56 protein-coding genes, 1 tRNA gene and 1 pseudogene (1 of these 58 only partly in view) are annotated in these 56,535 nt (G+C 56.4%); 34 read left to right on the forward strand and 24 right to left on the reverse strand.

Annotation, left to right across the window (positions count from 1 at the left end):
* Positions 1–187: 187 nt before the first annotated feature.
* Both B3B59_RS03185 and B3B59_RS03190 read right to left on the reverse strand, forming a co-directional pair.
* A tRNA-Phe gene (locus tag B3B59_RS03185) sits at positions 188–263 on the reverse strand.
* Positions 264–358: 95 nt separating this feature from the next.
* On the reverse strand, positions 359–1,069 hold the full coding sequence (locus tag B3B59_RS03190) for a DUF554 domain-containing protein (protein WP_040074057.1): 711 nt from the start codon (positions 1,067–1,069) through the stop codon (positions 359–361).
* 399 nt (positions 1,070–1,468) lie between these two features.
* Between B3B59_RS03190 and B3B59_RS03195 the strand changes: the two genes are divergently transcribed.
* Complete coding sequence (locus B3B59_RS03195; RefSeq protein WP_286808076.1) at positions 1,469–3,604, forward strand: ornithine decarboxylase; 2,136 nt, start codon at positions 1,469–1,471, stop codon at positions 3,602–3,604.
* 36 nt (positions 3,605–3,640) lie between these two features.
* Here B3B59_RS03195 and B3B59_RS03200 read toward each other — a convergent pair whose 3' ends face one another.
* The 4 genes from B3B59_RS03200 to mutY all read right to left on the reverse strand — a co-directional run bounded on the left by B3B59_RS03200 (position 3,641) and on the right by mutY (position 7,624).
* On the reverse strand, positions 3,641–4,900 hold the full coding sequence (locus B3B59_RS03200) for a nucleoside permease (RefSeq protein WP_046887158.1): 1,260 nt from the start codon (positions 4,898–4,900) through the stop codon (positions 3,641–3,643).
* A gap of 241 nt (positions 4,901–5,141) precedes the next feature.
* The gene (mltC, locus tag B3B59_RS03205; RefSeq protein ID WP_286808220.1) at positions 5,142–6,221 is read right to left on the reverse strand and encodes a membrane-bound lytic murein transglycosylase MltC; all 1,080 of its coding nucleotides are present in this window, start codon (positions 6,219–6,221) and stop codon (positions 5,142–5,144) included.
* 51 nt (positions 6,222–6,272) lie between these two features.
* Positions 6,273–6,545 (reverse strand): oxidative damage protection protein, encoded by a 273-nt coding sequence (locus tag B3B59_RS03210; protein ID WP_040074062.1) that lies wholly within the window; start codon positions 6,543–6,545, stop codon positions 6,273–6,275.
* 26 nt (positions 6,546–6,571) lie between these two features.
* Entirely contained in the window at positions 6,572–7,624 is a 1,053-nt protein-coding gene (gene mutY, locus B3B59_RS03215; protein ID WP_286808077.1) for an A/G-specific adenine glycosylase, read from the reverse strand.
* Positions 7,625–7,768: 144 nt separating this feature from the next.
* Here mutY and trmB point away from each other — a divergent pair, with 144 nt between their 5' ends.
* From trmB to B3B59_RS03230, 3 genes are read left to right on the forward strand one after another with little or no spacing between them, the layout of a single operon-like run.
* Entirely contained in the window at positions 7,769–8,488 is a 720-nt protein-coding gene (gene trmB, locus B3B59_RS03220) for a tRNA (guanosine(46)-N7)-methyltransferase TrmB (protein ID WP_040074065.1), read from the forward strand.
* Positions 8,488–8,814 (forward strand): YggL family protein, encoded by a 327-nt coding sequence (locus B3B59_RS03225; RefSeq protein WP_040074066.1) that lies wholly within the window; start codon positions 8,488–8,490, stop codon positions 8,812–8,814. Before trmB ends, B3B59_RS03225 begins: the two co-directional genes overlap by 1 nt.
* A 52-nt stretch (positions 8,815–8,866) precedes the next feature.
* Complete coding sequence (locus B3B59_RS03230; protein ID WP_040074067.1) at positions 8,867–9,586, forward strand: DUF2884 domain-containing protein; 720 nt, start codon at positions 8,867–8,869, stop codon at positions 9,584–9,586.
* Between the two features lie 207 nt (positions 9,587–9,793).
* Here B3B59_RS03230 and B3B59_RS03235 read toward each other — a convergent pair whose 3' ends face one another.
* From B3B59_RS03235 to B3B59_RS03260, 6 genes are all read right to left on the reverse strand, one after another.
* Positions 9,794–10,132, reverse strand: coding sequence for an endonuclease domain-containing protein (locus tag B3B59_RS03235; protein ID WP_286808078.1), 339 nt, complete (start codon positions 10,130–10,132; stop codon positions 9,794–9,796).
* Positions 10,133–10,195: 63 nt separating this feature from the next.
* Positions 10,196–11,338, reverse strand: coding sequence for a radical SAM family heme chaperone HemW (hemW, locus tag B3B59_RS03240; protein ID WP_212476524.1), 1,143 nt, complete (start codon positions 11,336–11,338; stop codon positions 10,196–10,198).
* Positions 11,331–11,924, reverse strand: a complete 594-nt coding sequence (locus B3B59_RS03245; protein ID WP_046887152.1) for an XTP/dITP diphosphatase — start codon at positions 11,922–11,924, stop codon at positions 11,331–11,333. Before B3B59_RS03245 ends, hemW begins: the two co-directional genes overlap by 8 nt.
* 3 nt (positions 11,925–11,927) lie before the next feature.
* Positions 11,928–12,224 (reverse strand): DUF167 family protein YggU, encoded by a 297-nt coding sequence (gene yggU / locus B3B59_RS03250; RefSeq protein ID WP_263616987.1) that lies wholly within the window; start codon positions 12,222–12,224, stop codon positions 11,928–11,930.
* Complete coding sequence (locus tag B3B59_RS03255) at positions 12,221–12,787, reverse strand: YggT family protein (protein ID WP_040074073.1); 567 nt, start codon at positions 12,785–12,787, stop codon at positions 12,221–12,223. The genes yggU and B3B59_RS03255 overlap by 4 nt, the downstream gene beginning before the upstream one ends.
* Before the next feature lie 21 nt (positions 12,788–12,808).
* Positions 12,809–13,510, reverse strand: coding sequence for a YggS family pyridoxal phosphate-dependent enzyme (locus tag B3B59_RS03260; protein ID WP_286808079.1), 702 nt, complete (start codon positions 13,508–13,510; stop codon positions 12,809–12,811).
* Positions 13,511–13,527: 17 nt separating this feature from the next.
* On the opposite strand from B3B59_RS03260, the gene B3B59_RS03265 reads away from it, so the two are divergent.
* The gene (locus tag B3B59_RS03265) at positions 13,528–14,508 is read left to right on the forward strand and encodes a type IV pilus twitching motility protein PilT (RefSeq protein WP_286808080.1); all 981 of its coding nucleotides are present in this window, start codon (positions 13,528–13,530) and stop codon (positions 14,506–14,508) included.
* On the opposite strand, the gene B3B59_RS03270 is transcribed toward B3B59_RS03265, so the two are convergent.
* Positions 14,505–16,763 carry an FAD-dependent oxidoreductase gene (locus B3B59_RS03270; protein WP_286808081.1) on the reverse strand — a complete coding sequence of 753 codons (2,259 nt, stop codon included), beginning with the start codon at positions 16,761–16,763 and terminating at the stop codon, positions 14,505–14,507. The two genes, B3B59_RS03265 and B3B59_RS03270, sit on opposite strands and share 4 nt — an antisense overlap.
* 65 nt (positions 16,764–16,828) lie before the next feature.
* Between B3B59_RS03270 and B3B59_RS03275 the strand changes: the two genes are divergently transcribed.
* Complete coding sequence (locus B3B59_RS03275; RefSeq protein WP_046887146.1) at positions 16,829–17,524, forward strand: IclR family transcriptional regulator domain-containing protein; 696 nt, start codon at positions 16,829–16,831, stop codon at positions 17,522–17,524.
* A gap of 113 nt (positions 17,525–17,637) precedes the next feature.
* Here B3B59_RS03275 and ruvX read toward each other — a convergent pair whose 3' ends face one another.
* The 8 genes from ruvX to metK form a co-directional block, all read right to left on the reverse strand.
* Positions 17,638–18,054, reverse strand: coding sequence for a Holliday junction resolvase RuvX (gene ruvX, locus B3B59_RS03280; RefSeq protein ID WP_040074081.1), 417 nt, complete (start codon positions 18,052–18,054; stop codon positions 17,638–17,640).
* A complete protein-coding gene (locus B3B59_RS03285; protein ID WP_040074082.1) occupies positions 18,054–18,614 on the reverse strand; it encodes a YqgE/AlgH family protein in 561 nt (186 codons plus the stop codon). The genes ruvX and B3B59_RS03285 overlap by 1 nt, the downstream gene beginning before the upstream one ends.
* A gap of 91 nt (positions 18,615–18,705) precedes the next feature.
* The gene (gene gshB / locus B3B59_RS03290; RefSeq protein ID WP_040074083.1) at positions 18,706–19,653 is read right to left on the reverse strand and encodes a glutathione synthase; all 948 of its coding nucleotides are present in this window, start codon (positions 19,651–19,653) and stop codon (positions 18,706–18,708) included.
* A 20-nt stretch (positions 19,654–19,673) separates the two neighbouring features.
* Positions 19,674–20,405, reverse strand: coding sequence for a 16S rRNA (uracil(1498)-N(3))-methyltransferase (gene rsmE, locus B3B59_RS03295; protein ID WP_040078396.1), 732 nt, complete (start codon positions 20,403–20,405; stop codon positions 19,674–19,676).
* Between the two features lie 95 nt (positions 20,406–20,500).
* Positions 20,501–21,208, reverse strand: a complete 708-nt coding sequence (endA, locus tag B3B59_RS03300; protein ID WP_040074085.1) for a deoxyribonuclease I — start codon at positions 21,206–21,208, stop codon at positions 20,501–20,503.
* A gap of 93 nt (positions 21,209–21,301) precedes the next feature.
* Positions 21,302–21,799 carry a SprT family zinc-dependent metalloprotease gene (locus tag B3B59_RS03305; RefSeq protein ID WP_040074086.1) on the reverse strand — a complete coding sequence of 166 codons (498 nt, stop codon included), beginning with the start codon at positions 21,797–21,799 and terminating at the stop codon, positions 21,302–21,304.
* Positions 21,800–21,859: 60 nt separating this feature from the next.
* Positions 21,860–23,257: a galactose/proton symporter gene (galP, locus tag B3B59_RS03310; RefSeq protein WP_040074087.1), complete on the reverse strand. Its 1,398-nt coding sequence runs from the start codon at positions 23,255–23,257 to the stop codon at positions 21,860–21,862.
* A gap of 365 nt (positions 23,258–23,622) precedes the next feature.
* Entirely contained in the window at positions 23,623–24,777 is a 1,155-nt protein-coding gene (metK, locus tag B3B59_RS03315) for a methionine adenosyltransferase (protein ID WP_040074088.1), read from the reverse strand.
* A gap of 422 nt (positions 24,778–25,199) precedes the next feature.
* Here metK and B3B59_RS20535 point away from each other — a divergent pair, with 422 nt between their 5' ends.
* The 4 genes from B3B59_RS20535 (at position 25,200) to speB (ending at position 28,736) form a co-directional block, all read left to right on the forward strand.
* Positions 25,200–25,343, forward strand: coding sequence for a hypothetical protein (locus tag B3B59_RS20535; protein ID WP_422393496.1), 144 nt, complete (start codon positions 25,200–25,202; stop codon positions 25,341–25,343).
* Positions 25,344–25,437: 94 nt separating this feature from the next.
* A complete protein-coding gene (yqgB, locus tag B3B59_RS03320; protein ID WP_154298976.1) occupies positions 25,438–25,569 on the forward strand; it encodes an acid stress response protein YqgB in 132 nt (43 codons plus the stop codon).
* 8 nt (positions 25,570–25,577) lie between these two features.
* Positions 25,578–27,554 (forward strand): biosynthetic arginine decarboxylase, encoded by a 1,977-nt coding sequence (gene speA / locus B3B59_RS03325; RefSeq protein WP_072039477.1) that lies wholly within the window; start codon positions 25,578–25,580, stop codon positions 27,552–27,554.
* A gap of 261 nt (positions 27,555–27,815) precedes the next feature.
* A complete protein-coding gene (gene speB, locus B3B59_RS03330) occupies positions 27,816–28,736 on the forward strand; it encodes an agmatinase (protein WP_040074090.1) in 921 nt (306 codons plus the stop codon).
* 3 nt (positions 28,737–28,739) lie between these two features.
* On the opposite strand, the gene B3B59_RS03335 is transcribed toward speB, so the two are convergent.
* Positions 28,740–29,951: an MFS transporter gene (locus tag B3B59_RS03335; RefSeq protein ID WP_286808222.1), complete on the reverse strand. Its 1,212-nt coding sequence runs from the start codon at positions 29,949–29,951 to the stop codon at positions 28,740–28,742.
* A gap of 406 nt (positions 29,952–30,357) precedes the next feature.
* Here B3B59_RS03335 and B3B59_RS03340 point away from each other — a divergent pair, with 406 nt between their 5' ends.
* From B3B59_RS03340 to B3B59_RS03405, 14 genes are all read left to right on the forward strand, one after another.
* Positions 30,358–30,681, forward strand: a complete 324-nt coding sequence (locus B3B59_RS03340) for a Rieske (2Fe-2S) protein (RefSeq protein ID WP_013098654.1) — start codon at positions 30,358–30,360, stop codon at positions 30,679–30,681.
* Positions 30,678–30,986, forward strand: coding sequence for a recombinase-like helix-turn-helix domain-containing protein (locus tag B3B59_RS03345; protein ID WP_212476512.1), 309 nt, complete (start codon positions 30,678–30,680; stop codon positions 30,984–30,986). The genes B3B59_RS03340 and B3B59_RS03345 overlap by 4 nt, the downstream gene beginning before the upstream one ends.
* A gap of 10 nt (positions 30,987–30,996) precedes the next feature.
* Positions 30,997–32,019, forward strand: coding sequence for an aromatic ring-hydroxylating oxygenase subunit alpha (locus tag B3B59_RS03350; protein ID WP_040074096.1), 1,023 nt, complete (start codon positions 30,997–30,999; stop codon positions 32,017–32,019).
* A complete protein-coding gene (locus B3B59_RS03355; protein WP_046887140.1) occupies positions 32,019–32,768 on the forward strand; it encodes an SDR family oxidoreductase in 750 nt (249 codons plus the stop codon). Before B3B59_RS03350 ends, B3B59_RS03355 begins: the two co-directional genes overlap by 1 nt.
* Before the next feature lie 12 nt (positions 32,769–32,780).
* The gene (locus B3B59_RS03360; protein WP_040074098.1) at positions 32,781–33,569 is read left to right on the forward strand and encodes an IclR family transcriptional regulator; all 789 of its coding nucleotides are present in this window, start codon (positions 32,781–32,783) and stop codon (positions 33,567–33,569) included.
* A gap of 78 nt (positions 33,570–33,647) precedes the next feature.
* Positions 33,648–34,574, forward strand: coding sequence for a VOC family protein (locus B3B59_RS03365; protein WP_046887139.1), 927 nt, complete (start codon positions 33,648–33,650; stop codon positions 34,572–34,574).
* Entirely contained in the window at positions 34,571–35,758 is a 1,188-nt protein-coding gene (locus B3B59_RS03370; RefSeq protein ID WP_286808083.1) for an NAD(P)/FAD-dependent oxidoreductase, read from the forward strand. Before B3B59_RS03365 ends, B3B59_RS03370 begins: the two co-directional genes overlap by 4 nt.
* Positions 35,759–35,783: 25 nt before the next feature.
* Positions 35,784–37,040: an MFS transporter gene (locus B3B59_RS03375; RefSeq protein WP_286808084.1), complete on the forward strand. Its 1,257-nt coding sequence runs from the start codon at positions 35,784–35,786 to the stop codon at positions 37,038–37,040.
* Between the two features lie 10 nt (positions 37,041–37,050).
* Positions 37,051–37,581 (forward strand): cupin domain-containing protein, encoded by a 531-nt coding sequence (locus B3B59_RS03380; RefSeq protein ID WP_207292376.1) that lies wholly within the window; start codon positions 37,051–37,053, stop codon positions 37,579–37,581.
* 9 nt (positions 37,582–37,590) lie between these two features.
* Positions 37,591–38,361, forward strand: a complete 771-nt coding sequence (locus B3B59_RS03385) for an alpha/beta fold hydrolase (RefSeq protein ID WP_286808085.1) — start codon at positions 37,591–37,593, stop codon at positions 38,359–38,361.
* Positions 38,345–39,139 carry an SDR family oxidoreductase gene (locus B3B59_RS03390; RefSeq protein WP_286808086.1) on the forward strand — a complete coding sequence of 265 codons (795 nt, stop codon included), beginning with the start codon at positions 38,345–38,347 and terminating at the stop codon, positions 39,137–39,139. The genes B3B59_RS03385 and B3B59_RS03390 overlap by 17 nt, the downstream gene beginning before the upstream one ends.
* Positions 39,140–39,148: 9 nt before the next feature.
* Complete coding sequence (locus tag B3B59_RS03395) at positions 39,149–39,919, forward strand: aspartate dehydrogenase (RefSeq protein WP_286808087.1); 771 nt, start codon at positions 39,149–39,151, stop codon at positions 39,917–39,919.
* Positions 39,920–39,928: 9 nt separating this feature from the next.
* Positions 39,929–41,398 (forward strand): aldehyde dehydrogenase, encoded by a 1,470-nt coding sequence (locus B3B59_RS03400; RefSeq protein ID WP_286808088.1) that lies wholly within the window; start codon positions 39,929–39,931, stop codon positions 41,396–41,398.
* A gap of 13 nt (positions 41,399–41,411) precedes the next feature.
* Positions 41,412–43,052 (forward strand): thiamine pyrophosphate-binding protein, encoded by a 1,641-nt coding sequence (locus tag B3B59_RS03405; RefSeq protein ID WP_046887133.1) that lies wholly within the window; start codon positions 41,412–41,414, stop codon positions 43,050–43,052.
* Positions 43,053–43,147: 95 nt separating this feature from the next.
* Here B3B59_RS03405 and B3B59_RS03410 read toward each other — a convergent pair.
* Positions 43,148–44,416 (reverse strand): annotated as a pseudogene (locus tag B3B59_RS03410) (OprD family outer membrane porin).
* A gap of 343 nt (positions 44,417–44,759) precedes the next feature.
* Positions 44,760–45,518, reverse strand: coding sequence for a M48 family metallopeptidase (locus B3B59_RS03415; protein ID WP_040074110.1), 759 nt, complete (start codon positions 45,516–45,518; stop codon positions 44,760–44,762).
* Positions 45,519–45,791: 273 nt separating this feature from the next.
* On the opposite strand from B3B59_RS03415, the gene tkt reads away from it, so the two are divergent.
* The 10 genes from tkt to fbaA all read left to right on the forward strand — a co-directional run.
* Positions 45,792–47,783, forward strand: coding sequence for a transketolase (tkt, locus tag B3B59_RS03420; RefSeq protein WP_040074111.1), 1,992 nt, complete (start codon positions 45,792–45,794; stop codon positions 47,781–47,783).
* A gap of 344 nt (positions 47,784–48,127) precedes the next feature.
* Positions 48,128–48,571, forward strand: a complete 444-nt coding sequence (gene cmtB / locus B3B59_RS03425; protein WP_286808089.1) for a PTS mannitol transporter subunit IIA — start codon at positions 48,128–48,130, stop codon at positions 48,569–48,571.
* Positions 48,572–48,598: 27 nt separating this feature from the next.
* A complete protein-coding gene (locus B3B59_RS03430; RefSeq protein WP_286808090.1) occupies positions 48,599–49,981 on the forward strand; it encodes a PTS mannitol transporter subunit IICB in 1,383 nt (460 codons plus the stop codon).
* A gap of 21 nt (positions 49,982–50,002) precedes the next feature.
* Positions 50,003–51,280 carry a zinc-binding dehydrogenase gene (locus B3B59_RS03435; protein WP_046887130.1) on the forward strand — a complete coding sequence of 426 codons (1,278 nt, stop codon included), beginning with the start codon at positions 50,003–50,005 and terminating at the stop codon, positions 51,278–51,280.
* Positions 51,277–52,248, forward strand: coding sequence for a class II fructose-bisphosphatase (gene glpX, locus B3B59_RS03440; protein ID WP_286808091.1), 972 nt, complete (start codon positions 51,277–51,279; stop codon positions 52,246–52,248). The genes B3B59_RS03435 and glpX overlap by 4 nt, the downstream gene beginning before the upstream one ends.
* Positions 52,249–52,263: 15 nt before the next feature.
* Positions 52,264–52,773 (forward strand): MltR family transcriptional regulator, encoded by a 510-nt coding sequence (locus B3B59_RS03445; RefSeq protein WP_040074116.1) that lies wholly within the window; start codon positions 52,264–52,266, stop codon positions 52,771–52,773.
* Positions 52,770–53,480, forward strand: a complete 711-nt coding sequence (locus B3B59_RS03450; RefSeq protein ID WP_286808092.1) for a nucleoside/nucleotide kinase family protein — start codon at positions 52,770–52,772, stop codon at positions 53,478–53,480. Before B3B59_RS03445 ends, B3B59_RS03450 begins: the two co-directional genes overlap by 4 nt.
* A gap of 245 nt (positions 53,481–53,725) precedes the next feature.
* Positions 53,726–54,745 (forward strand): erythrose-4-phosphate dehydrogenase, encoded by a 1,020-nt coding sequence (gene epd, locus B3B59_RS03455; protein WP_286808093.1) that lies wholly within the window; start codon positions 53,726–53,728, stop codon positions 54,743–54,745.
* Between the two features lie 49 nt (positions 54,746–54,794).
* Positions 54,795–55,958: a phosphoglycerate kinase gene (pgk, locus tag B3B59_RS03460; protein ID WP_040074119.1), complete on the forward strand. Its 1,164-nt coding sequence runs from the start codon at positions 54,795–54,797 to the stop codon at positions 55,956–55,958.
* Positions 55,959–56,047: 89 nt separating this feature from the next.
* Positions 56,048–56,535 carry the start of a class II fructose-bisphosphate aldolase gene (gene fbaA, locus B3B59_RS03465; RefSeq protein WP_040074120.1) on the forward strand. 592 nt of this gene lie beyond the right edge of the window, so 488 of the gene's 1,080 nt are visible here — the first part of the coding sequence; it begins with the start codon at positions 56,048–56,050; its stop codon lies beyond the right edge, outside the window.

Consider the following 56,535-nt stretch of genomic DNA (forward strand, 5'->3'; position numbering starts at 1 on the left):
CGCCATAGGCGGGTTCTTCTGAATAGTGGTGCCCGGACCCGGACTAACGCTGAAAGCGTTGAACAGCGCGCTTGTCGCGCTGGCCCCGAAGGGGTGAGCCGCCTGCGGCGAATAATCGAACGAAGTTCGATGGAGAGTCCGGCTCCAGAAAGCAAAAAACCCGCCATAGGCGGGTTCTTCTAAATAGTGGTGCCCGGACTCGGAATCGAACCAAGGACACGGGGATTTTCAATCCCCTGCTCTACCGACTGAGCTATCCGGGCAACGGGCCGCATTAAACCCGATCCGCCCATTCTCGTCAACGAAATTTGTTGTTTTCGCTACAGACTGCACACTCTCTCGCCAGATTGCTGCGGACTCAGGCAAAAAAGGCCGTCCACAGGGCCGAGAGCGGCATAGCGATGATCAACGCGGGAAGCATATTCACTACGGCGAACATCTTAATGCCGCAAATCCGCAACCCGGTTGCCAGCAGCAGCAGGCCGCCCACGGCAGTAAAATCGGCCATCATCGCCGGGGTGGTGAGCGGCAATATGAGTGTGGCACAGGTCGCCAAAGCAAGCTGAATCAGCAACATAGGCACGCTAATCGCCGCCACGGCGATACCCAGCGTGGTGGCAAAGATGGTGGCGGTGAAGAAATCGAGAAACGCCTTAGCGATAAGAATGCTCGGGTCGCCGGTCATCCCCTCCTGCATCGAGCCAAAAATACCGGTGCCGCTGGCGCAGAAGAGAATAATGATTGCCACATAGCTCTGAATAAATGAATCGTGCGCGCCGGCGGCGTTCTTGCCGCGCGAGATCAGATTTTTGGCTTTGCCGACAGCGCCATTAATACCTTTTTCCAGATAGCAAAATTCGCCGATCAACGCACCGAGCAGGGTCGCCAGTACCATCACCGGCAGGTTGGCGCACTTGATGACCAGCAGAATGCCGATACCCAGCGAGGCCAGACCAAAAATCGACGGCATGGAGGAGCGAATACGCTCAGGTAAACGCTGGCTTAAAACCGCGCCAAGCACGCCGCCCAGCAGCACGGCACTTGCATTGATAAAGGGGCCGATAACCAAAATGGACTCCTGTTAATTACTCATTGATATTGCATTATTATTACTCTTTTCAGAGAGTAATCGCCAATTCTTAGCCGCTTTTCTGCATAAGGATTCTTCCTTGCGCCCCCTGGCGAAAGGTGACATTATTGCGCGAATTTTCTCCTTCAGGATACGGGGCCGCCTATGAATATGTTGTATGTCGCTTTGCGAATGGCTGGCCGTATCTCCGCTTTCTCCTCTATCCTCACCATGCGGTGAGGGTATCGCACGCTCGCTGCAGGACAGCAGTAAAATCAGACATGTTCTGCTTTTACTGATGTCTGGCGGTCGGAGCTGAACTCCGGTCAGACACATTCGTTGGGCAGGGTTGTCACCCTGTCCGGGGCTTTTTCTCGCCTTTAACGGGTATTTGCGCTTATGAAAACAATGAAAATTGCCGTCAGCCGCGAGCTGGTTTCCGCCTTGTCCACGCACCGGGAAGTGGTGACGCTGGATAACACCGATTTTACGGATGTGGCGGCAGTCGTCATTACCCTCGCTGATAGTCACAGCGGTATCCTGGCCTTACTGAAACGCACGGGGTTCCAGCTACCTGTCTTTATGTTCTCGCAAGAGCCGCTGGATGTGCCTGCCGGGGTTGCCGCCGTCATCGCGGGTAAAGCGCAGGAGTGGCTGGAGCTCGAAAACGCCGCCTGCCACTACGAAGAGACGCTGCTGCCGCCGTTTTTCGATACCCTGACCCAGTACGTTGCCATGGAGAACAGCACCTTTGCCTGCCCTGGCCATCAGCACGGAGCCTTCTTTAAAAAGCACCCGGCCGGGCGTCAGTTCTTCGACTTTTTTGGCGAGAATCTCTTTCGCGCCGATATGTGCAACGCCGACGTCAAACTGGGCGATCTGCTGATCCACGAAGGCTCGGCCAAGCATGCGCAGAAATTTGCGGCAAAGGTCTTTAACGCCGACAAAACCTACTTCGTGCTGAACGGCACCTCTGCCGCTAACAAAGTGGTGACCAATGCGCTGCTCACCCGTGGCGATCTGGTGTTGTTTGACCGCAACAACCATAAATCAAACCATCATGGAGCGCTGATTCAGGCCGGTGCGACGCCGGTCTATCTGGAGGCGGCGCGAAACCCGTTTGGCTTTATCGGCGGGATTGATGAACACTGCTTTAACGATGACTATCTGCGTAAATTGATTCGCGAGGTGGCACCCGCGAAGGCGAACGATGCACGTCCGTTCCGCCTGGCGGTGATCCAGCTCGGCACCTACGATGGCACCATCTACAATGCTCGTCAGGTCATCGACAAAATTGGTCACCTCTGTGACTACATCCTGTTTGACTCGGCATGGGTCGGTTATGAGCAGTTTATCCCGATGATGGCTGACAGCTCACCGCTGTTACTGGAACTGAACGAGAACGATCCAGGTATTTTTGTCACCCAGTCGGTGCACAAACAGCAGGCCGGGTTCTCGCAAACCTCGCAAATTCACAAAAAAGATAACCACATTCGCGGCCAGGCACGCTTCTGCCCGCATAAGCGCCTGAATAATGCCTTTATGCTGCATGCCTCTACCAGCCCGTTCTACCCGCTGTTTGCCGCGCTGGATGTGAACGCCAAAATGCACGAAGGGGAGAGCGGACGCCGTCTCTGGGCTGAGTGCGTCGCGCTGGGTATTGAAGCGCGTAAAGCGATCATCGCTAACTGCAAAATGATACGTCCGTTTATTCCGCCGGAGGTAGGCGGACGACCCTGGCAGGACCATCCCACCCACGCGATTGCCAGTGAACTGCGCTTCTTTAGCTTTGAGCCGGGAGCGAAATGGCACGGCTTTGAGGGCTACGCCAGTGAGCAATACTTTGTCGATCCCTGCAAGCTACTGCTGACCACCCCCGGCATCGACGCGCAAACCGGGGCGTACACCGACTTCGGTATTCCGGCGACTATTCTGGCGCACTATCTGCGTGAAAACGGGATTGTGCCGGAGAAGTGCGATCTCAACTCAATCCTCTTCCTGCTCACCCCGGCGGAGAGCGCAGACAAGATGGCGCAGCTGGTGGCGATGCTCGGCCAGTTTGAACAGCACATTGAAGACGATACGCCGCTGGCGGACGTGCTGCCCACCATCTGGCAGAAGTATCCGGTGCGCTACCGCGACTACACCCTGCGTCAGCTATGCCAGGAGATGCACGATCTGTATGTCAGCTTTGATGTGAAAGATTTGCAAAAAGCGATGTTCAGACAGGAGAGCCTGCCGCCGGTGGCGATGAACCCGCAGGATGCTAACCAGGCGTTTATCCGCGGCGACGTGGAGCTGGTGCGTATTAGCGAAGCGGAAGGGCGTATCGCTGCTGAAGGGGCGTTGCCTTATCCACCGGGCGTGCTGTGCGTTGTCCCTGGCGAAGTGTGGGGCGGGGCGGTACAGCGTTACTTCCTGGCGCTGGAAGAGGGGGTTAATCTTCTGCCCGGCTTCTCGCCGGAGCTACAGGGGGTCTACAGCGAAAAGGATGCGGACGGGATTAAGCGGTTGTACGGCTATGTGCTGAAGTGATGCACAGCCCCTCTCCCGCAGGAGAGGGGCAACATCTTATGAGTGTGCGATAGGCTGAACGCCATCCGCAGTACGAACATGTTTGTATTTGAACAGGGCCATGAAGGCAAAGAACAGCACCACAGAGTAACCGGCGAAGATTAGCCATACCGGCTGCCAGTCGGTAATGCCGTTAGTGGTATACATCTCCACAACCTTACCGCTCACAATCCCGCCGAGAATACAGCCGAAGCCGTTGGTCATCATCAGGAACATCCCCTGCGCACTGGCGCGAATTTCCGGGCGAACCTCTTTCTCGACAAACACGGAACCCGAGATGTTGAAGAAGTCGAAGGCGCAGCCGTAGACAATCATCGACAGCACCAGCAGCACGGTGCCGAAGGCAGACGGGTCACCGTAAGCGAACAGACCAAAGCGCAGCATCCACGCGGCGATACTGATCAGCATCACGTTCTTGATGCCATAGCGGCTCAGGAAGAACGGGATAGTCAGGATAAACAGCGTCTCGGAGATCTGCGAAATCGACATCATTACCGACGCGTGTTCAACGATAAAGCTACCCGAGAAGAGCGGATCGTTATCAAAGCTGTGCAGGAACGTATTGCCGAACATGTTGGTGATTTGCAGTTCAGCGCCCAGCAGCATCGAGAAGATAAAGAAGATCGCCATGCGTTTGTTTTTGAACAGCGCAAACGCATCCAGACCGAGCATGCTGCTCCAGCTCTGGTTTTTCTGCTGGTTGGAAACCGGGATATGCGGCAGCGTCAGGGTGAACAGCACCAGCAGTACGGAGAGCGCCGCGCCGATATAGAGCTGCATATGGCTCAGTTCGAACCCAGAGAAGCTCACCGCCCACATCGCCATGATAAAGCCGATGGTGCCCCAGATACGGATTGGCGGGAAGTCGGTCACGATATCCATACCTGCCGTTTTCAGGCGATAGTAGGAGATCGAGTTGATCAGCCCAAGCGTTGGCATATAGGCCAGCGAGTTAAGCAGAATGACCGCAAACATCGCCCCAGGCGTGGTCACCCCGGCCGCCATAAATAGCGTTGCTGCGCCTACAAGGTGACAGAGTGCGTACAACCACTTCGCACTGATCCACTTATCCGCCACAATCCCCAGCAACGTCGGCATAAACACCGCCGCGATACCGAGCGAGCTGTATACCGCCCCGATGGATGCGCCATCAAATTTCAGCGTGACAAACATGTAGGAGCCGAGCGTGGTTAGCCAGCTCCCCCACAGGCAGAACTGCAGAAATGACAAAATTTTAAGCTGCAGCTTAAGGTTCATGTTGCTTTCCTCACAAGTGAGCGGGCTAATTGTTAGTGTGTAAACATTCAGGGGGGCTATTTGGTGCAATTCTATCAGTGGACGGCCTGATGTTTTGTTACCTCCCGCAAAAAAATGCAATCCTCATTAATTTGCAGTTTGGATTGTGATGCAAATAACATTTTCGTATGGCAGGAGGGCGTTGTGGCGTCCGCCTCACTCTGCCCCAGGGAGACGGGGCAGGGTGAGGGGAAAGTGTGGACTAACGACGACGATAGTTTTTCTGCGCCGTATTCACTTTGTAGAGATAGCGACGGGATTCACCGGACGGATGGCGGGTGGTCAGCGTCTGATAGACATCGCCTGGCGCCATGCTGTTGATGATATTCGCCGCCTGTATCTTATCGCTGGAGAAGACGCGCAGCACGCTGCCCGCACCGCCGTTGTAGGCGGTGATCACCGCATAACGACGCGACGTAGGGTTATCAATGCCGCTCAGGTAGACATTGTTCAGCATCGCCAGGTAGGCGGTGCCGGTATCAATGTTACTGGCAGGATCGAACAGATAGCTACGGCTCGGCGTACCCGATTTCCCCTGTGAACGGAACACGTCTTTCCCGGCGCTGTGCTGCACAACCTGCATCAGGCCCAGCGCGTCGGAACGGCTGACGGCATAAGGGTTAAACGAGGATTCAGTCTGCATAATCGCGAGGATCAGCGACTCATCGACGCCATACTTACGCGACGCCTGACGCACCATACCGATGTACTTATGGGCACGTTTATCGAGGTGGTTCGGTACCAGATTGATGGTGACGCTGTAGATGATTTTCAGGCCGTTGGTGCGGCTCTTCAGGCGCGTTTGTAACAGATAATCGGCGAAGTTCGAGGCGCGACCTTCCCAGCGAATCGGCTGGCCGGTCTGGTCCACTACCTGGCCGTACAGGAACGGCTCTTTAGAGATGGTGATGTCGTCGGCATCAGAGTAGAGATCGATAGTGCCCGGATCGTCACCCATCAACAAGGTTTTGATGATGGCCTGACGCAGGCGTGCCGCAGGTTCAGTGCCTGCAATGGTTTCAATCGTGATCGTACCGTCATCAAAGTTGATGTGGCTACGGGTCTGATACGCGTCGGTATATTTAACGTAATCTTTTGGTCCGGCAATCAGGACCTCGTTAAATCCCCAAATATTTTCAATGTTATGGGCAAACTGCCCCATCAGAATGTCAAAACCGTTAGTGTCTTTTATCCAGGCTTCGTTATAGCTATCGCCTTTATTTTTCGAGGAACAAGAAACAAGCAACGGCGCAACAAGGGCTAGCGCTAAAAATTTTTTCATCATTCCGGGAGTGCGTGTTGTGAGCAGTGAAAAGGGCCATCTGGCCCTTCATTATTTTTCCGGCGGCGTATAGCCTTCGATGTGAACATCCTTACCTTCGAACAGGAAGTTGATCATCTCCTGCTCCAGTAATTTACGATGTTCAGCGTTCATCATATTGAGCTTCTGCTCGTTGATGATCATGGTCTGCTTATGCTGCCACTGCGCCCAGGCTTCTTTGGAGATCTCGTTATAGATGCGCTTACCCAGCTCGCCTGGATAAAGCTGGAAGTCTTGACCCTCTGCGTCACGTTGCAGGAAGGTGCAAAAAATTGTTCTGGCCATAATCATTCCTCTTTGTCGCGCCGGGGCTATGCTATTGCCCCAACACGTAATTGCTGTAACAAGCGCTCTACAGGTGCCGCCAGTCCCACTGACGGTGGCTGCGCTAAGTTATACCAGAGACCGGTTCCCTCATCCATGCACGCGGTGAATGAGGACACAGGAAGCCACATTGGCACAATATCCAGGTGGAAATGGCTAAAGGTGTGGCGAAACGCGGTTAACTGCCGAAGATTATCGGCATTAATCTGCCGATCCGCCAGCCAGGCGCGCAGCCCGGCTTCGTCGGCAAACTGCGGGAAACAGAACAATCCACCCCAGAGCCCGCTCGGCGGACGCTGGGCCAGGAAGACGTTCTCATCATGCTGCAGCAGCAGAAAATAGCCGGTGCGCTCTGGCAGCGTTTGCTTAGGTTTTTTGCCGGGGTAGTTAGCCCATGAATGGTTGGCATAGGCTACGCAGAGGTTATTGACCGGGCAAAGCTCGCACTTTGGTCTGGAGCGGGTGCAGACCATCGCCCCTAAATCCATCATTGCCTGATTAAACTGCTCAACCCCTTTGGCCGGCGTCACCGCGTCGCTTAACGCCCATAGACGCTTTTCGACCTCTTTTTTTCCGGGCCAGCCGTCAACGGCGTAGCAGCGAGCGAGCACCCGCTTAACGTTTCCGTCCAGTATTGGAAAATGTTTGCCCAGCGACAGGGAGAGTACCGCCCCGGCGGTGGAACGCCCGACACCGGGCAGCGCCGCAACCTCGTCAAAGGTTTCCGGGAACTTACCCTTATGGAGCGTGGCAACCTGCTGAGCGGCTTTGTGCAGATTACGCGCCCGGGCGTAATAGCCAAGCCCGGTCCACAAATGCAGCACTTCATCAAGGGGGGCATTCGCCAGATCGGTTACCGTTGGGAAACGCGCCATAAAGCGCTCAAAATAGGGGATCACGGTGGCGACCTGCGTTTGTTGCAACATCACCTCAGAGAGCCATACTTTGTAGGGCGTTTTTTCAACTTGCCAGGGCAGGGTTTTACGCCCGTATTTGTCGTACCAGTCCAGCACCTGGGCTGAAAATTGAGAGGCTTGCATGGTCTTCGATTCGCGATATCAGGGGGGCGAATTGCAGCACAGCGGCAATCGGCTGTAAACCGGATCTTTCCCATGCTTGCATAGATGCCTTAACTTTGGATAATGCCCGTTTCCCGAACATACTCACAAGCAGACTACTCTTTTATGAAAAACGACGTCATTTCACCGGAATTTGATGAAAACGGCCGCCCGCTGCGCCGTATTCGCAGCTTCGTCCGCCGTCAGGGGCGCCTGACCAAAGGTCAGCAACATGCGCTGGACAACTACTGGCCGGTGATGGGCGTTGAGTTCAGCGAGCAGCCTGTCGATTTTGTCGAACTGTTTGGCCGCGACGCGCCCATCACCCTGGAAATTGGTTTTGGCATGGGCGCTTCGCTGGTCACGATGGCGAAAGCGCGCCCGGAACAAAATTTCCTCGGTATTGAAGTGCACTCCCCGGGCGTGGGCGCATGTCTGGCTACGGCCCATGAAGAGGGTGTCGAAAACCTGCGTGTGATGTGCCACGATGCGGTAGAAGTGCTGCACAAAATGATCCCTGACAACTCACTTAACATGGTTCAGCTCTTTTTCCCTGACCCATGGCACAAGGCGCGTCATAATAAACGTCGCATTGTGCAGGCACCCTTTGCTGAGTTAGTGAAGAGTAAGCTTAAACTGGGTGGCGTTTTCCATATGGCGACCGACTGGGAAGCCTATGCAGAACATATGCTGGAAGTCATGTCGGGTCTCGACGGGTATAAAAACCAGTCGCAAAGTAACGACTACGTGCCGCGTCCGGACTCCCGGCCGGTAACCAAATTTGAACAGCGTGGCCATCGTCTTGGTCACGGCGTATGGGACTTAATGTTCGAGAGGGTGAAATAATGGCAAAGAACCGTAGCCGTCGTCTGCGTAAGAAAATGCACATCGACGAATTCCAGGAAGTAGGTTTTTCCGTTGCATGGCGTTTTCCGGAAGGCACCAGCGTAGAACAGATCGATAAAGACGTTGATGCGTTTATCGAAGAGGTTATCGAACCTAACCAGCTGGCCTTTGATGGCAGTGGCTACCTGGCGTGGGAAGGTCTGATCTGCAAACAAGAGATCGGCCGTTGCACGGAAGAACATCAGGCTATCGTCCGTAAATGGTTAGAAGACCATAAATACGAAGAGGTACGCATCAGCGAACTTTTCGACGTCTGGTGGGACTAATTAAACATAAGGGGCCAGCATTTGCTGGCCCATTTTGTCTGAGGGAGTTTTTATGATGCGCAAAACGCTGCTGGCAGCGGCACTGATGGCAACCGCCTTAACGGCGCATGCTGAATATAAATGTGAAGTGACGCCGCGTGACGATGTAATCCTGAGCCCGCAAACCGTGCAGGTGAAAGGCGAGAACGGCAATCTGGTCATTACGCCGGATGGCAGCGTCATGTTTAATGGCAAACAAGCGAGCCTGAGCGCAGCCCAGCGTGAGCAGGCGAAAGATTATCAGGCCGATCTGCGCTCCGCGCTGCCGTGGATCGACGACGGCGCCCGTACCCGCGTAGAAAAGGGCCGCGTGGCACTGGACAAGATCATCGCCAAAGAGGTGGGGGAGAGCAGCAACATGCGTACCCGCCTGACCAAACTGGATGCCCAGTTGAAAGAGCAGATGAACCGCATCATTGAACGCCGTCCCGACGGCCTGACCTTCCACTACAAAGCTATCGACCAGGTGCGTGCCGACGGCCAGCAGCTGGTGAACCAGGCGATGGGCGGTATTTTGCAGGACAGCATCAACGAGATGGGTGCAAAAGCCGTGCTGAAAGGCGGCGGTAACCCGCTGCAGGGCGTGCTGGGTAGCCTGGGCGGATTACAGACTTCGATTCAGAACGAGTGGAAGAATCAGGAAGCAGATTTCCAGGCCTTCGGCAAAGATGTCTGTAAACGCGTGGTGTCGCTGGAAGAGAGCAGGAAGGCGCTGGTAGGGACGCTGAAGTAAGTTCAGTGCACGCTGGGGCCCTCACCCTAACCCTCTCCCCAGGGGAGAGGGAATGGTTTGCTCCCTCTCCCTTTCAGGGAGAGGGCCGGGGTGAGGGGAAGCCGCTTTTGCAATATTTCAAAGATGGCCTCTAACACAGCCTCTCTGTCGTTTCAGAATGCATGTTTGATCCCGGCCATAAAAGTTCCCTCTCCCTGTGGGAGAGGGTTAGGATGAGGGCAACAGGCATCGCAATCGTTGCAAAATAGCGACCAGCACCTCCTCTTCATTTACCCTGAACTCATTGTTCCAGAACCGTATCACTTCCCAGCCGTTAGCCTTTAAAAAAGCCGTTCTGCGTAAGTCATACGCTTCTTCATCCTGATGCTGCCCGCCATCTAGCTCAATAATCAGCTTGGCTTTAAAACAGGCAAAATCCACGATGTATGCACCAATCGGCATCTGGCGGCGAAACTTATAGCCAAAGAAGCGGCGACCTCGCAGTAAATACCAGAGGCGTAATTCTTCGGGTGTCATTTCCTTGCGGAGTTGTTTTAATTTATCCATCCCCACACTCTGCCAGCCTTTTCTTCAGCTGGCAGAACGGGATGCAAAATCCGGAAGCCGTCTTCAGGAATCTTCGGCGAGGAACAGCTCGAGAAGGGAGTTTAAGAACAGTTTGCCGTGCTCGGTGATCTGCCAGTATTCATCACATTCGGTGAGATACCCTTGCGCCAGCGCCTCGTCGATCTGCGGGCGGATCACCGACTCCGCCAACCCGGTATAGCGCGAGAACTCCGCGCGCGGTGCGGCTTCCAGCAGACGGAAACGGTTCATAAAGAACTCAAACGGCTTATCCGCCGCCTCGACGTCGTGCTGACGCTCCAGATAGCGGCCTTCCATATACCCGCGCGGATGGCGCGTTTTAGCAGTACGCAGGATGCGGCCATCCGGGAAGGTCACTTTGCCGTGTGCGCCGCAGCCTATACCCAGATAATCGCCAAAGCGCCAGTAGTTAAGGTTGTGCTGGCACTGGTAGCCCGGCTTCGCATAGGCGGAGGTTTCGTACTGCTGATAGCCCGCAGCGGTCAACAGCTGATGGCCTTGCTCGAAGATATCCCACAGCGCGTCGTCATCCGGCAGTACCGGCGGGCGAGAGCCAAACAGCGTGTTTGGCTCAATGGTCAGCTGATACCAGGAGAGATGCGGGGGATTAAGTTCGATCGCCTGACGCAGGTCGTCCAGCGCTTCGTCGAGCGACTGGTCCGGCAGGCCGTGCATCAAATCAAGGTTAAAACTGCGAAGGCCAAGCCCCGTTGCCAGATGCGCGGCGCGCTTTGCCTCGTCCGGGCCGTGAATACGCCCCAGGCGCTTTAATTTCGGCTCGCTAAAGCTCTGCACGCCGATGGAGATACGGTTCACCCCTGCGCGCTGATACTCGACAAAACGGTCGGCCTCCACGGTGCCGGGGTTGGCTTCCATCGTAATTTCAGCATCCGCTGCCAGGTTCAGGCGCGCACGCACGCCATCCAGCAGCGTTTGCATCGCCGGGCCTGAAAGCAGGCTCGGCGTACCGCCACCAATAAAAATGGTCTTAACTTCACGTCCCTGTGCGTAAGGTACATCGGCGTCCAGGTCGGCCAGCAGATGCGCAACGTAATCATCGTGCGGCACTTCGCCCTTCAGCGCGTGCGAGTTGAAATCGCAGTACGGACATTTCTGCACGCACCACGGGATGTGAATATAAAGACTCAAAGGTGGCAAATTAGCCATTACGTAATGCTTCCAGTAACTGTTTCAGGGCGCGTCCACGGTGGGAAATCGCGCTTTTCTCTTCGCGGGTCAGTTCCGCAGCGGTTTTGCCCTCAGACGGGACAAAGAAAATCGGGTCGTAGCCAAAGCCGCCGTTGCCAGCCGCCTCACGGGTAATTACGCCCGGCCAGCTGCCGTGACAGACAACAGGCGTGGGGTCTTCAGCATGGCGCAGATAAACCAGCACGCAGTGGAACTGCGCGGTGCGCTGGTCGTCAGGCACATCCTTCAGGGCAACAAGCAGCTTTTCCAGGTTTTGCTGGTCGGTGGCATCTTCACCAGAGTAGCGCGCGGAGTAGATCCCCGGCGCACCGCCAAGATAATCGACGGCCAGACCGGAGTCGTCAGCAATGGCCGGCAGGCCGGTAATCTGAGCGGCATGGCGCGCTTTCAGAATGGCGTTTTCGATAAAGGTCAGGCCTGTCTCCTCGGCGGAATCCACGCCAAGCTCGGTCTGAGCGACCACGTCCAGCCCAAAATCATTTAAAAGCGAGGCCAGCTCGCGCACTTTACCGGCATTACCGGTAGCGAGAACAACTTTCTGCATGGTTTAGTCCTGTTCTGTCAGCGCCGCGACTTCCGTCGGGATATTTTGCGGGTTGAGGATTTTTACCTGTTTATGCCGCCCCAGTTCACCTTTTTCAATGATGACCTGGCTTTTGGCGACGCGAAACTGTTTAGCCAGATATTTGGTCAGATGCGCATTGGCCTGGCCATCAACCGGCGGGGCGGTGATGGCGACTTTTATCTCGTCGCCATGCAGCCCAACAATGCTGTCGCGGCTGGCTTTCGGCTGAATATACAGCCGTAAAACCAGCCCGTCAGCGCAGGTGCTTACGGCACTCATAGCGCCATCCACAGCCCCGGCAGCAGCATGTTGCCCGTCGCCTGTAACAGCTCGGCGATCCCCATGTTGGCCACGTACAGCAGCAGTACAAGGATCATCGGGGAAAAGTCGATCCCGCCCATCGACGGCAGCAGGTTACGGATCGGGCGAAGTAAAGGGTCTGCCAGTTGGATGAGGGCAAACTCTACCGGGCTACGGCCCTGGCTTACCCAGCTCATGATCGCCATCAGCAGCAATACCCAGAAGATGAGCAGGCCGATGGTCTTCAACAGGATCAGTACGGCGGCAATCCAGATGATAGGCTGGAAGCTGACCACCATAAACAGCACGATGGCTTTGATAAAGCAGAGCACCAGTGCCACTAGCAGCGATGCGCTATCAATCGGCCCCATCGGAGGGATAATACGGCGTAGCGGCCCAATGATCGGCTGGGTGATTTTAACGACAAATTGTGAAAAGGGGTTGTAGAAATCACAACGCGCCCACTGCATCCATACGCGCAGCAAAAGCACCATCGTATAGAGTTCAATGACCGTCGAGAGCAGGAAAGTCAACGTCTTCATGGCGTTCCTCAGGTTTCCTTATTATTGGGTGTAGTCGCGCGCACCGAAAATGGCTGTGCCGATGCGCACCATGGTACTGCCTGCCGCAATGGCGGCGTCCATATCGTCCGTCATGCCCAGTGAAAGCGTGTCGACGGTTGGGTAGCCCGCTTTGAGCGCCTCAAATGCTACAGCCATTTGCTGTGCCACGGCAAATTGCCTGTCGTAATCCGCTTCCGGCGCCGGGATCGCCATCAATCCACGCAGCTGGAGTCCGGGCAACTGCGCCACGGCCTCTGCCAGTGCATCGAGTTCTGAAAGCGCGATTCCTGACTTGCTATTCTCATCACTAATATTGATTTGAATCAGCACGTTAAGTGGAGGCATTTCGGCTGGACGCTGCTCGCTAAGCCGCGTGGCTATGCGCAGACGATCGACCGTATGGCACCAGTCGAAATGTTCGGCGACAAGGCGGCTTTTGTTCGACTGCAACGGCCCAATAAAGTGCCATTGCAGATCGCTTCTGCCCACGTCATGGAAATGGCGGATTTTTTCTACCCCTTCCTGAACATAGTTTTCGCCGAATGCGCGTTGGCCTGCGTCAATCGCTTCTGCGATGGCGCTCGCAGGTTTGGTTTTGCTGACTGCAAGCAACGTAACTTCTTCTGAAACACGGCCGCAACGCGTTGCTGCGGCTGAGATTTTATCCCGGACCTGTGCCAGGTTATGCGCAATGTCGTTCATTTTCCGAGGAGATTCGTGTGGATATGGAAGAAATTGTGGCCCTTAGTGTAAAGCATAATGTCTCGGATCTACACCTGTGTAGTAATGCGCCACCGCGCTGGCGACGCCGTGGAAAGATTGAGCCAGCCCCTTTTCCCCCGCCGGATGTCGCCGCGCTGCTGAATGGCTGGCTCAGCGAAGAGCTGCAGGGCGAGTGGATTGCCCGCGGGCAGGTCGATTTTGCCATCACGGTAGGGGAGGCGCATCGCCTGCGCGCCAGTGCCTTTGCCCACACGCAGGGCTGCTCCCTTGCGCTGAGGCTGCTGCCGCAGTGTTGTCCGCAGCTACGCGCGCTGGGTACGCCGCGTTCGATGCCGGAGCTGCTGGCGAACGATAACGGCCTGATACTGGTGACCGGGGCAACGGGTAGCGGAAAATCGACCACGCTGGCCGCCATGGTCGATTATCTTAACTGCCACAGCGACGGGCACATTCTGACGCTGGAAGATCCGGTAGAATTTATCCACCAGAGCAAGCGCTGTCTGGTGCAGCAGCGCGAAATAGGCTTACACAGCCGCACCTTCGCCGAGGCATTACGTGGCGCATTGCGTGAAGATCCCGATGTGATTTTGCTGGGGGAATTACGCGACAGCGAAACCATTCGTCTGGCGCTCACCGCCGCCGAGACCGGGCATCTGGTATTGGCGACGCTCCATACGCGCGGCGCATCGCAGGCCATTGAACGGCTGGTCGATACCTTTCCCGCGCAGGAAAAAGATCCGGTGCGTAACCAGCTGGCAGGCAGTTTGCGTGCGGTACTGGCGCAAAAGCTGGTTAACGATAACCAGGGCGGGCGAGTGGCGCTGTATGAGCTGTTGGTCAATACCCCCGCGGCGGCGAACCTGATCCGCGAGGGCAAAACGTACCAGTTGCCCGGCGTGATTCAGACCGGGCAGCAGATGGGGATGCAGAACTTCGACCAGAGCCTGGCCGAGCGCCGCGCCCAGGGCCGGGTTTAACGGACGTTCAGGGAGTAGACCGCCGGAAGTGCGCCTGCGGTGGCAAGGATCTCCAGTTTGATCTCTTGCACCCTGAGCGGGTGCGCAAAACGGTGCTCACAGACGGAGTGATGATTATCTGTTACTTCAGCGAGCAGGACGTTATCTCCCCACAGGCGATAATGGGTAATGCAGTGCGGCGTAATGGCCCGGTGATGGCCCATCTGCACGCTCTCCATTGCGTTGTCAAAATCGTTATCCTGCACCAGCGTCAGGTGGGTAATCTCCTGCGGATTGGGCCATCGCCATACCGCCTGCGGTGCAGGGTCATCAGCCGCGGGAGACCAGGCGTTGGCTTGCTGTTCCGGGCGCAGGCGGCCATTCAGCAGGTTTTGCCTGCTGTAGCACTCCAACGGCGTATCCAGACGGATGGCCGGGAAGATCTGTTGCGGATGACGGCGCGGCAGCCAGAAGTCAAACTCATCCACGCCATAATCGCCATCCGCCACCTGGCGAGTATGTTTCGCTACCCGGGCGTTCAGACTATTAAAGACGGTCATCAGGCCAGGCAAATGCGTATCCGTCAGCGCTATCTCCACCTCTTCGCTGGCGTTGAAGGCGACAAAAACGTACTGATCCCGATCACTCTGCCAGTCGAAGTTGCAGGTGTAATCGCCCTCTTGTCCGACATCCAGCGTCACCCCGGCGTAGCTACATTCTGGCGTAAAATTACCGCTCTTTTCGCTCCCCAGCAGGGTAACGGTGAGCGACTGCGGTCTGCGGGCGCGCAGCGTAAAGGTCATGGCAGGCAAGGTGTCTCCACGGCGAACGGGCAACAGTATTGCCATGCGCGCCGACAGGGAGTGCCACTGACCATTTGGCGCCAGCGCGCGGAGGAGATACTCGCTGCTGGTGGTGACAGTGGCGCCTTTTGCCGGGTCTTCCAGCCACTGGCGCGGGATGTAACAGCCTGTCGTCTGCAACCGCTGCTGCAGTTCACCAATGCGGCCCGGCTGCGCAAGCGCCTGCGGCGTCAGTTGATGACGATGACAGATCGCCGCTGCGCGGCCCACCACCTCCCCAAGCAGGCCGCAGGTGCACATCACCCTTGCGCTGCCAAAGGCAACATGCGACGCAGAGATCAACCTGCCGGTCAAAAACAGGTTGTCCAGAGAGCGGCTGTAGAGCGAGCGAAAGGGAATGGTGTACGTCCCTTTACTGTGGAACTGTCGGCAACCATCGTGTGTACTGTACACCCCGTCCGCAGGGTGCAGGTCGATAGACCAGCCGCCATACGCCACCGCGTCGTAATGGTCGCGCTGTTCAATAATGTCCTGCTGGCAGAGCAGATGATCGCCCATAAATCGGCGGCTCTCGCGCTTGCCGGGGATCGCGCCCACCCACTCGATAGTCAGGTTGTCCGCATCGGGGAATTCGCCCGAATTTTTAATATAGTTCCAGACCCCCCAGACGATTTTCCACAGCTCCCATTTGATGGTCTCGCTCTCATGAACGGTGTCGAGGCGGCCTCCCCACTCAAGCCACCACAGATCGCAGCCGTTGAGGGTCGAGGTCAGTCGCTTATAACGAGGGATGGCGGTGATGTCGTCAAGCGCAAAGGAGGGGGGGACAAAATTTACCGGCTCAGCGGTGCGCTTAGTGTAAAAATAGATCGAGTGCCCGAGCTTGTGTCCAAAATGCTCCCCTGGGGCCATTTTCTCCCCCAGTTCATCGGGCGACTCGGCCCCTTCGCGATACTCAGCACCCGCCAGAAAGCCCAGGACGCCATCCCCGGTGGCATCGCAAAACTGGCTTGCCGTTACGGTATAAAAGGTTTCATTAATGGCATTGAAGGCTTTGACGGCGGTCAGGCGAGCCTGCTCTTGAGTGATCTCATATACGGCGGTATTAAGCAGCAGGGTCAGACCCGGCTGACTTTTAGCGAGATCGAGCAGCACCAGGTCAAACATCACCGGGTTCCCCTCTTTGTTTCGCCAGAGGTTCTCCTCCATGATCTCACCCATGATGCCGCCTTCACGCGCCCAGCGATTATTGTTGCCCATGTGCGAGGTGGCGCCGTTTGCCCACAGGCGTACTTCGCTGGAGGCGTTGCCCCCTAATACGGGGCGGTCCTGAATGAGTACGACCCTGAGCCCCTCCCGGGCTGCCGCCAGGGCCGCGCACAGCCCGGCCAGGCCACCACCTGCCACCAGCAGGTCAGCTTCCAGAGAGGTGCCAGGAAAGGTTCTGGCCTCGCGTTGGGGATAGATATTCATTACCTTGTATCCTTCTGAACTGGCGGTAGAATCGACTCACTTTTCGACACAAAATGAACGTGGCTATGTCATCACAACCGAACCAAAGCCTTATTGAGGGCATTCGCTGTCTGCAGTATCTGGTCTCCAGTGGTCGTGCTATTGGCTGCCGGGAACTGGCGCGTCTGATGGGCATTAACACCACCCGCGTTAACCGTCTGCTGATGACCATGGCTTCTATTGGCCTCACCATGCAGGATGAACAGCGTCGCTATCTGCCGGGACCTGGGATCCACGCACTGGCGGCGCAGGCGATACGTGGCTCAGAGCTCTTCTCCCGCGCGCTACCGGCGCTGGAACGCCATGCCCCGCGCGATATCGTGGTGGCGTTGGGAGTATTGTGGGAAGACCAGGTCATCTATATCTGGCACTCCGTTCCCGGCAGTCAGGCGACGCAGGCGCTGGCCGGCTTTCATATGCTCCCTGCCTGGCGTTCGGTCATCGGCATGTCACTGCTGGCTGCCGAGAGCGACGAGGCCTTGATGGCGCGTTTTACCCCGGAACAGTGGCAGAACCTGGCACCGCATGTGGCTCAGCAACGCGAACAGGGGCAGGTTGTGTGGCACCATGACGATGGCGAAGTCTCCATGGCCCGGCCCGTCGGCGAACATCAGGCTGCACTGGCCTTTGCCGGGATGTGGAACCCTGATGAACAGACCATTCAGACTCGCCTCGAACAACTGGATACGCTTAACCAGCAGTTGCTGCAAAAATCACCTTAATGTTTCTTTTATAGAAACATTAATCAGAAAGCAAAAAAGGGCCGGCTGAAGTGTGATGGCGATCGAGTTATTGCGCGCATTTGCCCGGCATGCCGGGCATCAGAGGAGAGGGGTCAGAAACCCTGTTCGAAGTAGCTTTCGAGAATAATTACCGCAGAGGCTGAATCCACGCTGCCTTTATTCAGCGCGCGGAATCCACCCTGTTCAAAGAGGCCGGAGCGGGCTTCCACCGTGCTCAGCCGCTCATCATGCAGTTTCACCGCCACGCCAAACCGGCCATGGATTTTATTGGCAAACTTACGCGCCCGGGCAGTAAGCGGTTGTTCAGTCCCGTCCATATTCAGCGGCAGGCCCACAATGACCTCATCGGGTTGCCACTCTTTTAGCAACCGCTCAATGAGGCTCCAGTCGGGCGTACCGTCCTGCGCTTTAAGAGCCGTCAGCGGGCGCGCCGTGCCGGTAATGCGTTGGCCAATGGCTACGCCGATACTTTTGGTGCCAAAATCAAACGCCAGCAGGGTACCGCTCATCAGGCATGCCCCGCGACGCCAGGCATGGTCTGGATATCAATGCCAATCAGCTTCGCAGCATCACGCCAGCGATCGGCGATAGGGGTTTTGAAGAGGATGTTCAGATCCGCCGGCGCCGTAAGCCATGCGTTATCCAGAATCTCCTGTTCCAGCTGGCCCTTTTCCCAGGACGCATAGCCGAGCGCAACCAGCACATCGGCTGGCTGATTCAGGGTACCCAGCGTCTCGAGAACATCGCGGGAGGTGGTGATGACGGTGTTGTCAGAGATGCGAATGCTGGAAGAGAAGCCCGGCGGGGTATGCAGGATGAATCCGCGATCTTCTGCCAGCGGCCCCCCCAGCATCACCGGTTTGTCGAGGCGGATTTCCGGCACGCGCTCATCCTGGGCAATTTTCAGCTTATCCAGAATGCCTTCAACATTAAGATTTTCCAGCGGTTTATTGATGATGATCCCCATTGCGCCGTCATCACTGTATTCGCAGATATAGACTACGGAACGACGGAAAATCGGATCCTGGAGAGCAGGCATGGCAATAAGAAAGTGATGCTGTAAATTCATTGTCAGAGGTTCTGTTTCCTGGTTTAAAAAGCGACAGCGCCCAGTATGCGTACAAAGAGGGGCGCTGTCACTAACAGTATTTCGAACGAAATTATCCCTTCAGACGCGTTTCAATCGCATCCATCAGCATGCCGGTAATAGAAACCGGGAACGCCGCTTCAATTTCGCGAATACAGGTTGGGCTGGTTACATTCACTTCCGTCAGACGATCGCCAATAATGTCGAGACCCACAAATATCAACCCTTTAGCTTTCAGCAGCGGGCCGACGCGACGGGCAATTTCCCAGTCGCTTTCGCTCAGCGGACGGGGCTCACCGCGACCACCTGCCGCCAGATTACCGCGAGTTTCGCCACCCTGCGGAATACGCGCCAGGCAGTAAGGAACCGGTTCGCCATCAACAACCAGCACGCGCTTATCACCGTCCACAATGGCGGGCAGATAGTTCTGCGCCATACAGTAACGGGTGCCCAGTTCGGTCAGGGTTTCGGCAATCACGCCGATGTTCGGGTCGCCCTCTTTGACGCGGAAAATAGACGCACCGCCCATCCCGTCCAGAGGTTTCATGATGATGTCGCCGTGTTTCTGCCAGAAGGCTTTCAGCTGTGCTTTGTTACGGGTCACCAGGGTTTCTGGCGTCAGGTCTGAGAACCAGGCGGTGTAGAGCTTCTCATTACAGTCGCGCAGGCTCTGAGGCTTGTTGACGATCAACGTCCCTTTCTCTTCAGCACGCTCAAGAATATAGGTGCAGTAGATAAATTCAGTATCGAATGGCGGATCTTTACGCATCAGGATCACGTCGAGTTCGGCCAGAGGCAGATCCTGCTCGGAGCCAAATTCGTACCATTTATCGTAGTTCTGCTCGACGTTAACAATGCGGGTGCGCGCACGGGCTTCGCCGTTAATCAGATAAAGATCGCTCATCTCCATATAGTGGAGCTGGTAGCCGCGACGCTGCGCTTCCAGCAGCATGGCAAAGCTGGAGTCTTTCTTGATGTTGATGCTGGTGATGGGATCCATCACGATGCCGAGCTTGATCATTCTTCTTCTCCGTTAATGCTTCAACCCAGATCGCCAAATCGCACCTGAAGTGCGGTAATGGCAGTGAGTGCAGTCGTCTCAGTACGCAGAACGCGTGGCCCCAACAGAATATCAGTAAACTGATAGCGCGCGGTCATGGCGATTTCATCCGCTGACAGCCCGCCTTCCGGGCCAATCAGCAACCGTACGCGCTCAACCGGTAGCGGCAGGGTATTGATGCTGGCGCTGGCGCGCGGATGCAGGTTGAGCTTAAGCCCTTGCTCCTCTTCAGCGCACCAGGCTTCGAGATCCATCGCCGGGCGGATCTCCGGGACGCGGTTGCGACCACACTGTTCACAGGCGGCAATCGCGATTTTTTGCCACTGCTGAAGCTTCTTGTTCAGCCGTTCAGCATCCAGTTTAACGCCGCAACGCTCAGAAAAAAGTGGCGTAATGAGGCTTACACCCAGTTCGATCGATTTCTGGATAGTGAATTCCATTTTTTCGCCACGCGACATCACCTGGCCCAGGTGAATATGCAGCGGAGATTCACGATCATCCATTTCGCCGCGCACAACGCGCACCAGCACGCTTTTTTTATCCGCGCGGGTAATTTCCGCCTCAAAAACTTGATTCGAGCCATCGAAAAGCTGAATCGCCTGGCCTGCGCCCATGCGTAATACGCGGCCGACGTGGTTCGCCGCATCGTCAGAGAGGGCAATTTCGCTGCCAGCGGTAATCAGGTCCGGGTGATAGATGCGAGGAGTGCGCATAGTCAGAAATTCCATGTGTCATACGGTGATGCAGACACGCCTCCAGGCCCTGGCCTGAAGGCGTGTCTGTCTAAATCAGTTGCCGCTAGTGTAGGTTAGCTCTTTTGCGCCTGGCAAGCGCGCTGCACGTAAGGGTTGTGATTCCCCTGAACTTTTGCAATGCGTTCGTCGCGCTGGCACTCCCACGGGGAGACCGGGTAAAGCTTGTTCCAGGCGTTGAACAGCTGGGTTTGCTGGCGAGAAAGAGTGAGGTTGTAGCGGTCACGCATATAGAAATAGGTCCGGGCAATGCTGCCCCGTGCCCGGGCTGGCGGCTCGGCGACTTTCTCTTTGAAATCGACCTTCATGGCGCACTGGCCATATTGACCTTCACCGCCGTTCCACTGACTGTACATAAAGTTGCCGCGATCGCCGTTAACTTCGCCCACCGCGGGCTGCAGGTTGTGCATATCACTCTCTATCTGGCGATAGACGGGGTCTTTAGCGCAGTTTTTGCGTCCGCCGTCCTGCCAGCACTGCCGCTGGTGGCCAAATTGCCATGCCGGGACTACGTGTTCCCACTCAATACGGCTGGCCCGATTCTCGTTTTTGCGAACCTTGTAGCCACAGGACTCAAGGTCGACGACCCCTTTTTTGCCCTGCCAGTTAATTTTACAGCCACAGTAAAAATCACCGGGCACATCGGCGTTAATCTTCACGCCGGCGGTTTTGGCCTGAGAGAAACTGTGAATACCTTCGGCCAGCGCGTGACCAGAGACCGCGGCAGCCAGAAGGGCAACCGCGAGAGAGTATTTACGGTACATCGTGAACTCCGTAGTAAAACGAGCCCGCAACGTAGCGAATGTTGTTCTTGTATGCAATCAGTCAGATCAGGAATGTTCCTGAATGTTCGCAGTCTATTCTGCGGTTAGCGCCTCGCCACACTTTACGCAGCGGTAAGTCGCTTCGCCGCGCACCACCCGGTTATGGCGGCGTACGGTCAGCTGATGCTGCTGGCACGCGCAGCGATAGGGGAAGGTATTACGGCGTACAGAATCCAGCTCGAACTGGTGGGTGCGGCGCGCCGGGACGCCAAGGACGCTCTCCATCATCCACTTCCACTCTTTACCATGAGGGGCAACGCGACCGAAATGTTTCCAGACCAGCAGATGGGCCAGTTCATGCGGCACCACTTCATCGATAAAGGCTTGCTGATTTTCCATCATAAGCACCGGATTAAGGCGGATCTCGTATGGCTCAAGCCATGCGGTACCAGCCGAGGTGCCACGCTGCTGATAAACCAGCTTCGGTTCCGGATAACTGCGCCCCAGCTTCAGGTTGGCCTGGGCGAGTTTTTCCCGCAGGCTGCGCATAACGGCTTGCTGGATAGCGATGGGAAGACGGGGTGTTTTCATAGGGGCAGAGCATAAAGCGGGAGGCGGGGAGGCGCAATAGCCATCCTCCCCGTTTGAAGATTAGTCGTGAGCGCCGATTTCGCGAAGCTTACGTCCTTTCATCAGGTTACGTTCGATGTGTTCTAGCGAGACGTGTTTGGTCTCAGGCACCAGCCACAGGGTCAATACAATGAACAGCACGTTCAGACCGCCATAAACCCAGAAGGTATTGGCATTGCCCAGCGTATTGAGCATGGTCAGGAAGGTTGCGCCGACGATCATGTTCGCAATCCAGTTGGTGGCGGTGGAACAGGTGATACCGAAGTCGCGGCCTTTCAGCGGCTGGATTTCAGAGCACAGTACCCAAATCAGCGGACCGGCGCTCATTGCGAAGCCAACGATAAACATCAGCAGCATCGCTACGGCAAAGTACTGCGCGGTCGGTGAGTTGATACCCATGTGCATCATGGTACCCAGCACGCCCATACCTACCGCCATGACCAGGAAGCCCAGCGTCAGGGTCGGTTTACGGCCCCAGCGGTCAACCAGGCCGATGGCGATAAAGGTCGCCAGCACGTTAGTCAGCCCGACGATCACCGTTCCCCACATCTGCTCGGTGGTATTGGTATAACCCGCCAGTTCAAAGATTTTTGGCGCGTAGTACATGATGACGTTCATACCGGTGAACTGCTGCATGACCTGGAGCAATACCCCCAGGAAGACGGCCCGACGGAAGTTGCTGTTCTCTTTAAACAGCGCCCAGCCGGACTGTTTTACCTTCAGACTTTCGCGGATCTCTTCCAGTTCATTTTTGGCTTCGGCGCTGGTGTCTCGCAGACGTAACAGCACCCGTTCCGCATCGTGGAAGCGGCGTTTTGCGGCGAACCAGCGTGGGCTATCCGGCAGGAAGAAGACCCCGATCAACAGCAGAATCGCCGGGATGATAATGACGCCCAGCATCCAGCGCCATGCGCCGCTGTAGCTGAACGCGGTATCGGACAGATAGGCACCGAGGATACCGATGGTAATCATCAGCTGATACATAGAGATCATGCTGCCACGAATTTTTTCCGGCGCAATTTCAGAGAGGTAGAGCGGGGCGGTATAAGAGGCTACCCCTACCGCCAGACCCAGTAATACGCGGGAGAGGATCAGCACTTCCACATTGGGTGCGGCGGCTGAAAAGAGTGAACCGGCCACGAAGAGGATCGCCCCAATCATCAGGCTCTTTTTACGCCCGAGTTTGAAAGAGAGCCAGCCGCTGCCGACGGCGCCCACAGCGGCGCCAAACATCATTGAGCTCACTACCCACTCCTGGGTGTGGGCACTAATTTTGAATTCATCGGTGATGAAGGGTAATGCACCGGCAATGACGCCGATATCCAGGCCAAATAGCAATCCTGCCAGGGCTGCAAGGAAGCAGACGAAAAACGTCATGGCTTTATTGGACGTACGCCCCTGTTTTTTATTGTCAGGCATTATGCCCTCCAGTTGGGTTATCAATTTTATCGATGTAAAGGGTAGGTTATTAGATCGTGAAGTTATGTGATACAGGTCACATTGGTGTAATCGGTTACACCGGATCGCGATCGTAAAGTAAATTAAGACTTTGAAAATATAGAGTTAAAATAGTTGATGCGCATCGTATTTGCGCCAGTTTCAGACTTAACCTAAAGGGGATGTAACAGCAGAAGAAAGGGATTCATGCAAAGAGAATATTCTGAAAGCGCTGCCGATGACAGGTGGTGTAAACGGTTTCATGTTGTGTTGACAACGTCATAAAGTCAGGGCAGAACGATAAAAAAAGGCCAGCGCGAGGCTGGCCTTGAAGAGAGGTCGGTCGTTTATTTCAGACCGGCTGCGTCACGCAGCAGGGCTGCTTTGTCGGTTTTTTCCCATGGGAAATGTTCGCGACCAAAGTGACCGTATGCTGCGGTCTCTTTATAGATTGGGTGCAGCAGATCCAGCATCTGAATCAGGCCGTATGGACGCAGGTCGAAGAACTCGCGCACCAGCAGAGTCAGCTGTTCGGAAGGCACTTTTTCGGTACCGAAGGTTTCCACCATGATGGAAGTCGGTTCAGCCACGCCGATTGCGTAGGAAACCTGAATCTCACAGCGGTCAGCCAGACCAGCGGCAACGATGTTTTTCGCCACATAACGTGCCGCGTACGCTGCGGAACGGTCAACTTTAGACGGGTCTTTACCGGAGAACGCGCCGCCGCCGTGACGAGCCATGCCGCCGTAGGTATCAACGATAATTTTACGACCGGTCAGGCCACAGTCACCCATTGGGCCACCGATAACGAAACGGCCAGTCGGGTTGATGAAGAATTTGGTCGCGGAGTTCAGCCATTCGGTCGGCAGAACGGGCTTGATGATCTCTTCCATCACCGCTTCTTGCAGGGATTTCTGATCAATATCTTCCGCGTGCTGGGTAGAAAGAACAACCGCATCGATGCCAACAATTTTGCCGTCATCATACTGGAAAGTTACCTGGCTTTTCGCATCCGGGCGCAGCCACGGCAGGGTGCCGTTTTTACGCACTTCAGCCTGACGCTGCACCAGACGGTGGGCGTAAGTCACAGGTGCTGGCATCAGCACGTCGGTTTCGTTGGTTGCATAGCCGAACATCAGGCCCTGGTCGCCCGCGCCCTGTTCCAGCGGGTCAGCACGGTCAACGCCCTGGTTGATGTCAGGAGACTGTTTGCCAATCGCGCTCAGTACGGCGCAGGAGTTGGCATCAAAGCCCATATCAGAATGCACATAGCCGATTTCACGCACCGTGTTACGGGTGATCTCTTCAATATCAACCCATGCGCTGGTGGTGATTTCACCGCCAACCAGAACCATGCCGGTTTTGACATAGGTTTCACATGCAACGCGGGCTTTTGGATCCTGTTCCAGGATCGCATCCAGCACCGCATCGGAGATTTGGTCAGCAATTTTATCAGGATGTCCTTCTGATACAGACTCGGACGTAAACAGGTGTTTTGCCATGTTTTATTTCACCTAAGGAGAATTTAGTTAGCTCAAACTGTCGTGTGAGGTCGTTATAGCGGAGTTTTCCGCCAGAACGTGCAGGTAGTGACACTGGCAGTCTGAGTGTTAATCAGTATGGATGGATTAACATCTGGACGGCTATTTTAGGTCACTTCTTCGCCCCATTTCCAGCTTTTTTTGAGATAGCTCCCACTACGTTGAAAACCCGACTGGAAATTTTTCCGGACACCACTGGCAATGCGCATATTTATATTTTGCTTTTTACCCATCTTCTCGGTATAAAACGCCGCGCACGGCTTCGACATAATAGCGCTCGATGATCTCATCGGGACGCCACTTCCAGCCGGGTTAAGCAGTGAACTTTTCGCTTTGGCTTGTGGGTCTGTCTTTCGGGGCGCCCGTGGAGGTGATTCAAGATAATGAACCGTCGTTTTCTGCCTTGTCAGTCCCGCCTTTCTGGCCGGAGTGCACTCCCCGTTCTCTACAAATCTATTCTGCAAACCTGCCGATGTTATACCCATCTCGGCGCTTCTCAGGATTCCAGGGCCGGTTACGCTTTGTGAAGTCTGAACAAGGGCGCTCTTGTTAATACAAGAGTTTTCTCGTGGTTTCGCCGAACCTTGTCATACTTAGTTCGGTTACGTGTTTTACAATGATATGAACAAGAAACCGGTCGCACGGCCCGGCTTCCAGCATTCTGTGCTGGAAAACTGGTCGGTTAATGGGTTGTTATCGCAGTTTAACGCTGCGATAGTAGTCAACTGTTTTACACTTTTTAGTAAGAGTTGAGGTTCGCAATGTCTGACGACATGTCTTCATTTTCGCCTTCGTCAGCAGGCGAACAGGGTGTACTACGTTCTATGCAGGAGGTTGCGATGAGCTCCCAGGAAGCCAGCAAGATGCTGCGCACATACAATATTACGTGGTGGGGTAACAACTACTACGACGTCAACGAACTGGGTCACATCAGCGTCTGCCCGGATCCTGACGTACCGGAAGCGCGCGTCGATCTCGCCCAACTGGTGAAAGCACGTGAAGCGCAGGGACAGCGTCTGCCTGCTCTGTTCTGCTTCCCGCAGATCCTGCAACACCGTCTGCGTTCCATTAACGCCGCGTTTAAACGCGCCCGTGAATCCTACGGTTACAACGGCGACTATTTCCTGGTTTATCCAATCAAGGTTAACCAGCATCGCCGCGTTATTGAATCCCTTATCCACTCCGGCGAACCGCTGGGGCTGGAAGCCGGCTCTAAAGCCGAGCTGATGGCTGTACTGGCGCATGCGGGCATGACCCGCTCGGTGATCGTCTGTAACGGCTATAAAGACCGCGAATACATCCGTCTGGCGCTAATTGGCGAGAAGATGGGCCATAAGGTCTATCTGGTCATTGAGAAGATGTCCGAAATCGCTATCGTGCTGGAAGAGGCCGAGCGCCTTAACGTGGTACCGCGTCTTGGCGTGCGTGCCCGTCTGGCGTCTCAGGGCTCCGGCAAATGGCAGTCCTCCGGCGGCGAGAAATCCAAATTTGGCCTGGCGGCAAACCAGGTGCTGCAGCTGGTAGAGATCATGCGTGAGCATGGTCGTCTGGACAGTATTCAGCTGCTGCATTTCCATCTCGGTTCGCAGATGGCTAACATCCGCGACATCGCCACCGGCGTGCGCGAGTCGGCCCGTTTCTACGTTGAGCTGCATAAGCTGGGTGTGAATATTCAGTGCTTTGACGTGGGCGGCGGCCTGGGTGTGGACTACGAAGGTACGCGCTCCCAGTCGGATTGCTCGGTGAACTATGGCCTGAATGAATACGCTAACAACATCATCTGGGCGATTGGCGATGCGTGTGATGAGCACGGTCTGCCGCACCCGACCGTGATCACCGAATCGGGTCGTGCCGTTACCGCACACCATACGGTGCTGGTCTCGAACATTATCGGCGTTGAGCGCAACGAATACACCGAAGCGACCGCGCCGGCGGAAGATGCCTCGCGTGCGCTGCAGAGCATGTGGGAAACCTGGCAAGAGATGCACGAGCCGGGCACGCGTCGTTCGCTGCGTGAATGGCTGCACGATAGCCAGATGGACCTGCATGATATTCATATTGGCTATTCGTCCGGGGCGTACAGCCTGCAAGAGCGTGCCTGGGCAGAGCAGCTTTATCTGAACATGTGCCACGAAGTGCAGAAGCAGCTCGATCCGAGCAACCGTGCGCACCGCCCGATTATCGACGAACTGCAGGAGCGGATGGCGGACAAAATGTACGTCAACTTCTCGCTGTTCCAGTCGATGCCGGACGCATGGGGTATTGACCAGCTGTTCCCGGTCCTGCCGCTGGAAGGGCTGGATCAGGTACCTGAGCGCCGTGCGGTGCTGCTGGATATCACCTGTGACTCAGACGGTGCCATCGATCACTACATCGACGGTGACGGGATCGCCACTACCATGCCAATGCCGGAGTACGATCCGGAGAACCCGCCAATGCTGGGCTTCTTTATGGTCGGGGCGTATCAGGAGATCCTCGGTAACATGCACAACCTGTTCGGGGATACCGAGGCGGTGGATGTCTTTGTCTTCCCGGATGGCAATGTAGAAGTAGAGCTCTCTGACGAGGGCGATACCGTGGCCGATATGCTGGAGTATGTCCAGCTGGATCCGAAAAAACTGCTGACTCAGTTCCGCGATCAGGTGAAGAACACCGGTCTGGACGATCAGCTCCAGCAGCAGTTCCTGGAAGAGTTTGAAGCGGGTCTGTACGGCTATACATATCTGGAAGACGAGTAAGTGAACCTCCCTCTCCCTGTGGGAGAGGGTAACAGACCGCTGGGCGTGTGATGCCCGTTTATCGGGCCCGGGAATGTAGGCCCGATAAGGCGAAGGCGCCCTCCGGCAGGATGCTATACTCACTTGAACCCGTATGGATTACCGGCGATAATTCGCCCCAATATGCGATTTACGAATCAATCCCTTCCTCGTCGGGTTTAACGACGCGGAGGGGATTTTTTTTCATCTTTTTTAAACATCGACGTAAAATGAGGTCAGGACATGAGCACCTTAGGTCATCAGTACGATAACTCTCTGGTATCTAACGCGTTTGGTTTTTTACGCCTTCCGATGAACTTCCAGCCGTACGACAGTGACGCGGAGTGGGTGATCACCGGGGTGCCATTTGATATGGCGACCTCTGGTCGCGCGGGTGGCCGTCACGGCCCGGCGGCGATCCGTCAGGTCTCCACCAACCTTGCCTGGGAACATCACCGTTTCCCGTGGAACTTCGACATGCGTGAGCGCCTGAACGTCGTGGACTGCGGCGATCTGGTGTATGCCTTCGGCGACGCGCGTGAGATGAGCGAAAAGCTGCAGGCCCACGCTGAGAAGCTGCTGGCTGCCGGTAAGCGCATGCTCTCCTTCGGCGGCGACCACTTCGTAACCCTGCCGCTGCTGCGCGCCCACGCTAAACACTTCGGTAAAATGGCGCTGGTGCACTTCGATGCGCATACCGACACCTATGCGAACGGCTGTGAATTTGACCACGGCACCATGTTCTTCACCGCGCCGAAAGAAGGGTTAATCGACCCGAACCATTCCGTGCAGATCGGTATCCGTACCGAGTTCGATAAAGACAACGGTTTCACCGTGCTGGATGCCTGCCAGGTGAACGATCGCGGCGTGGACGACATCATCGCCCAGGTGAAGCAGATCGTTGGCGATATGCCGGTGTACCTGACCTTTGATATCGACTGTCTGGATCCGGCGTTTGCACCGGGTACCGGTACGCCGGTCATCGGCGGGCTGACCTCTGACCGCGCCATCAAGCTGGTGCGCGGCCTGAAGGATCTGAACATCGTGGGCATGGACGTGGTGGAAGTCGCACCGGCTTACGATCAGTCCGAGATCACCGCCCTGGCTGCGGCGACCCTGGCGCTGGAAATGCTCTACATCCAGGCGGCGAAAAAGGGCGAATAACCTTTACGCGCTGAGTGCTGCTGCGCGACGCATGCGCAGCAGCAACACGCCCCCCGCCAGCAGGGTGATCGCCTGCGACACCACCAGCACCGAAAAGCCAGAGCTCACCGATCCCATCGATTTCATCACCATCCCCATCAGCAGCGGAATAAAGGCGGCGCAGAGATTGCCGATCCCATTAATAATGCCGTAGGCGCTACCGACCGCTTCTCGCGCCGCGTGATGCTGGATCACCGCAGGAATGGCCGCCCCCTGAAGCCCCCAGAAGATATTTGCCGAGAGCATAAACAGCGCAAGCCACAGCGGCTGGTGGCTCAGCATCAGCGCGATGACGGACAACGCCGTTAGCAAGCCGCCTACCACAAACAGCACCGGGGCCTGCTCCGGGCGCATTTTGTCGAGCAGTACGCCGCCGAGAAACTTAGAGCCAAGGCTTAAGAGGAAGGGGACCGCGGCAAGCAGCCCGGTTGCGTGCAGCGAGAAGTGATGCTCATCGCGCAGCCAGGCGGGGAGCCACGCGCTGCTGCCCCAGAGATAGCTCAGCGTGGCGATTTCAACCAGCAGGATCAGGCCGAGCAGTGGCGTTTGCCAGGCGAGGGTAAAGGTCTGCATAAAACCCGGTTTTTGGATGGTCGTCACCTCGCGCGGCGCGGGCAGAAAATGCCAGATCGCACCGCCGCCCAGCACCAGGTTGATCGCTGCCAGGGCATAAAACGATCCGGCCCAGCCGAGGTGCGCCATCAGCCAGGTAATCAGCGGAAAGCCCACCGCCAGCCCCAGCGAAACGCCCAGCGCGGTGACAGCGTTGGGTTTGCCGATCTCCTCTGCGCAGAAGTTATCGCTGATAAAGCGGGTTTTCAGCGAAAAGAGCGGCCCTTCGGCAACGCCTAAAATCACCCGCGCGATGAGCATTCCCATCAGCGAGCCGAGCAGCGGTGAAATGGCACACACCGCTGCCCAGATGGCAATGCTCATTAACAACCCCTGGCGATAATGGAATTTGCTTTCAATAACCGGCGTTAAGAGTAACGCGGAAAAACCATAGCCCAGCAGAAAGCATGTCATTAGCATTCCCTGTAACATTCTGTTTTCATTTAACTGAAAGTGTTCGGCGAACTCCGGGTTTAAAATCATCACCGAAATATTAACCCGGTCGACATACGAAATAATAATTAGCAATAACAGTGCTATCGTACCTTGCCATCTTGCCGTCATCATGCTCGCCTTATTGATTGATTTTTTATAAATGTGATTGTCACGCAAGTAAAATGGTTCACCAGTGAAACTCGTTGTTTATAAACAATAAAATAAAAATAAGTTTCACAGGTGAAACTCCGCGCGCATCCCTTTTATTTATTTCTAATGACGAATGATAAAATTAGTCAATAACTTTTGGTGAATATTTACGACCATTACTAAAACGTATTTCCTCACGCCTAAATAATGAAAATTTCATATCGCTGCATTTTTTCGTGATCCTTTGCACACTTAGTTAATTAATTGTCTTTTGGTTAACAAATTCGTCACATTGTCGCTTGACGAAAGATTCATCGCTTTTATATTGACCGTATTAAATAAGAAACAGAGTTTCATATATGAAACAAAAGCCTGGAGGATCGCGATGAGCTGGATAGGCGTATGTGACGCAGAACAAGTACAGGAAGATTTCCCTTTTAGCGGCAACGTCGAGGGTAAAGAGATCGGCGTTTATTTAATTGACGGTGAATATTACGCGCTGGAAGACGTATGTCCGCACGCCTACGCGCTGCTAAGCCAGGGTTTTGTGGAAGACGGCAAAGTAGAGTGCCCGCTGCATGAGGCGGTTTTTGACGTAAAAACCGGCCAGTGCCTGCATGGCCCTGGCGGTCGCAACCTCAACCGCTACCCGGTTCGGGTCTTTGAAAACCAAATCCAGATTACCTTTGTCGAGGAGACCGTGGCATGAGCGAGACCCTGAATTTTAACCCGGCGCTGCCGGAAAGCCGCCAGTTTACCCCTCCGGCAGAGGGCGGTAACGGCGCCATCCACAAGCCGGGCGAATACCCGAACATTATCTGGCAGACCCGCAGCCGCGAGCCGGAAAACTGGGAGCTGCACCTTATCGCCACCCTGGAAGAATTGTTTGAGCAGGGGGCGGAAACCCTGCCGGAGCTGGTGAACGGTCTGAACGCCGCACGCCTGCACGACCAGCAGGGCGAGCCCTGGAGCGAGAACAGCTTCCAGGCATTCTTACAGGTTAACGGCTACTGAGGACAACGCGATGACGACTCCCGTACAACACTATCTTGATAAAGGTCTGCGCGGCCTCTGGTATCCGGTTCTGGCGAGCTGGGAAGTGCAGTCTGCGCCGGTGGGTATTACCCGTCTCGGCGAGCAGATTGTGGTCTGGCGTAACAAAGACGGCCAGGTGCAGGCGCTCGAAGATCGCTGTCCACACCGCGGCGCGCGGCTGTCGATGGGCTGGAATCTCGGCGACCGCATCGCCTGCTGGTATCACGGCGTGGAAGTGGCGGGTAACGGCGAGGTGAAAGATGTACCCGCGGTGGATAAATGCCCGCTGGTCGGCCAGCAGTGCGTCCGCAGCTACAACGTGCAGGAGGCGCACGGGGCCATCTTCCTGTGGTTCGGCGTTACCGCTGACCAGCAGCCGGATGAACTGAGCTTCCCGGATGAACTCGCCGACACCGACAATTTCAGCAACTTCCTCTGCACCGCCGGGTGGAAATGCAACTACCAGTACGCGCTGGAAAACGTGATGGACCCGATGCACGGCACCTATCTGCACTCGTCGTCGCACTCGATGGCGGAAGGGGACCGCAAGGCGGAGATGGTGCTGCAGCCGACCAAAACCGGCTTCATCTTTGAGAAAAAAGGGCAGAGCGGCATCAACTTCGACTGGGTGGAGCTGGGCAACAGCGGCACCTGCTGGATGCGCCTCTCCATTCCTTATAAGAAGCGTTTCGGGCCGGGCGGCCACTTCTTTATCGTCGGCATGGTGGTGCCGGAAGATAACGACAACTGCCGCGTCTTCTTCTGGCGTATCCGCCGGGTGCAGGGCTGGCAGCGTGACATGTGGCGCTTCATGTACCGCAACCGCCTGGAGAAACTGCACTGGGAAGTCCTTGAGCAGGACCGCGTAGTACTCGAAAGCCTCGCCCCAAACGCCCGCGACCATGAATACCTGTACCAGCACGACGTCGGTCTCTCCCGCCTGCGCCGCATGATGCAAAAGGCGGCGAAAGAGCAGCTGGCGATGCGTGAAGAACAGCAGGGAGCCGCCTGATGAACGGCCTGCTGAACGGGAAGCGCATCGTCGTGACCGGCGCCGCGCGCGGGCTGGGCTATCACTTTGCCAAAGCCTGCGCAGAGCAGGGGGCGGCGGTGGTGATGTGCGACATCCTGAAGGGCGAGCTGGCCGAAAGCGCGCACGGGCTGCGTGAGCAGGGCTATGCGATCGAATCCCACATTATCGATCTGGCCGATCCGCACGCCATTGAGCAGGTATTCAGCGCCATCGGCGAGCAGGGCCAGATTGACGGGCTGGTGAATAACGCAGCCATGGCGACCGGCGTGGGGGGCAAAAACATGCTCGATTACGATCCGGATCTCTGGGATCGGGTGATGAGCGTCAACGTCAAGGGCACCTGGCTGGTGACGCGCGCCGCCGTGCCGCTGCTGCGTGAGGGGGCCGGGATTGTGAACGTCGCTTCCGACACCGCGCTGTGGGGCGCACCGCGCCTGATGGCCTATGTTGCCAGCAAGGGCGCGGTGATTGCCATGACCCGTTCGATGGCCCGTGAGCTGGGTGAAAAACGTATCCGCATCAATGCCATCGCGCCGGGATTAACCCGCGTCGAGGCGACCGAATATGTGCCCGCCGAACGCCATCAGCTCTACGAAAATGGCCGCGCGTTAACCGGCGCGCAGCAGCCGGAAGATGTGACGGGCAGCGTGGTCTGGCTGTTAAGCGATCTGTCGCGGTTCATTACCGGGCAGCTGATTCCGGTCAACGGCGGTTTTGTCTTTAATTGAGGCCTGGTGAATATGGAAAACGATCGTGAAGTGAAATATCTCGTGCCGGGGCTGGAGCGCGGTCTCCAGCTGCTGTTGGCCTTCGGCGAGCAGCACCGCGATCTGACCTTTGCCGAGCTGCACCGGCTGGTGGATATGCCAAAAGCGACCGCCTATCGCGTGGTGCAGACGCTGGAATACATGGGCTTTCTGGAGCGCAACGCGCGTACCAATACCTTCTCGCTCGGCATGAACGTGCTGCGTCTGGGCTTTGAGTACATCGCCTCGCTGGACGTGGCGCAGGTCGGCCAGCCGGTTATTGAACAGTTGCGCGACGTCAGCCAGTGCAGCAGCCATCTGGCGATCCGCGACGGGCGCGACATTATTTACGTCGCCCGCGTCAGCGCAGCCGGTTCGCGCATCAACCAGGTAAGTATTGGCACCCGCCTGCCGGTGCACTGCACCTCGCTTGGCCGCATGCTGCTGACCGATATTTCGCGCGCTGACTTTGAACACCTGTTCCCGCACGAGCGCCTGCCGGGCAACACGCCGGGGCAGCTTCACGACCGCGAAGCGCTGTGGCAGATGGTGCAGCAGGACAAAGCCCGCGGCTACGTAATTGGTGAATCTTTCTTCCGCCACGGCATCTCCTCCATCGTCTATCCGGTGTATGACCGCAGCGGACGGGTGGCGGCGGTGGTCAGCATTCTGGTGCCGTCGGAGGAGATCCCCCGGACCGACCGCGAGCGCCTGCAAAACGAGGTCCGTCTGGCGGCGGATAAAATCTCTGGCTTCTTAGGATATTTGTCACAGGCCAGTTAAATCAGTGAGTTAACGTCAGGCGCTTTGCTGCGTCGGGCATGTTTTACGCCCAATTTGGGCCAGATGAGGCAACGAACGATGAGTGTAACCGGAATTGAAAAGCTGGAATTTGGCGTTGATAACCTGACGCACTGCGCCAAATTTATGCGTGATTTTGGCCTGACGGGCGATGCCAGCGGCCAGCGTTTTACCACCCTGAGCGGCGCGCGCGTTGAGCTCAACCCGATTGACAGCCCCGACCTGCCGCCGGCGTTTGAAGCGGGCAACACCCTGCGCCGCATGACCTGGGCGGTGGCGACCCAGGACGAGCTGGATGCGTTGCGCCCGAAGCTGGCGCAGCAGCCCGGCTTTCGCCAGGTGGGGGACGCGCTGGAGTGTCTTGATCCGAACGGCATGACCCTGCGCGTACAGGTGAGCCAGCAGGTGCCGGTTGAGCTGAACGTCGAGCCGATTAACCAGTGGGGCGACGCCCGCCGCATCGACACGCCAAGCCCGGTGTACGACCGCGCTCAGCCGATCAACGTTGGTCACGTGGTCTTCTTCGTCGAGGAGCTGGCGGCAGTAGAAAAGTTCTACCGCGAGGTGCTTGGCTTCCAGGTTTCCGACCGCTACATCAACCGCGCCGTGTTCCTGCGCTGTGGCCCGCGTGGCGGCCATCACAATCTTTTCCTGCTCCAGTTGCCGAATCGCAAGCGCGGCCTGAACCACGTCGCCTTTACCGTGCGCGACATTCACGAGGTGATTGGCGGCGGCATTGCGATGAATAAAAACGACTGGAGCACCTTTATCGGGCCGGGCCGCCATCCGGTGTCGTCCGCCTACTTCTGGTACGTCAACAGCCCGACCGGCGGTGCGTTTGAGTACTACACCAACGACGACTACCTGACCGAAAACTGGCAGCCGCGCGAGCTGGAACACTCCCTGATCTCCTTTACCGAATGGGCAGTAGAGGGCGGGATTGACCATGACACGCGCCGGCAGCAGAAAAAGCCGGAGGCAGTATGACCTCGCGCATTGTCATTATCGGCGGCGGCCAGGCGGGCGGCTGGGCGGCGAAAACCCTGCGCGACGACGGCTTTGACGGCGAGATTTGCGTGGTGGCGGAAGAGGCGTGGGATTTTTATGAGCGCCCGCCGCTTTCAAAAGCCGCGTTGCTGGACGCCGATGCCGCGCTGCCGCGCCTGTTTGCTGAAGAGGCCCAGCAGGCGCTGAATCTGACCTGGTACCGCCCTTTACGCGCCACGCAGATCGATCGCGCCGCGAAAAAGGTACATTTAAGCAATGGTGAGCTTCTTAGTTACAACATCCTTTTAATTGCGACCGGTGGGCGGGCGCGTCTGCCGGGCGAGGCGTGGGGAAAACATCCGCAGGTCTACACCCTGCGCCACTGGCAGGACGCGCAGCACCTGAAAACGCGTCTGGCGCAAAGCAACACCCTGGCGATTGTCGGTGGCGGCTGGATCGGCCTGGAGATTGCCGCCTCGGCGCGCAAAAGTGACGTGGCGGTTACGCTGTTCGAGCAGCAGCCTGCCCTGTGCATGCGCTCGGTGAGCGGTGAGGTCTCCCGACAGCTGGAGAAGATCCACCGCGAGCAGGGCGTGGATATCCGCACCGGCTGCGGCGCGCTGGAGCTTGACGATCACAACGGTCTGCCGGTGATCCATTGCGACGGCAAACGCGAAACCTTCGATGCGGTGGTAGTGGGGATCGGCGTTGATCTGAACCTTGAGCTGGCCCGCGACGCCGGGCTGAAGACCGACCGTGGGATCGTGGTGGACGCGCAGGGGCGCACGTCGGATCCGGCCATCTTTGCCGCGGGCGATGTCGCGCAGCATCACCACTACGGGCTGTGCATCCAGTCGTGGGCCTTCGCCCAGAATCAGGCGGTGGCGACGGCGAAAGCAATGCTTAACCCCGACGCGCCGGGCTACGACGACGCACCGTGGCTGTGGTCGGATCAATATCAGCACAACATCCAGATCCTCGGCATTCCGCAGCCTGGCGGCAAAACTGTCGTTCGTGATAACGCGCTGTTCTTCTCGCTGGACGACGGCGGCCGGTTGACGCAGCTGGTGGCCTTTAACGACGCGCGTACCGTCAAGCTGGCGAAGCGCTGGATGGCGGCGGGTCGAGACTTATCGGACGTTCCGCTGAGCGACCCGGCCTTTTCACTGATGTCACTGCGATAGCTAACCCGCACCCGTAGGGGGAGACATGACCACATTCGAGACCAACGCCGCGCCCGCAGAGGCGAGCGGCGAGGGAACCCGCACGCCTGAAAAAGCCGTACGCTGGGCTATCCCGCTGTCGCTGCTGGCCTGCGTGCTGCTGGCGTTTTTCGACAAAATCAGTATCGCAGCGCTCTTTTCCGATAGCCATTTCCAGCAGGCGATGGGGATCAATTTTGACACCACGCGCCTCGGCATCCTGATGAGCGCATTTCTGCTGAGCTACGGCTTTTCATCGGTTCTGCTCAGCGGGCTGGGGGACAAAATCCCGCCGCTGCGCCTGCTCACCGGGATGATGGCGGTGTGGTGCGTACTGATGGTGGCGATGGGCTTCACCCATAACTACACGGTGATGATTGTTCTGCGCATTCTGCTGGGCATCGCCGAAGGGCCGCTGTTCCCGCTGGCGTTCGCCATCGTGCGCCATAACTTCCCGCAACATCTGCAGGCGCGCGCCACCATGCTGTGGCTGCTCGGTACGCCGGTGGGCGCGGCAATTGGTTTCCCGCTCTCCCTCTGGCTGCTCAACACTTTCGGCTGGCAAAGCACCTTCTTTGTCATGGCGATGCTCACCGTGCCGGTTCTGATCTTTGTACGCATAGGCCTGCGCGGTATTCGCCTCGACGTGAAACCAACAACTACGCAGGCATCACGGGACGAGCGGCGTGCGGCGCGGCGCGAGCTGTTTATCAGCCCGCACTTCTGGATAATCTGCGTCTTTAACGTCGCCTTTCTCACCTATCTGTGGGGGATCAACGGCTGGCTGCCGGGCTACCTGATCAAGGGCAAGGGCATTCATCTGGAGCACGCGGGCTGGCTGTCGTCAATGCCGTTTATCGCCATGCTGGCGGGCGAAGTGATTGGCGCCTGGCTTTCGGACCGCGTCGATAAGCGGGCGGCGGCCTGTTTTATCTCCATGGCGGGGGCAGCCGTCGGGCTGACGGCGGTGATGCACCTTGATACGCCCCTGACGATTATCGCGGCGATGAGCTTTAGCACCTTTATGTGGGGCACGGGTGCGCCGAACATTTTCGCTCTGCTGGCGAAGGCTACCCATCCCCGGGTGAGCGCGACGGCGGGCGGCATTTTCAACGGGCTGGGAAACTTTGCGGGGGCGTTGTCGCCCGCGGTGATGGGGGCGCTTATCGCCTTCACCCACAGCATGGATTCCGGGCTGATTTTTCTGGCGGTGATGGCGGCGGTGGGCTGCGTCCTGTTACTGCCGCTGCTGAGACGTTACTGAGGAGAGTGTCATGACTGATTCAACCGTAACTGCAAAACCGGGCATTAAGCCTGACCATCTGACCATGGAAGAGTGGGTCGAGTCGCGCATTGCGCGCTTTGAAGGCCGCAAGTACGACTGGAACGCCCTGAAGTTCCAGGCCGACTATGACCCGAAATACCGCCGCGCGCAGATGCGCTATATCGGCACCGGCGCAACCGGCGTGGCGAACGACACCAATACCGTTCAGGCCGACCACTTCACCTTCTCCACCATGGTACTGCCGTCGAAGTGTGAAGGGCCGCTGCACCTGCACGACGACGTGGAAGAGGTCTTCTTCATGCTCAAAGGGCAGATCACCCTGATGATTCAGGACGGCGACAACTACACCGAAACCGTGCTGCGCGAGCGCGACCTGATCTCCGTTCCGCCAGGCATCTACCGCGGGCTGTTTAACCACGGCGAAGAAGAGGCGCTGATGTGCGTAATGCTGGGAACCAACAAGCCGGAAGTCCCAACCTATCCGGCCGATCATCCGCTCTCTAAAGTGAAGCGCGGGTAAGGAGGCGGTATGACGGGCTTTCGCGAACAGGGAAGCGGCACGCCGCTGATGCTGCTGCACGGTATCAGCTCCGGTGCGGCCTCCTGGCATAAGCAGATGGCGCTGAGCGGTTTTCGCGTGCTGGCGTGGGACATGCCCGGGTATGGCGAAAGCCCGATGCTCTCGACCGAACGCGCGAACGCGGGCGATTACGCCGACGCGCTGGCGGCGATGCTCGATCGCGCGGGCGTCTGGCAGACGGTGCTGGTCGGGCACTCGCTGGGGGCGCTGGTTGCCAGCGCCTTTGCCGCGAAGTTTCCGCAACGCGTGCTGCATCTGGTGCTGGCGGACGCGGCGCAGGGCTACGGCCAGGCCGCGCCGGAGCAGCGCGAGCAGGTGTGGCGCAACCGCGAGCAGCAGATCGCGCTGGGCGGCGACATTCTCGCCCAGACCCGTGCGGCGAAACTGCTGCGCCCCGGCGCGCGCGCGGAGGATATCGCGACCGTTGCGGCGGGCATGCGCGCCCTGCGCCCGGAAGGCTATCTCGCCGCTGCGTGGATGCTGGCCCACGACGATATCCACGGCTGGCTGACGCGCTATTCGGGCACCTTTGAAGCCTGGTGCGGCGAGCAGGATGCCATCACCCAACCCGAGCAGGTGCAGGGGCTGGCGCTGCGCTACGGCATGCCGTTTACCACTATTCCCCAGGCCGGGCACGCCAGCTACCTCGATAACGCGGCGTTTTTTAACCAACAGCTTTTACGTATTCACCAGGAGATAGGCGATGAATGCACACATTGACGGTCGCGTAGCGGTAGTCACCGGCGGATCGTCCGGCATTGGCTTTGAAACGCTGCGCCTGCTGCTGGGCGAGGGAGCAAAAGTGGCCTTCTGCGGCCGCGATCCGGACCGGCTCGCCAGTGCGCACGCCGCGCTGCAAAACGACTACCCCGACGGGGAGATCTTCGCTTACCGCTGCGACGTGCTCAACGCCGATGAGGTGCAGGCTTTCGCGCAGGCGGTTCAGGCGCACTTTGGCGCGGCGGATATGTTGATCAACAACGCCGGGCAGGGCTACGTGGCGCACTTTAACGACACCCCGCGCGAGGCGTGGCTGCACGAAGCCGAGCTGAAACTGTTCGGAGTAATCAACCCGGTGCAGGCGTTTCAGCCTCTGCTGGAGCAGTCCGATATCGCCTCGATTACCTGCGTCAACTCCCTGCTGGCGTTGCAGCCGGAGGAGCACATGATCGCCACCTCCGCCGCCCGCGCCGCGCTGCTGAATATGACGCTGACGCTCTCTAAAGAGCTGGTGGGCAAAGGTATTCGCGTCAACTCCATTTTGCTCGGCATGGTGGAGTCCGGGCAGTGGCAGCGCCGCTTTGAAAACCGGACGGATAAAAGCCAGAGCTGGCCGGAATGGACGGCGGATATTGCGCGCAAGCGGGGTATTCCCATGGCGCGCCTCGGCAAGCCGCAGGAGCCCGCACAGGCGCTGCTGTTCCTCGCCTCGCCGCTGGCCTCGTTTACCACCGGTGCCGCGCTGGACGTTTCCGGCGGCTTCTGCCGTCACCTGTAAGGACGCATCATGAAAAAAATCATGTTAATTGGCTTTGGCGCGATGGCGCAGGCGGTAATTGAGCGCCTGCCTGATGGCGTCAGCATTGGCTGGATCGTGGCGCGCGAGGCTCACCACGAGGCCATTCGCGCGCAGTTCGGCGGTGTGGTGGCGGCGCTGGCCTCGCCGGCAGACTGCGCTGAAGCGCCCGATCTGGTGCTGGAGTGCGCCAGCCAGCAGGCAGTGGCGCAGTACGGCGAAGAGATACTGCATCGCGGCTGGCATCTGGCCGTGATATCCACCGGCGCGCTGGCGGACAGCGCGCTGGAACAGCGTCTGCTCAGCGCGGGCGGAAAACTCACGCTGCTCTCCGGCGCGGTGGCGGGCATCGACGGGCTTTCCGCCGCCAGAGAGGGCGGCCTGGAGCGTGTTACCTATCGGTCACGCAAAAGCCCGGCCAGCTGGCGCGGCAGCTACGCCGAGCAGCTTATCGATCTTAACGCGGTGTCGCAGGCGCAGGTGTTCTTTGAGGGCAGCGCCCGCGAGGCGGCGCGGCTGTTCCCGGCTAACGCCAACGTGGCGGCGACCGTGGCGCTCGGCGGCGTCGGGATGGATGACACCCGCGTGCAACTGATGGTCGACCCGGCGACGACGCGCAACACCCATACGCTGCACGTCGAAGGGCTGTTTGGTGAGTTTCATCTGGAGCTGAGCGGCTTGCCGCTTGCCAGCAATCCCAAAACCTCGACCCTGGCGGCACTGAGCGCGGTGCGCGCCTGCCGCGAGCTGGCCCTGAGCTGAGGAGTCACGATGGACGATCTGAAGATTTTTATCGGTGGCCACTGGCGCCACGGCGGCGGCAACCTGATGCAGAGCCAGTTCCCGGCGGATGGCTCAATCAACGCGACGCTTAACGCCGCAAGCCTGGACGATCTGGAAGAAGCCATCGAGGCAGGCGAACGCGCGTGGCGCGATCCGGACTGGCGCAACCGCCTCCCGCACATGCGGGCGAAGATCCTGCACAAGGTGGCCGATCTGATTGAATCCCGCGTCGATGAACTGGCGCAGATGCAGAGCCGCGATAACGGCAAGCCGCTGGCGGAAGCGCGTGGCCTGGTGATGAGTGCGGCGGGCACGGCGCGCTATTTCGCCGCCGCCTGCGAGCTGCTGGAAGGCGAACTGCCCACGCCGCGCCAGCCCGATCTCCTGACGCTGAGCCGCTACGAGCCACTCGGCGTGGTGGCGGCCATCACGCCGTGGAATTCACCGATTGCCAGCGAAATGCAGAAGGTTGCCCCGGCCATTGCCGCCGGAAATGCGGTGATCCTCAAACCTGCCGAGGCCACGCCGCTGATGGCGCTGGAGCTGGCGCGTATTTTTGAACAGGCCGGGCTGCCCGCCGGGCTGCTGAGCGTGCTGCCGGGCAAAGGCTCGGTGATTGGCGACGCGCTGGCGCGCCACCCTCGCGTGCGGAAAATTTCCTTTACCGGCGGCACGACCACGGGGCGGCATCTGGCGCACGTGGCGGCGGAAAAGCTGATCCCGGCGTCGCTGGAGCTGGGCGGGAAATCCCCGACCATCGTGCTGGAAGATGCGGACGTCGAGCAGGCCGCGCGCGGGATCTGCTACGGCATTTTCAGCTCAGCGGGGCAGGCGTGCATTGCCGGTTCACGGCTATTTATCCACGAGAGCATTTACGCTCCGCTGATGGCGCGGCTGCTGGAGCTCACGCGCGGCCTGCGCGTCGGGCATCCGTTTGCCGACGGTACGCATATCGGGCCGCTGATTAACGACAAACATCGCCAGAGCGTGCAGGCCTACGTAGAGCTGGCGCAACGCGAAGGAGGCCGCGTGCTGTGCGGCGGGGAGATCCCGGCCGATCCGGCGCTTGCCGGCGGAAGCTTCTTCCAGCCAACAATCATCGAGGGTCTGACCAACGCCGCCCGCGCCTGTCAGGAGGAGATCTTCGGCCCGGTGCTGGTGGCGATGCCGTTCAGTGACGAGGCGGCGCTGATCCGCGAGGCCAACGACTCGGTGTACGGCCTGGCGGCGGGCATCTGGACGCGCGATACCGGACGTGCCCTGCGCCTGAGCGAGCAACTGGAAGCGGGCACCGTGTGGATCAACACCTACAAAGTGTTTGCGATTTCGACCCCGTTTGGGGGCTTTAAAGAGAGCGGTCTGGGCCGCGAAAAGGGCATTCAGGGGCTGAAAGCCTGGATGCAGCAAAAGAGCATTTATCTGGCGACGGGTAATAGCGTCAACCACTGGTGCGACTGAGAAAGGGTGAGCAATGAGCGAAATGATAACCGTCGGCGACGCCATCGCCAGAACGCTGGAGCAGTATCAGGTTGAGGCCATCTACGGCGTCATCTCTATCCACAACCTGCCAATCGCGGATGCGGTGGGGCAGCGGGGCAACATCCGCTTTGTGCCCGCGCGCGGCGAAGCGGGGTCCGTCACCATGGCCGACGCCCACGGACGCTTTTCCGGCCTTGGCGTGGCGCTGACCAGCACCGGCGCAGGGGCGGGCAACGCGGTGGGGGCGCTGGTGGAAGCCATGAACGCCTGTACGCCGCTGCTGCACCTGACCGGCCAGGTTGAAAAAGCCTGGCTGGATGCCGACACCGGGTTTATCCACGAAACCCGCGATCAGCTGACCTTCCTCAAGGCCAGCTCGAAACGGGCCTGGCGCATCAGCAATGCTCACCAGGCGGTCGCTATTCTCCATAAGGCCATTCAGGAGGCGCAGACGCCGCCGTGCGGGCCGGTTTCGGTGGAAATTCCGATTGATATCCAGGGGGCGAAGATCCCGGCCTCGCTGGTGACGGCACCGGTAAAATCCACCGCGCCGGACACCGTTGATAAGGCTGTGGTCGAGGCGCTCTGGGCGCAGCTTAAGCAGGCAAAACAGCCTCTGCTGTGGCTGGGCGGGGGGGCGCTGGGAAGCGCTGAGGCCGTGCAAAAGCTGGCGGATGCGGGCGTCACGGTGATCTCCAGCACCCACGCACGCGGCGTGCTGCCGGACAGCCATCGCGCCAGCCTGCGGGCGTTCCACAATTCACCGTCGGTCGAGGCGCTAATTGCCCGGTGCGACTTTACGCTGGTGGCAGGCTCACGCCTGCGCAGTAACGAAACCCGCTCGTGGACGCTCGAGCTGCCGCATCCCCGCGTGCAGATTGATATCGATCCGGCGGCGGCGAGCCGTAACTATCTAATGGATAACACCCTGGTCGCCGACTGTTCTGCGCTGCTGACGGCGCTGGCGAACAAAGCGCAGGGGCGCGAATGGGGCAATGCCCAGTGGGATGGGCAGGTTCAGCAGGCGGTGGCAACAGCAGAGCAGGGGCTGCGCGAGCAGTGCGGCGCCTATGCCAGGCTGAACGATGCTATCGACAACGCCCTGCCGAACGACGGCCTGCTGGTGCGGGATATCACCGTTTCCGGCAGCCTGTGGGGCAGCCGTCTGTTCCGCGCTAACGGCCCGCTGATGAACATTCACTCTCTGGCGGGGGCGATTGGTATGGGGCTGCCGATGGCGATCGGCACCGCGATTGCCAACCCGCAGCGCAAGGTGGTGGGGCTGGTAGGTGACGGCGGCCTGAGCCTTAACCTGGGGGAACTGGCAACGCTTGCCCAGGAGAAAGCGAACGTGACGCTGCTGATCATGAACGACGGCGGCTATGGCGTAATGCGCGGTATCCAGGATAAGTATTTCGGTGGGCGTCAATATTATAACGAACTGCACACACCGGACTTTACCCTGCTGGCGCAGGCGATTGGCCTGCAGGCGTGGAGCGTGGAGCGGGCCGAGGATTTTGACGCGGTGATGACGGAGGCGCTGTCAATGCCGGGGCCGTCGGTGGTAGAGGTGCGCATGGGGCAGATTGGCGCGCTGAAGTTTGCCGGGCCGCCGCAGAAGTCGCTGTATTGATTAGAGGATATAGCAACGTTAGCTGAGGTGCGGGTTGATTCCCCTCACCCCGGCCCTCTCCCTTTGGGAGAGGGTTAGAGTGAGGGGGGACAAACTTAAAACACGTTAAACGGATATTCCACGTAAGCGCGAAGCTCGTTGCCGCCGACGTTATAGTCGCTGGCGTTGCTGGAGACGCGCAGGACGGAATAGCGCAGTTTCAGCTTCAGATCTTTTGCGGGGCCATCCTGGACCTGGTATTGCACCTGGTTGAACCACTCGTGCTCTTTACCGTTGCTGGTTTCAGACGTTTTGATGTTATCGCCACGCACGTAGGCCGTGGTCCAGCTCAGACCCGGTAAGCCGAGGCCAGCGAAGTCCAGACCGTAAGAGGCCTGCCACGAACGTTCGTCTTCACCATTAAAATCAGACCAGTAGGAGTTCGCCAGCCAGATGGTGTTGCCGCCGTCGCCCACGCCGTCGCGATCGCGATAGCTACCATAGTGATAACCGGTGCTGCCGCTGCTCTGCTGGTACGCCACCTTAAAGGTATGAACGTCCCAGATATAGCTGGCCGCCAGGCTCCAGATGCTATTGCTGCGACCGGTGTTGAGGTCGTTGGCATAGCCCTGATCCAGACGAGAGTTATAGCCGTTAAAGTCGAGTACCAGCTGTTGGCCAGTGCTGAACGGTTGTTTGAAGTTCAGACCCAGGTACTGCTTGTTCATCACCTCTTCATTGTGAGAGGCGTACAGCGCGCCGCTGAACTGATCGTTAAATTGATAGCTTGCGCCGCCGAAGGTAAGGCTCTTCAGACCGCTATCGTGGCGATCGTCACTCTTACGCTGCTCGTCGGTAAAGTAACCCGCGTTAACTTCCAGACCGTCGATCTCTTTAGAGGTTAACAGCGCGCCGGTATAGCTTTCGAACAGCAGGCGCGAGCTGTCGGAGGTGACAATCGGTAACGCAGGACGCTGGTTGCCGTAGCTCAGCACGGTATTGGAGATGCGCATTTTGGCGGTCGCGCCAAATTTTGCCAGTTCGGACTTCGCGCGGCCATCATCTTCCTGCCTGAAGAAGTCGATACCGCCCGCGCCGCTCTTGCCGCGGCCACCGTCGAGACGCACGCCGTACTGCGCAATGCCGTCGACGCCAAAGCCTACCAGCCCTTCGGTATAACCGGATTCAAAAGTTGCAACGATCCCCTGACCCCATTCGGCCTTGTCCTTCTGGCTTTGATGGTAGTCGCGGCTGATGTATGCGTTACGGAAAAACAGGTCCAGATGGCTGTCGTCAATAAAACCCTAGCTGTCAGATTGCTGGCTTGCAACGGCGGGAAGGGCCGAAAATAAACCTAATGCGATTAACGATAATTCTTTTTTCACGGAAGGAACTTCTCTTTCTAAATAATATCAAATTGCGTTGCTGCGTATTTGATAGTTACCTGAAAGATAAATGATTGCAATGGTTATGTGACGCGCTGTAACGCGCCGGGCCACTGGCCGCGTGGTTCTCCGGCGCAAGGGGTAGACTATTTTATATTTCGACAGAAGGGATACAGGCAGCGATAAAAATGGCAGAGTCATTTGCTCTTAATATATTTCACTGAGACAGGCTGAAATATCGAATAACCCGCTTTGATTGCTATCAGGGAATATTAACAATCTGTGCGGTAATATTGGCAATTGGTGCGAAATAAAAAGGAGGCGATATCGCCTCCTTTTTGTTTTATTTAATGCCGTCAGCCGCCATTCTGTCGCGTACATGCTGTGCACGTTCTGCGGAGGCCGGGTGATCGTCAAACATAGAACTTGCACGACCCTCTTCCAGTTTGGCCAGTTTTTCGAAGCTGGTGGCTAAACCGGATGGGTTGATGCCGCGTTTGCGCAACAGATCATAGGAGTAGTCATCGGCCTCTGACTCCTGACGCTGTGAGAACTGAGAGTTCACCAGTTTTTCGCCCAGATCGCCCAGCTGTGACTGAGACAGGCTACCGACGATGCCGCCTGCAGAAGCGGCGGCCACGCGCACGGCGTTGGTGCCCAGCGCAACCTGCATGCCTCTCTTCACGTGACCGAGCGCCACGTGACCCATTTCATGGCCGATCACCGCTTCGACTTCGTTATCGGTCATCATATCCATCAGCCCGCTGTAGACGCGGATACAGCCATTCGCCATCGCGAAGGCGTTCACGTCTTTCGCCATGTATACCTTGTAGTTTACCGGCTGGCCGTTGATGTTATCGCCCAGTGCGGAAGCAATCTTGGTCAGACGCTGCGAGTAGGTGCTATTAGCCGGCGCGACGGTGGCTTTGCCATCCATCTCTTTACAGGCTTCATCGCTGAGGGCTTTAACCTGAGCATCGCTCAGGCTGTAGGCCTGAAAGGCTTCGGCACCGGAGCTCATCAGACCGTTGGAGTTCATGTTCTGACAGCCACTTAAAAGCAGAGTGGTACCCAGAGCCAGCACTATTGCACGCATTTTCATTATGTTGCTTCCGTACTCGTTGAATTCGATAAATTCTGAAAGTACTCCAGGGCAGCGAAGCCGGAGTTTCACTCAGTATAAAGAATATAAATCACGCCGGGCGAGAAGATTGCGCAACATGCGAGCGTGTTCCAGAGATTTCTTAACAGGCAAAAGAATGGTCCATGTACATGCTTTGTCGCTTGGGTTACATTGTTGGCACTTTTTTCCGGCGTAGCCCAAAACGCGCTGTCGTCAAGGGTATGGCCTTTAACAGTCCGATCTGGAGTCAAAATGTCTTCACGTAAAGAGCTTGCAAATGCTATCCGTGCGCTGAGCATGGACGCAGTACAAAAAGCCAAATCTGGCCACCCGGGTGCCCCGATGGGCATGGCTGATATTGCCGAAGTCCTGTGGCGTGATTTCCTGAACCATAACCCGCAGAACCCAGCATGGGCTGACCGCGACCGCTTCGTGCTGTCCAACGGCCACGGCTCAATGCTGATCTATAGCCTGCTGCATCTCACTGGCTATGATCTGCCAATCGAAGAGCTGAAAAACTTCCGTCAGCTGCATTCTAAAACTCCAGGTCACCCGGAAGTGGGTTACACCGCTGGCGTAGAAACCACCACCGGCCCGCTGGGTCAGGGTATTGCTAACGCAGTCGGTATGGCGATTGCCGAAAAAACGCTGGCAGCGCAGTTTAACCGTCCGGGCCATGACATCGTTGATCACTTCACCTACGCATTCCTGGGTGACGGCTGCATGATGGAAGGCATTTCTCACGAAGTGTGCTCCCTGGCCGGTACCCTGAAGCTGGGCAAACTGGTTGCGTTCTACGATGACAACGGCATCTCTATCGATGGTCACGTTGAAGGCTGGTTCACTGACGATACCGCAGCCCGTTTCGAAGCCTACGGCTGGCACGTGGTGCGTGGCGTTGATGGCCACGATGCTGACTCGATTAAACGCGCAGTAGAAGAAGCACGTGCGGTGACGGATAAACCATCCCTGCTGATGTGCAAAACCATCATTGGTTTCGGTTCCCCGAATAAAGCTGGCACCCACGACTCCCACGGTGCGCCGCTGGGCGACGCAGAAATTGCGCTGACCCGTGAAGCGCTGGGCTGGAAACACCCTGCCTTCGAAATCCCGTCTGAGATCTATGCACAGTGGGATGCGAAAGAAATGGGTCAGGCGAAAGAGTCCGCATGGAACGAGAAATTCGCTGCCTATGCGAAAGCTTTCCCACAGGAAGCCGCTGAATTCACCCGTCGCATGAAAGGCGAAATGCCATCTGATTTCGATGCGAAAGCCAACGAATTCATCGCTAAACTGCAGGCTAATCCGTCTAAAATCGCGAGCCGTAAAGCGTCTCAGAATGCGATTGAAGCGTTCGGTCCCTGGCTTCCAGAATTCCTGGGCGGCTCCGCTGACCTGGCACCGTCTAACCTGACTATCTGGTCCGGTTCTAAGCCAATCAACGAAGACACTGCCGGTAACTACATTCATTACGGCGTGCGCGAATTCGGCATGACCGCGATTGCTAACGGTATCTCCCTGCACGGTGGTTTCCTGCCGTACACCTCAACCTTCCTGATGTTCGTTGAGTACGCGCGTAACGCCGTGCGTATGGCTGCGCTGATGAAACAGCGTCAGGTGATGGTCTACACCCACGACTCTATCGGTCTGGGCGAAGATGGCCCAACTCACCAGCCGGTTGAGCAGGTAGCTTCCCTGCGCGTGACCCCGAACATGTCTACCTGGCGTCCATGTGACCAGGTTGAATCCGCGGTAGCGTGGAAATACGGCGTTGAGCGTCAGGACGGCCCGACCGCGCTGATCCTCTCCCGTCAGAACCTGGCACAGCAGGAGCGTACTCCTGAGCAGCTGGCTAACATCGCGCGCGGTGGTTACGTGCTGAAAGATTGCGCAGGCCAGCCTGAGTTGATCTTCATCGCTACCGGTTCTGAAGTTGAGCTGGCCGTAGCGGCATGGGAAAAACTGACTGCCGAAGGCGTGAAGGCGCGCGTGGTGTCCATGCCGTCTACCGATGCGTTCGACAAGCAGGATGCGGCATACCGTGAATCCGTATTGCCTAAAGCGGTTTCCGCTCGCGTGGCAGTGGAAGCCGGTATCGCAGACTACTGGTTCAAATACGTGGGCCTGAACGGCGCTATCGTTGGTATGACCACCTTCGGTGAGTCTGCACCAGCGGAGCAGCTGTTCGAAGAGTTCGGCTTCACCGTTGAGAACGTAGTCGCGAAAGCGAAAGCGTTGCTGTAATTGATATTTTCCCCGGCGCGTTATACGCCCGGGGCTGAAATCGCAAAGCCAGGCAGACCAAAAGTCGCCTGGTTTTTTTATGGCTAAGATCACGAATTAAATGTGAAGCAATAGCTGAAACTTGATTTTTATCACAAATTTTAATAATAGGTATTTTGTATATCTGCAGTGAAGATCCCATTTAAACAGTTGCAAAATTAAATTATCTTCACAAATAATTGTTTAATAACGTTTTGATTTTTTCCATTAGTATTGACCTTTCGTATTTGCTTAATTTGCCTTAAAGCATTTCCCCGCGTATTTTATTTTTACGTTCAGCCCGAACCTAAAATAAGAGGGTGATTATGCGACTTATAAGTTATTTTCCCGATGAATCAATAAAGATAAAACATTCCGCTGATAACTGGCAGCAAGCCATTGATCACAGTATGGCATCATTGCTAAAAAATGGTTATGTCAACGCGCAATATATTCAGGCCATTAAAGATACAACGCAGCATAACGGACCCTATTATATTTTGGCTCCCGGTGTTGCGATGCCCCACGCCAGACCAGAACATGGCGCATTAAAAACAGGCATGTCTTTAACCTTATTAAAGCAAGGAGTCATGTTCGATAATAATGATGAACCTGTAAAGCTATTAATCGGGTTATCGGCGGCTGACGCAGATTCACATATTGAGGCAATCCAGGCCCTCAGTGAGTTATTATCAGAGGAAGAAAACTTAACGTCTTTGTTAGATTGTGATACAGAAAAACAACTCACCGATATTATTGCTAACGCTTAATCACGCTTTCCTTTACAGGATACTATTATGGAAAATAAGTCTGCTCGCGCTAAAGTCCAGGCTTTTGGTGGCTTTTTAACGGCGATGGTCATCCCTAATATTGGCGCCTTTATTGCCTGGGGATTCATTACTGCGTTATTTATTCCTACAGGCTGGCTACCCAATGAGCATTTCGCAAAAATAGTCGGTCCGATGATTACCTATTTACTGCCGATGATGATTGGTTCCACCGGGGGGCATCTGATTGGCGGAAAACGTGGCGCGGTAATGGGGGGCATCGGCACCATTGGGGTGATCGTGGGCGCGGATATCCCGATGTTCCTGGGCTCCATGATCATGGGACCGCTAGGGGGGCTGATCATTAAACAGATCGACCGGGCTTTAGAGAAACGCATCCCGGCCGGTTTTGAGATGGTGATCAACAATTTTTCACTCGGTATCTCGGGCATGCTGCTTTGCCTGCTCGGATTTGAAGTGATTGGCCCGGCGGTTCTGATTGCCAATACCTTTGTTAAAGAGTGCATCGAGGCGCTGGTGCATGCGGGCTATCTCCCTCTGTTATCGGTAATTAATGAACCGGCCAAAATTCTGTTCCTGAATAATGCTATCGATCAGGGAGTCTACTATCCGCTGGGCATGCAGCAGGCTTCCGTAGAGGGTAAGTCCATCTTCTTTATGGTGGCCTCTAACCCTGGGCCAGGGCTCGGCTTGCTCCTCGCGTTTTCCTTCTTTGGCAAGGGGATGAGTAAACGCTCGGCGCCCGGAGCAATGATCATTCATTTCCTTGGCGGCATTCATGAACTCTATTTCCCGTATGTCCTGATGAAACCCCTGACGCTGATAGGCATGATTGCAGGGGGGATGGCTGGCACCTGGACCTTTAATGTGCTCGGCGGCGGACTGGTGGCTGGACCGAGCCCAGGATCCATTTTTGCCTATCTCGCCTTAACGCCGAAGGGGTCATTTATCGCCACCCTCGCGGGTGTTGCCGTAGGGACCCTGGTGACCTTCGCCGTGACCTCATTGATTTTGAAAATGGAAAAATCCGTGGAAACGGAAAAGGAAGATCGCTTTACGGAATCAACCCAGGCGATGAAATCCATGAAGCAGGCGGGCACATTTTCTCTCAAGAACGTTAAGCGAATTGCTTTTGTATGTGATGCAGGAATGGGATCAAGCGCAATGGGCGCGACAACATTCCGTAAACGGCTTGAGAAGAGTGGTCTTGTTATCGAGGTAAAACATTATGCCATTGAAAATATTCCCGCCGATGCGGATATGGTGGTGACGCATGCCAGTTTTGAAGGGCGCGTAAAACGAGTATCAGAAAAGCCACTCATTCTTATTAATAATTATATCGGCGACCCACAGCTTGATGTGCTGTTCAAAAAACTCACTGCTGAAATCTAATCAAATTCATAGAGGTTTATCATGAAAACAAAAGTCGCCGCGATATACGGTAAGGGTGATGTACGTTTACGCGAATTCGAACTGCCTGCGATTACCGATAATGAATTACTGGTGAGCGTTATTTCGGATAGCGTCTGTTTATCTACCTGGAAAGCGGCAATGCTGGGAAGCGATCATAAACGCGTACCGGATGATTTAGAAAACCATCCCGTTATTACCGGGCACGAATGTGCAGGCGTTATTGTTGAGGTAGGGAAAAACCTGGTCGGGAAATATAAAAAAGGACAACGTTTTGTTTTACAACCCGCCATGGGGTTACCGAGCGGTTATTCGGCCGGGTATAGCTATGAGTATTTTGGTGGCAACGCGACCTATATGATTATTCCGGAAATAGCGGTAAATCTGGGCTGCGTATTACCTTATAGCGGCTCCTATTTTGCCGCCGCATCGCTGGCGGAGCCAACCTGTTGCATTATTGGCGCCTATAAAGCGAATTACCATACTACGCAATATGTCTACGAACATCGAATGGGAATAAAGCCCGGTGGTAATCTGGCCCTGCTGGCCTGTGCCGGGCCGATGGGAATTGGTGCAATAGATTACGCCATTAACGGCGGTATTCAGCCTGCTCGTATTGTGGTGGTTGATATTGATGAAACTCGCCTGGCGCAGGCCCGTAAACTATTACCCGTTGAACTGGCGGCCCAAAAGGGCATTGAGCTCATTTATATCAACACGTCGGGTATGGAAAATCCTGCGGCGGCTTTGCGCGCGCTGACTAACGATGTCGGTTTTGACGACGTCTTTGTTTATGCAGCGGTTGCGTCAGTGGTTGAGATGGCCGACGAACTGCTGGCGGAGGATGGCTGCCTTAACTTCTTCGCCGGCCCTACGGATAAAGCCTTCAAGGTTCCCTTCAACTTTTATAACGTGCATTACAACAGCACGCACGTGGTGGGCACCTCAGGCGGCTCAACTGACGATATGAAAGAAGCGATAGCGCTTAGCGCCTCAGGGAAGCTGCAACCCTCCTTTATGGTGACACATATCGGCGGGCTGGATGCGGTACCTGAAACTGTCCTCAATTTGCCCAACATTCCGGGGGGTAAAAAGCTCATCTACAACGGTGTGACCATGCCTTTGACGGCGATTGCCGATTTTGCCGAGAAAGGGAAGACCGACCCGTTGTTTAACGCGTTGGCCAGGTTGGTTGCCGAAACGCATGGCATCTGGAATGAGCAGGCAGAAAAATATCTTCTGGCGCACTTTGGCGTTGATACCGGGGAGGCATTGGCATGATGTCGCTTGCCTGGCCGCTGTTTCGCACAACGGAGCAGGCGGCGCTTGCTGCCTGGCCTCAAATCGGGTGCGGTGACAAAAATAAAATCGACGGACTGGCGGTAAGCTCAATGCGTCAGTCTCTCAACAATATGCTGATACGTGGCCGCATTGTTATTGGCGAGGGTGAAATTGACCATGCGCCAATGCTGTGGATTGGCGAAGAGGTCGGACAGGGCTGCGGGCCTCGCGTGGATATTGCGGTTGATCCTATCGAAGGTACCCGGATGGTGGCGATGGGGCAAAACAATGCCCTGGCGGTAATGGCGTTTGCGCCAACGGGGAGTTTGCTTCATGCCCCCGATATGTATATGAAAAAGCTGGTGGTGAACCGGCTGGCGAAGGGGGCCATTGATCTCCATTTACCGCTGGTCGACAATCTACGTAATGTGGCGCAGGCGCTGGGTAAACCTCTGGACAAATTGCGGCTGGTCACGCTCGATAAGCCCCGAATGCGGGCGACCATTGATGAAGCAACCGCTCTTGGCGTGAAGGTCTTTGCCTTACCCGACGGAGACGTGGCGGCAAGCGTAATGACCTGTCTGCGGGATAATCAGTACGATGTGATGTATACCCTCGGTGGCGCGCCAGAAGGGGTGATCTCCGCCTGTGCGGTCGCGGCACTGGGGGGAGATATGCAGGCAGAGCTTATCGACTTTTGTCAGGCGAAAGGGGAGTCGGAAGAGAATCATCGTATCGCCGCCAGCGAACGCCTGCGCTGTGAAGCAATGGGCGTGGTGATAAACCGCGTCTACTCACTGGGCGAACTCGTTGCAGGAGAGGACGTTATTTTCTCCGCCACGGGCGTGACCGGAGGGGATCTCGTCAATGGCATTCAACAGGTGACGGACGGCGTGCGCACGCAAACTTTACTCATCGGCGGCGCGGACCGGACGTGTAATATTATAGACTCTCTGCATTCATGGTGATTTATCGAGAAACGAATGACGACGCTAATCGAAGATGACGTAATTGAGCAACTGGATGCTCAGACGGATTTACTCGCGTTTATGGCAAAAGCAAATGAGATCTTGCTGCTGGGTATCAGACGTTTTCTGCCGTCGTTGTTCGTCAATAATGATGAAGAAATTGTGGAATATGCAGTGAAGCCGTTACTCGCGCAAAGCGGGCCGTTAGACGATATTACCGTGGCGCTGCGTTTGATTTTTGCCCTGGGGAAAATGGAGAAATGGTTGTATGCCGATATCACCCATTTCTCGCAGTTCTATCACTATCTTCAGGAGCAAAAAGAGATCCCGGGTTTTGCAGATGACATCACCTGGGATTTCATCAGCAACGTGAATAGCATTACCCGCAATGCCACCTTATTTAACGCCCTTGAGTCGATGAAGTTTGCTGACTTTGCCGCGTGGTCTGAAGTGCGGTTTACGGGCATGGTCAAAACGGCAATGACGCTGGCGATAACGGCAATACTTAAGGAATTAGACCCGTGAAAATTAGCCTGACGGTGAATGGATTACCGGTTGACGCTCAGTATTCAGATGATGAAATCCAAAACGTACATCTTCCCTTGCTACAGCACATAGCGAAGCGACACAGGGAGAACCCGCAATCCAGAACCGTTGTTTTCCTCAGCGCCCCCCCGGGGACAGGTAAATCGACGCTCACAACGTTCTGGGAGTACCTCTCCCGGCAAGCCCCCGACCTGCCCAGCATCCAGACGCTGCCGATGGACGGTTTCCATCACTACAACGCCTGGCTGGACGCCAACCATTTACGCACGTTTAAAGGCGCTCCGGAGACCTTTAACGTTGATAAACTTGCCGCAAATTTGGCTCAGCTTCGCGAGCCAATCGCACACTGGCCGCAGTATGACAGACAAAAACACGATCCTGTCGAAGCGGCTATTACGGTAACGGCGAGTATTGCGATCGTTGAAGGCAACTGGCTCCTGCTTGATGACGAAAAATGGAAAGCGCTGGAAGTATTTTGTGATTTATCGGTTTTTATCACAGCCCCACCATCGGCGCTGCGTGAACGGCTGGTGCAGCGCAAGATAGCAGGGGGGTTATCACCAGACGAGGCGCAGGCATTTTATCTGCGCACAGATGGCCCGAACGTCGATCGTGTGCTTAGCCAGAGTCGCCAGGCTGATGTGGTATTGCAGATGACGGCAGCAGGGGAATACAGGTTTGCCTGACTGGAATAATTGGACGCGCTTTTAACGGAGAAAATGTGACGCAAGTCAGATAAATGGCGAATCACTCCGCTGGAACGTTCCTTTTATTCCACGTTTCGCTTATTCTGGCTGAAGCGTTTCAGTCGATTATGTGTTCGACAAATGACCAATCAGTTGCAGTTTGTGACAGGCAAGCATTCCCCTCTGAGCGTCGCTGCATTACTCTGTCAGCCACCTCGAATCAAGGATAGCCTTGCAGGAGACTTATGACCGTACGCATAGCGATTAATGGCTTCGGTCGCATCGGACGCAACGTGGTTCGTGCTTTATATGAATCCGGGCGCCGTGCGGAAATCACCGTGGTGGCAATCAATGAACTGGCCGATGCTGCTGGCATGGCGCATTTGTTGAAATATGACACCAGCCATGGGCGCTTTGCCTGGGACGTTCGTCAGGAAAGAGAGCAGCTTTTTGTCGGTGACGATGCCATTCGGGTTCTGCATGAACGCAGCCTTGATGCGCTGCCCTGGCGCGAGTTGGGCATAGATGTGGTGCTCGACTGCACCGGCGTATACGGCAGCCGCGAGCATGGCGAAGCGCATCTTGCGGCGGGCGCGAAAAAGGTTCTTTTCTCTCATCCTGGCGGCAACGATCTCGATGCTACTGTGGTCTATGGTGTGAATCACCATGAACTGCAAGCTGAACACCGCCTTGTCTCCAATGCTTCCTGCACCACCAACTGCATTATTCCGGTCATTAAACTGTTAGATGATGCGTATGGCATCGAGTCGGGTACCGTCACCACAATCCACTCTGCCATGCACGATCAGCAGGTTATTGATGCCTATCATCCTGACCTGCGACGCACGCGTGCTGCGAGCCAGTCGATTATCCCGGTAGACACCAAACTGGCCGCCGGTATTTCGCGCATTTTCCCGCAGTTTAACGACCGTTTTGAAGCCATTGCCGTGCGCGTACCGACCATCAACGTGACGGCAATTGACCTCAGCGTTACCGTGAAAAAACCGGTAAAAGCCTGTGAAGTCAACCTGTTGCTGCAAAAAGCGGCACAGCAAGCATTTCATGGTATAGTTGACTATACGGAATTACCGTTGGTCTCAATTGATTTCAACCACGATCCGCACAGTGCCATTGTCGATGGCACCCAAACGCGGGTCAGTGGAGCGCACTTAATCAAAACGCTGGTCTGGTGCGACAACGAATGGGGCTTTGCTAACCGGATGCTCGACACCACGTTAGCAATGGCCGCTAAAGGTTTCAGGTAAGGCGCGTAAAGCGCCTGCAAAACTTTAAGAATCAACGAGAGGATTCACCATGTCTGTAATTAAGATGACCGATCTGGATCTGGCTGGTAAACGCGTTTTCATCCGTGCAGATCTGAACGTACCGGTTAAAGACGGCAAAGTGACCAGTGACGCGCGTATCCGTGCTTCTCTGCCGACCATCGAGCTGGCCCTGAAACAAGGCGCTAAAGTGATGGTAACTTCCCACCTGGGTCGTCCGACCGAAGGCGAGTACAACGAAGAGTTCTCTCTGCTGCCGGTTGTTAATTACCTGAAAGACAAACTGTCCAGCCCGGTGCGCCTGGTAAAAGATTACCTGGATGGCGTTGAAGTGGCTGAAGGCGAGCTGGTAGTGCTGGAAAACGTTCGCTTTAACAAAGGCGAAAAGAAAGACGACGAAGCGCTGTCCAAAAAATATGCTGCACTCTGTGACGTATTCGTTATGGATGCTTTTGGTACCGCTCACCGCGCGCAAGCCTCTACCCACGGTATCGGTAAATTCGCTGATGTCGCCTGTGCAGGCCCACTGCTGGCTGACGAACTGGAAGCACTGGGTAAAGCCCTGAAAGAACCAGCACGTCCAATGGTTGCTATCGTCGGCGGTTCTAAAGTGTCTACCAAACTGACCGTTCTGGACTCTCTGTCCAAAATCGCGGACCAGCTGATCGTTGGCGGTGGTATCGCAAACACCTTCGTCGCGGCCCAGGGCCACAACGTGGGTAAATCCCTGTACGAAGCCGATCTGGTTGATGAAGCGAAACGCCTGCTGACTACCTGCGATATCCCGGTTCCAACCGACGTTCGCGTGGCGACCGAGTTCTCTGAAACCGCGACCGCGACCCTGAAATCTGTCTCTGATATTAAAGATGAAGAGCAGATTCTGGACCTCGGCGACGTCTCTGCACAGCGTCTGGCAGAGATCCTGAAAAACGCCAAAACCATTCTGTGGAATGGCCCGGTTGGCGTGTTCGAATTCCCGAACTTCCGTAAAGGTACTGAAACCGTGGCTAACGCGATTGCTGACAGCGAAGCGTTCTCCATCGCAGGCGGTGGTGATACCCTGGCGGCAATCGACCTGTTCGGTATTTCCGACAAAATCTCCTACATCTCCACTGGCGGCGGCGCATTCCTCGAATTCGTGGAAGGCAAAGTTCTGCCGGCAGTAGCAATGCTCGAAGAGCGCGCGAAGAAGTAAGCCATTTAAGGGCAGGGTAACCTGCCCAATTATTAGCGCGCTTTAAAGCACGCATCCCTTTCCAAGGCCGAAGATACAGGACTCGCAACATGTCTAAAATTTTTGATTTCGTAAAACCTGGCGTAATCACCGGTGATGACGTTCAGAAAGTGTTCCAGGTAGCTAAAGAAAACAACTTTGCTCTGCCTGCTGTTAACTGCGTGGGTACCGACTCCATCAACGCCGTACTGGAAGCCGCTGCGAAAGTTAAAGCACCGGTTATCGTTCAGTTCTCCAACGGTGGTGCTGCGTTCATCGCAGGTAAAGGCGTGAAAACTGACGTTCCTCAGGGCGCGGCTATCCTGGGTGCTATCTCTGGTGCACACCATGTACACCAGATGGCTGAACATTACGGTGTTCCAGTCATCCTGCACACTGACCACTGCGCGAAGAAACTGCTGCCGTGGATCGATGGTCTGCTGGATGCGGGTGAAAAACACTACGCAGCTACCGGCAAGCCACTGTTCTCTTCTCACATGATTGACCTGTCTGAAGAGTCTCTGGAAGAGAACATCGAGATCTGCTCCAAATATCTGGC

It is taken from the genome of Leclercia sp. UBA2479, from assembly GCF_002341985.1.
Lineage (GTDB): Bacteria > Pseudomonadota > Gammaproteobacteria > Enterobacterales > Enterobacteriaceae > Enterobacter > Enterobacter pneumoniae.

What these genes read in the sequence shown, in the direction of transcription:
- B3B59_RS03355 (WP_046887140.1), top strand. Translation starts at nt 32,019, where the DNA reads ATGAACGGCCTGCTGAACGGGAAGCGCATCGTCGTGACCGGCGCCGCG.
- B3B59_RS03370 (WP_286808083.1), top strand. Translation starts at nt 34,571, where the DNA reads ATGACCTCGCGCATTGTCATTATCGGCGGCGGCCAGGCGGGCGGCTGG.
- B3B59_RS03340 (WP_013098654.1), top strand. Translation starts at nt 30,358, where the DNA reads ATGAGCTGGATAGGCGTATGTGACGCAGAACAAGTACAGGAAGATTTC.
- B3B59_RS03255 (WP_040074073.1), bottom strand. Translation starts at nt 12,787, where the DNA reads ATGAAGACGTTGACTTTCCTGCTCTCGACGGTCATTGAACTCTATACG.
- B3B59_RS03415 (WP_040074110.1), bottom strand. Translation starts at nt 45,518, where the DNA reads ATGAAAATGCGTGCAATAGTGCTGGCTCTGGGTACCACTCTGCTTTTA.
- B3B59_RS03335 (WP_286808222.1), bottom strand. Translation starts at nt 29,951, where the DNA reads ATGACGGCAAGATGGCAAGGTACGATAGCACTGTTATTGCTAATTATT.
- mltC (WP_286808220.1), bottom strand. Translation starts at nt 6,221, where the DNA reads ATGAAAAAATTTTTAGCGCTAGCCCTTGTTGCGCCGTTGCTTGTTTCT.
- B3B59_RS20535 (WP_422393496.1), top strand. Translation starts at nt 25,200, where the DNA reads ATGAACCGTCGTTTTCTGCCTTGTCAGTCCCGCCTTTCTGGCCGGAGT.
- B3B59_RS03230 (WP_040074067.1), top strand. Translation starts at nt 8,867, where the DNA reads ATGATGCGCAAAACGCTGCTGGCAGCGGCACTGATGGCAACCGCCTTA.
- ruvX (WP_040074081.1), bottom strand. Translation starts at nt 18,054, where the DNA reads ATGAGCGGTACCCTGCTGGCGTTTGATTTTGGCACCAAAAGTATCGGC.
- metK (WP_040074088.1), bottom strand. Translation starts at nt 24,777, where the DNA reads ATGGCAAAACACCTGTTTACGTCCGAGTCTGTATCAGAAGGACATCCT.
- endA (WP_040074085.1), bottom strand. Translation starts at nt 21,208, where the DNA reads ATGTACCGTAAATACTCTCTCGCGGTTGCCCTTCTGGCTGCCGCGGTC.
- B3B59_RS03380 (WP_207292376.1), top strand. Translation starts at nt 37,051, where the DNA reads ATGACTGATTCAACCGTAACTGCAAAACCGGGCATTAAGCCTGACCAT.
- B3B59_RS03270 (WP_286808081.1), bottom strand. Translation starts at nt 16,763, where the DNA reads ATGAATATCTATCCCCAACGCGAGGCCAGAACCTTTCCTGGCACCTCT.
- B3B59_RS03375 (WP_286808084.1), top strand. Translation starts at nt 35,784, where the DNA reads ATGACCACATTCGAGACCAACGCCGCGCCCGCAGAGGCGAGCGGCGAG.
- B3B59_RS03400 (WP_286808088.1), top strand. Translation starts at nt 39,929, where the DNA reads ATGGACGATCTGAAGATTTTTATCGGTGGCCACTGGCGCCACGGCGGC.
- speB (WP_040074090.1), top strand. Translation starts at nt 27,816, where the DNA reads ATGAGCACCTTAGGTCATCAGTACGATAACTCTCTGGTATCTAACGCG.
- B3B59_RS03260 (WP_286808079.1), bottom strand. Translation starts at nt 13,510, where the DNA reads ATGAACGACATTGCGCATAACCTGGCACAGGTCCGGGATAAAATCTCA.
- B3B59_RS03210 (WP_040074062.1), bottom strand. Translation starts at nt 6,545, where the DNA reads ATGGCCAGAACAATTTTTTGCACCTTCCTGCAACGTGACGCAGAGGGT.
- galP (WP_040074087.1), bottom strand. Translation starts at nt 23,257, where the DNA reads ATGCCTGACAATAAAAAACAGGGGCGTACGTCCAATAAAGCCATGACG.
- B3B59_RS03350 (WP_040074096.1), top strand. Translation starts at nt 30,997, where the DNA reads ATGACGACTCCCGTACAACACTATCTTGATAAAGGTCTGCGCGGCCTC.
- B3B59_RS03275 (WP_046887146.1), top strand. Translation starts at nt 16,829, where the DNA reads ATGTCATCACAACCGAACCAAAGCCTTATTGAGGGCATTCGCTGTCTG.
- B3B59_RS03435 (WP_046887130.1), top strand. Translation starts at nt 50,003, where the DNA reads ATGAAAACAAAAGTCGCCGCGATATACGGTAAGGGTGATGTACGTTTA.
- B3B59_RS03200 (WP_046887158.1), bottom strand. Translation starts at nt 4,900, where the DNA reads ATGAACCTTAAGCTGCAGCTTAAAATTTTGTCATTTCTGCAGTTCTGC.
- hemW (WP_212476524.1), bottom strand. Translation starts at nt 11,338, where the DNA reads ATGGCTAATTTGCCACCTTTGAGTCTTTATATTCACATCCCGTGGTGC.
- rsmE (WP_040078396.1), bottom strand. Translation starts at nt 20,405, where the DNA reads ATGCGCACTCCTCGCATCTATCACCCGGACCTGATTACCGCTGGCAGC.
- B3B59_RS03390 (WP_286808086.1), top strand. Translation starts at nt 38,345, where the DNA reads ATGAATGCACACATTGACGGTCGCGTAGCGGTAGTCACCGGCGGATCG.
- B3B59_RS03445 (WP_040074116.1), top strand. Translation starts at nt 52,264, where the DNA reads ATGACGACGCTAATCGAAGATGACGTAATTGAGCAACTGGATGCTCAG.
- yqgB (WP_154298976.1), top strand. Translation starts at nt 25,438, where the DNA reads ATGAACAAGAAACCGGTCGCACGGCCCGGCTTCCAGCATTCTGTGCTG.
- B3B59_RS03395 (WP_286808087.1), top strand. Translation starts at nt 39,149, where the DNA reads ATGAAAAAAATCATGTTAATTGGCTTTGGCGCGATGGCGCAGGCGGTA.
- B3B59_RS03305 (WP_040074086.1), bottom strand. Translation starts at nt 21,799, where the DNA reads ATGAAAACACCCCGTCTTCCCATCGCTATCCAGCAAGCCGTTATGCGC.
- B3B59_RS03430 (WP_286808090.1), top strand. Translation starts at nt 48,599, where the DNA reads ATGGAAAATAAGTCTGCTCGCGCTAAAGTCCAGGCTTTTGGTGGCTTT.
- tkt (WP_040074111.1), top strand. Translation starts at nt 45,792, where the DNA reads ATGTCTTCACGTAAAGAGCTTGCAAATGCTATCCGTGCGCTGAGCATG.
- mutY (WP_286808077.1), bottom strand. Translation starts at nt 7,624, where the DNA reads ATGCAAGCCTCTCAATTTTCAGCCCAGGTGCTGGACTGGTACGACAAA.
- trmB (WP_040074065.1), top strand. Translation starts at nt 7,769, where the DNA reads ATGAAAAACGACGTCATTTCACCGGAATTTGATGAAAACGGCCGCCCG.
- epd (WP_286808093.1), top strand. Translation starts at nt 53,726, where the DNA reads ATGACCGTACGCATAGCGATTAATGGCTTCGGTCGCATCGGACGCAAC.
- B3B59_RS03285 (WP_040074082.1), bottom strand. Translation starts at nt 18,614, where the DNA reads ATGAATTTACAGCATCACTTTCTTATTGCCATGCCTGCTCTCCAGGAT.
- B3B59_RS03225 (WP_040074066.1), top strand. Translation starts at nt 8,488, where the DNA reads ATGGCAAAGAACCGTAGCCGTCGTCTGCGTAAGAAAATGCACATCGAC.
- B3B59_RS03245 (WP_046887152.1), bottom strand. Translation starts at nt 11,924, where the DNA reads ATGCAGAAAGTTGTTCTCGCTACCGGTAATGCCGGTAAAGTGCGCGAG.
- cmtB (WP_286808089.1), top strand. Translation starts at nt 48,128, where the DNA reads ATGCGACTTATAAGTTATTTTCCCGATGAATCAATAAAGATAAAACAT.
- B3B59_RS03405 (WP_046887133.1), top strand. Translation starts at nt 41,412, where the DNA reads ATGAGCGAAATGATAACCGTCGGCGACGCCATCGCCAGAACGCTGGAG.
- B3B59_RS03345 (WP_212476512.1), top strand. Translation starts at nt 30,678, where the DNA reads ATGAGCGAGACCCTGAATTTTAACCCGGCGCTGCCGGAAAGCCGCCAG.
- speA (WP_072039477.1), top strand. Translation starts at nt 25,578, where the DNA reads ATGTCTGACGACATGTCTTCATTTTCGCCTTCGTCAGCAGGCGAACAG.
- B3B59_RS03195 (WP_286808076.1), top strand. Translation starts at nt 1,469, where the DNA reads ATGAAAACAATGAAAATTGCCGTCAGCCGCGAGCTGGTTTCCGCCTTG.
- B3B59_RS03235 (WP_286808078.1), bottom strand. Translation starts at nt 10,132, where the DNA reads ATGGATAAATTAAAACAACTCCGCAAGGAAATGACACCCGAAGAATTA.
- glpX (WP_286808091.1), top strand. Translation starts at nt 51,277, where the DNA reads ATGATGTCGCTTGCCTGGCCGCTGTTTCGCACAACGGAGCAGGCGGCG.
- B3B59_RS03360 (WP_040074098.1), top strand. Translation starts at nt 32,781, where the DNA reads ATGGAAAACGATCGTGAAGTGAAATATCTCGTGCCGGGGCTGGAGCGC.
- B3B59_RS03365 (WP_046887139.1), top strand. Translation starts at nt 33,648, where the DNA reads ATGAGTGTAACCGGAATTGAAAAGCTGGAATTTGGCGTTGATAACCTG.
- pgk (WP_040074119.1), top strand. Translation starts at nt 54,795, where the DNA reads ATGTCTGTAATTAAGATGACCGATCTGGATCTGGCTGGTAAACGCGTT.
- yggU (WP_263616987.1), bottom strand. Translation starts at nt 12,224, where the DNA reads ATGAGTGCCGTAAGCACCTGCGCTGACGGGCTGGTTTTACGGCTGTAT.
- B3B59_RS03385 (WP_286808085.1), top strand. Translation starts at nt 37,591, where the DNA reads ATGACGGGCTTTCGCGAACAGGGAAGCGGCACGCCGCTGATGCTGCTG.
- gshB (WP_040074083.1), bottom strand. Translation starts at nt 19,653, where the DNA reads ATGATCAAGCTCGGCATCGTGATGGATCCCATCACCAGCATCAACATC.